The 55337-nt window shown below is 73.0% G+C and carries 54 protein-coding genes and 1 rRNA gene (1 of these 55 running past the window's edge); 25 read left to right on the top strand and 30 right to left on the bottom strand.

All coding sequences use genetic code 11. The features are described 5' to 3' along the window. Both ACZ6S8_RS08395 and ACZ6S8_RS08390 read right to left on the bottom strand, forming a co-directional pair. Nucleotides 1-480, bottom strand: the 5' end (the start) of a protein-coding gene (locus ACZ6S8_RS08395) for a GNAT family N-acetyltransferase (RefSeq protein ID WP_469453688.1). It extends 765 nt beyond the left edge of the window; the window shows 480 of its 1245 coding nt (coding positions 1-480); its start codon is at nt 478-480; the stop codon falls past the left edge of the window. A gap of 138 nt (nt 481-618) precedes the next feature. After that, a complete protein-coding gene (locus ACZ6S8_RS08390; RefSeq protein WP_469453686.1) occupies nt 619-1218 on the bottom strand; it encodes an RsiG family protein in 600 nt (199 codons plus the stop codon). A 136-nt stretch (nt 1219-1354) separates the two neighbouring features. On the opposite strand from ACZ6S8_RS08390, the gene dtd reads away from it, so the two are divergent. Continuing rightward, entirely contained in the window at nt 1355-1780 is a 426-nt protein-coding gene (gene dtd / locus ACZ6S8_RS08385) for a D-aminoacyl-tRNA deacylase (RefSeq protein WP_469453685.1), read from the top strand. A 19-nt stretch (nt 1781-1799) separates the two neighbouring features. Here dtd and ygfZ read toward each other — a convergent pair whose 3' ends face one another. The 13 genes from ygfZ to ACZ6S8_RS08320 all read right to left on the bottom strand — a co-directional run bounded on the left by ygfZ (nt 1800) and on the right by ACZ6S8_RS08320 (nt 11951). Further along, a complete protein-coding gene (ygfZ, locus tag ACZ6S8_RS08380) occupies nt 1800-2768 on the bottom strand; it encodes a CAF17-like 4Fe-4S cluster assembly/insertion protein YgfZ (protein ID WP_469453683.1) in 969 nt (322 codons plus the stop codon). Nucleotides 2769-2789: 21 nt separating this feature from the next. Then, on the bottom strand, nt 2790-3263 hold the full coding sequence (locus tag ACZ6S8_RS08375) for a Fur family transcriptional regulator (RefSeq protein ID WP_469453682.1): 474 nt from the start codon (nt 3261-3263) through the stop codon (nt 2790-2792). A gap of 76 nt (nt 3264-3339) precedes the next feature. Then, nucleotides 3340-3912 (bottom strand): heme-binding beta-barrel domain-containing protein, encoded by a 573-nt coding sequence (locus ACZ6S8_RS08370; protein WP_469453680.1) that lies wholly within the window; start codon nt 3910-3912, stop codon nt 3340-3342. A gap of 257 nt (nt 3913-4169) precedes the next feature. After that, nucleotides 4170-5078 (bottom strand): hypothetical protein, encoded by a 909-nt coding sequence (locus tag ACZ6S8_RS08365; RefSeq protein WP_469453678.1) that lies wholly within the window; start codon nt 5076-5078, stop codon nt 4170-4172. Beyond that, nucleotides 5075-5914 (bottom strand): hypothetical protein, encoded by an 840-nt coding sequence (locus ACZ6S8_RS08360; RefSeq protein WP_469453677.1) that lies wholly within the window; start codon nt 5912-5914, stop codon nt 5075-5077. The genes ACZ6S8_RS08365 and ACZ6S8_RS08360 overlap by 4 nt, the downstream gene beginning before the upstream one ends. Next, nucleotides 5911-6789, bottom strand: coding sequence for a hypothetical protein (locus ACZ6S8_RS08355; RefSeq protein ID WP_469453675.1), 879 nt, complete (start codon nt 6787-6789; stop codon nt 5911-5913). The genes ACZ6S8_RS08360 and ACZ6S8_RS08355 overlap by 4 nt, the downstream gene beginning before the upstream one ends. 114 nt (nt 6790-6903) lie before the next feature. Continuing rightward, nucleotides 6904-7167: a DUF3099 domain-containing protein gene (locus ACZ6S8_RS08350; protein ID WP_469453673.1), complete on the bottom strand. Its 264-nt coding sequence runs from the start codon at nt 7165-7167 to the stop codon at nt 6904-6906. A 158-nt stretch (nt 7168-7325) separates the two neighbouring features. Continuing rightward, complete coding sequence (locus ACZ6S8_RS08345) at nt 7326-7616, bottom strand: DUF1416 domain-containing protein (RefSeq protein ID WP_351271113.1); 291 nt, start codon at nt 7614-7616, stop codon at nt 7326-7328. 81 nt (nt 7617-7697) lie between these two features. Beyond that, nucleotides 7698-8543: a sulfurtransferase gene (locus tag ACZ6S8_RS08340; RefSeq protein ID WP_469453670.1), complete on the bottom strand. Its 846-nt coding sequence runs from the start codon at nt 8541-8543 to the stop codon at nt 7698-7700. A 172-nt stretch (nt 8544-8715) separates the two neighbouring features. Further along, nucleotides 8716-8799, bottom strand: a complete 84-nt coding sequence (locus ACZ6S8_RS08335) for a putative leader peptide (RefSeq protein ID WP_350206375.1) — start codon at nt 8797-8799, stop codon at nt 8716-8718. 161 nt (nt 8800-8960) lie between these two features. After that, entirely contained in the window at nt 8961-9674 is a 714-nt protein-coding gene (locus tag ACZ6S8_RS08330) for an LmeA family phospholipid-binding protein (protein ID WP_469453668.1), read from the bottom strand. Between the two features lie 65 nt (nt 9675-9739). Beyond that, a complete protein-coding gene (locus tag ACZ6S8_RS08325) occupies nt 9740-11011 on the bottom strand; it encodes a hypothetical protein (RefSeq protein WP_469454308.1) in 1272 nt (423 codons plus the stop codon). A gap of 685 nt (nt 11012-11696) precedes the next feature. Next, the gene (locus tag ACZ6S8_RS08320; protein ID WP_267724420.1) at nt 11697-11951 is read right to left on the bottom strand and encodes a MoaD/ThiS family protein; all 255 of its coding nucleotides are present in this window, start codon (nt 11949-11951) and stop codon (nt 11697-11699) included. Nucleotides 11952-12422: 471 nt separating this feature from the next. Here ACZ6S8_RS08320 and ACZ6S8_RS08315 point away from each other — a divergent pair, with 471 nt between their 5' ends. The 5 genes from ACZ6S8_RS08315 to ACZ6S8_RS08295 all read left to right on the top strand — a co-directional run bounded on the left by ACZ6S8_RS08315 (nt 12423) and on the right by ACZ6S8_RS08295 (nt 18115). Next, a complete protein-coding gene (locus ACZ6S8_RS08315) occupies nt 12423-13283 on the top strand; it encodes a response regulator transcription factor (RefSeq protein ID WP_469453666.1) in 861 nt (286 codons plus the stop codon). Between the two features lie 24 nt (nt 13284-13307). Next, nucleotides 13308-14330: a LacI family DNA-binding transcriptional regulator gene (locus tag ACZ6S8_RS08310; RefSeq protein ID WP_469453664.1), complete on the top strand. Its 1023-nt coding sequence runs from the start codon at nt 13308-13310 to the stop codon at nt 14328-14330. Nucleotides 14331-14673: 343 nt separating this feature from the next. Beyond that, on the top strand, nt 14674-15891 hold the full coding sequence (locus ACZ6S8_RS08305; protein ID WP_469453662.1) for a S1C family serine protease: 1218 nt from the start codon (nt 14674-14676) through the stop codon (nt 15889-15891). Nucleotides 15892-15950: 59 nt separating this feature from the next. After that, a complete protein-coding gene (locus ACZ6S8_RS08300; RefSeq protein WP_469453660.1) occupies nt 15951-16685 on the top strand; it encodes a response regulator transcription factor in 735 nt (244 codons plus the stop codon). Continuing rightward, on the top strand, nt 16682-18115 hold the full coding sequence (locus ACZ6S8_RS08295) for a sensor histidine kinase (RefSeq protein ID WP_469453658.1): 1434 nt from the start codon (nt 16682-16684) through the stop codon (nt 18113-18115). The genes ACZ6S8_RS08300 and ACZ6S8_RS08295 overlap by 4 nt, the downstream gene beginning before the upstream one ends. Here the strand turns inward: ACZ6S8_RS08295 and ACZ6S8_RS08290 are convergent. Next, nucleotides 18095-18970 carry a phosphatidylinositol-specific phospholipase C gene (locus tag ACZ6S8_RS08290; RefSeq protein WP_469453656.1) on the bottom strand — a complete coding sequence of 292 codons (876 nt, stop codon included), beginning with the start codon at nt 18968-18970 and terminating at the stop codon, nt 18095-18097. The genes ACZ6S8_RS08295 and ACZ6S8_RS08290 overlap by 21 nt on opposite strands. A gap of 58 nt (nt 18971-19028) precedes the next feature. Further along, nucleotides 19029-19643: a TetR/AcrR family transcriptional regulator gene (locus ACZ6S8_RS08285; protein WP_469453654.1), complete on the bottom strand. Its 615-nt coding sequence runs from the start codon at nt 19641-19643 to the stop codon at nt 19029-19031. Between the two features lie 112 nt (nt 19644-19755). Here ACZ6S8_RS08285 and ACZ6S8_RS08280 point away from each other — a divergent pair, with 112 nt between their 5' ends. After that, on the top strand, nt 19756-20541 hold the full coding sequence (locus tag ACZ6S8_RS08280; protein WP_469453652.1) for an alpha/beta fold hydrolase: 786 nt from the start codon (nt 19756-19758) through the stop codon (nt 20539-20541). Nucleotides 20542-20631: 90 nt separating this feature from the next. Here ACZ6S8_RS08280 and ACZ6S8_RS08275 read toward each other — a convergent pair whose 3' ends face one another. Beyond that, nucleotides 20632-22449 (bottom strand): bifunctional metallophosphatase/5'-nucleotidase, encoded by a 1818-nt coding sequence (locus ACZ6S8_RS08275; RefSeq protein WP_469453650.1) that lies wholly within the window; start codon nt 22447-22449, stop codon nt 20632-20634. A gap of 169 nt (nt 22450-22618) precedes the next feature. Here ACZ6S8_RS08275 and mshD point away from each other — a divergent pair, with 169 nt between their 5' ends. The 7 genes from mshD (at nt 22619) to pstB (ending at nt 31725) form a co-directional block, all read left to right on the top strand. Next, nucleotides 22619-23548 carry a mycothiol synthase gene (gene mshD / locus ACZ6S8_RS08270; RefSeq protein WP_469453647.1) on the top strand — a complete coding sequence of 310 codons (930 nt, stop codon included), beginning with the start codon at nt 22619-22621 and terminating at the stop codon, nt 23546-23548. A 583-nt stretch (nt 23549-24131) separates the two neighbouring features. Beyond that, nucleotides 24132-26384, top strand: a complete 2253-nt coding sequence (locus tag ACZ6S8_RS08265; protein ID WP_469453645.1) for an RNA degradosome polyphosphate kinase — start codon at nt 24132-24134, stop codon at nt 26382-26384. 4 nt (nt 26385-26388) lie between these two features. Next, the gene (locus ACZ6S8_RS08260) at nt 26389-27330 is read left to right on the top strand and encodes a CHAD domain-containing protein (protein WP_469453643.1); all 942 of its coding nucleotides are present in this window, start codon (nt 26389-26391) and stop codon (nt 27328-27330) included. Nucleotides 27331-27577: 247 nt separating this feature from the next. Further along, nucleotides 27578-28717 (top strand): phosphate ABC transporter substrate-binding protein PstS, encoded by a 1140-nt coding sequence (gene pstS, locus ACZ6S8_RS08255; protein ID WP_469453642.1) that lies wholly within the window; start codon nt 27578-27580, stop codon nt 28715-28717. 129 nt (nt 28718-28846) lie between these two features. Then, nucleotides 28847-29836, top strand: a complete 990-nt coding sequence (gene pstC / locus ACZ6S8_RS08250; RefSeq protein WP_469453641.1) for a phosphate ABC transporter permease subunit PstC — start codon at nt 28847-28849, stop codon at nt 29834-29836. Then, nucleotides 29836-30918 carry a phosphate ABC transporter permease PstA gene (gene pstA, locus ACZ6S8_RS08245; protein ID WP_469453639.1) on the top strand — a complete coding sequence of 361 codons (1083 nt, stop codon included), beginning with the start codon at nt 29836-29838 and terminating at the stop codon, nt 30916-30918. Before pstC ends, pstA begins: the two co-directional genes overlap by 1 nt. Before the next feature lie 30 nt (nt 30919-30948). After that, complete coding sequence (pstB, locus tag ACZ6S8_RS08240) at nt 30949-31725, top strand: phosphate ABC transporter ATP-binding protein PstB (protein ID WP_469453638.1); 777 nt, start codon at nt 30949-30951, stop codon at nt 31723-31725. 113 nt (nt 31726-31838) lie between these two features. On the opposite strand, the gene ACZ6S8_RS08235 is transcribed toward pstB, so the two are convergent. Next, nucleotides 31839-32840, bottom strand: coding sequence for an inorganic phosphate transporter (locus ACZ6S8_RS08235; protein ID WP_469453636.1), 1002 nt, complete (start codon nt 32838-32840; stop codon nt 31839-31841). A 5-nt stretch (nt 32841-32845) separates the two neighbouring features. Next, complete coding sequence (locus ACZ6S8_RS08230; protein ID WP_267724386.1) at nt 32846-33466, bottom strand: DUF47 domain-containing protein; 621 nt, start codon at nt 33464-33466, stop codon at nt 32846-32848. 195 nt (nt 33467-33661) lie between these two features. On the opposite strand from ACZ6S8_RS08230, the gene ACZ6S8_RS08225 reads away from it, so the two are divergent. After that, nucleotides 33662-34039, top strand: coding sequence for a metal-sensitive transcriptional regulator (locus ACZ6S8_RS08225; protein WP_469453634.1), 378 nt, complete (start codon nt 33662-33664; stop codon nt 34037-34039). A 180-nt stretch (nt 34040-34219) separates the two neighbouring features. Here the strand turns inward: ACZ6S8_RS08225 and ACZ6S8_RS08220 are convergent, their stop codons facing one another. Both ACZ6S8_RS08220 and ACZ6S8_RS08215 read right to left on the bottom strand, forming a co-directional pair. Continuing rightward, nucleotides 34220-34405: a hypothetical protein gene (locus ACZ6S8_RS08220; RefSeq protein WP_386528054.1), complete on the bottom strand. Its 186-nt coding sequence runs from the start codon at nt 34403-34405 to the stop codon at nt 34220-34222. Between the two features lie 192 nt (nt 34406-34597). Beyond that, a complete protein-coding gene (locus ACZ6S8_RS08215) occupies nt 34598-35434 on the bottom strand; it encodes an SCO4651 family lipoprotein (protein WP_469453632.1) in 837 nt (278 codons plus the stop codon). A gap of 132 nt (nt 35435-35566) precedes the next feature. Here ACZ6S8_RS08215 and ACZ6S8_RS08210 point away from each other — a divergent pair, with 132 nt between their 5' ends. Then, nucleotides 35567-35821 carry a hypothetical protein gene (locus tag ACZ6S8_RS08210; protein WP_469453630.1) on the top strand — a complete coding sequence of 85 codons (255 nt, stop codon included), beginning with the start codon at nt 35567-35569 and terminating at the stop codon, nt 35819-35821. 141 nt (nt 35822-35962) lie between these two features. Continuing rightward, a complete protein-coding gene (locus ACZ6S8_RS08205; RefSeq protein ID WP_469453629.1) occupies nt 35963-36196 on the top strand; it encodes a hypothetical protein in 234 nt (77 codons plus the stop codon). Between the two features lie 255 nt (nt 36197-36451). Here the strand turns inward: ACZ6S8_RS08205 and ACZ6S8_RS08200 are convergent, their stop codons facing one another. From ACZ6S8_RS08200 to ACZ6S8_RS08180, 5 genes are all read right to left on the bottom strand, one after another. Further along, entirely contained in the window at nt 36452-37192 is a 741-nt protein-coding gene (locus tag ACZ6S8_RS08200) for a phosphatase PAP2 family protein (protein WP_469453627.1), read from the bottom strand. Nucleotides 37193-37384: 192 nt separating this feature from the next. Continuing rightward, entirely contained in the window at nt 37385-38404 is a 1020-nt protein-coding gene (locus tag ACZ6S8_RS08195) for a C40 family peptidase (protein WP_469454305.1), read from the bottom strand. Nucleotides 38405-38562: 158 nt separating this feature from the next. Continuing rightward, nucleotides 38563-41409, bottom strand: coding sequence for a serine/threonine-protein kinase (locus ACZ6S8_RS08190; RefSeq protein ID WP_469453626.1), 2847 nt, complete (start codon nt 41407-41409; stop codon nt 38563-38565). A 54-nt stretch (nt 41410-41463) separates the two neighbouring features. Continuing rightward, nucleotides 41464-42270 carry a thioesterase family protein gene (locus ACZ6S8_RS08185; protein WP_469453624.1) on the bottom strand — a complete coding sequence of 269 codons (807 nt, stop codon included), beginning with the start codon at nt 42268-42270 and terminating at the stop codon, nt 41464-41466. Nucleotides 42271-42364: 94 nt separating this feature from the next. Next, on the bottom strand, nt 42365-42973 hold the full coding sequence (locus ACZ6S8_RS08180) for a LysE family transporter (RefSeq protein WP_469453623.1): 609 nt from the start codon (nt 42971-42973) through the stop codon (nt 42365-42367). A 65-nt stretch (nt 42974-43038) separates the two neighbouring features. On the opposite strand from ACZ6S8_RS08180, the gene ACZ6S8_RS08175 reads away from it, so the two are divergent. Together ACZ6S8_RS08175 and ACZ6S8_RS08170 are read left to right on the top strand one after the other, a co-directional pair. Then, the gene (locus ACZ6S8_RS08175; protein ID WP_469453621.1) at nt 43039-43572 is read left to right on the top strand and encodes a GNAT family N-acetyltransferase; all 534 of its coding nucleotides are present in this window, start codon (nt 43039-43041) and stop codon (nt 43570-43572) included. Nucleotides 43573-43574: 2 nt separating this feature from the next. Further along, complete coding sequence (locus tag ACZ6S8_RS08170; protein WP_469453620.1) at nt 43575-44441, top strand: pentapeptide repeat-containing protein; 867 nt, start codon at nt 43575-43577, stop codon at nt 44439-44441. A 963-nt stretch (nt 44442-45404) separates the two neighbouring features. Here ACZ6S8_RS08170 and ACZ6S8_RS08165 read toward each other — a convergent pair. Beyond that, complete coding sequence (locus ACZ6S8_RS08165) at nt 45405-46559, bottom strand: alpha/beta fold hydrolase (protein ID WP_469453619.1); 1155 nt, start codon at nt 46557-46559, stop codon at nt 45405-45407. A 243-nt stretch (nt 46560-46802) separates the two neighbouring features. Further along, nucleotides 46803-47405, bottom strand: a complete 603-nt coding sequence (locus ACZ6S8_RS08160; RefSeq protein WP_469453618.1) for a hypothetical protein — start codon at nt 47403-47405, stop codon at nt 46803-46805. Nucleotides 47406-47809: 404 nt separating this feature from the next. Here ACZ6S8_RS08160 and ACZ6S8_RS08155 point away from each other — a divergent pair, with 404 nt between their 5' ends. The 6 genes from ACZ6S8_RS08155 (at nt 47810) to ACZ6S8_RS08130 (ending at nt 54968) form a co-directional block, all read left to right on the top strand. Continuing rightward, on the top strand, nt 47810-48118 hold the full coding sequence (locus tag ACZ6S8_RS08155; RefSeq protein ID WP_031145169.1) for a hypothetical protein: 309 nt from the start codon (nt 47810-47812) through the stop codon (nt 48116-48118). Nucleotides 48119-48218: 100 nt separating this feature from the next. Continuing rightward, nucleotides 48219-49049: a DUF8175 domain-containg protein gene (locus ACZ6S8_RS08150; protein ID WP_469453616.1), complete on the top strand. Its 831-nt coding sequence runs from the start codon at nt 48219-48221 to the stop codon at nt 49047-49049. Then, a complete protein-coding gene (locus ACZ6S8_RS08145; protein ID WP_469453615.1) occupies nt 49039-50361 on the top strand; it encodes a hypothetical protein in 1323 nt (440 codons plus the stop codon). The genes ACZ6S8_RS08150 and ACZ6S8_RS08145 overlap by 11 nt, the downstream gene beginning before the upstream one ends. Next, a complete protein-coding gene (locus tag ACZ6S8_RS08140) occupies nt 50358-51920 on the top strand; it encodes an SCO6880 family protein (RefSeq protein ID WP_469453614.1) in 1563 nt (520 codons plus the stop codon). The genes ACZ6S8_RS08145 and ACZ6S8_RS08140 overlap by 4 nt, the downstream gene beginning before the upstream one ends. A gap of 19 nt (nt 51921-51939) precedes the next feature. Further along, a complete protein-coding gene (locus ACZ6S8_RS08135; RefSeq protein WP_469453612.1) occupies nt 51940-53355 on the top strand; it encodes an ATP-binding protein in 1416 nt (471 codons plus the stop codon). Between the two features lie 2 nt (nt 53356-53357). Next, a complete protein-coding gene (locus tag ACZ6S8_RS08130; protein WP_469453611.1) occupies nt 53358-54968 on the top strand; it encodes a type VI secretion protein in 1611 nt (536 codons plus the stop codon). Between the two features lie 111 nt (nt 54969-55079). On the opposite strand, the gene rrf is transcribed toward ACZ6S8_RS08130, so the two are convergent. Further along, nucleotides 55080-55196, bottom strand: a 5S ribosomal RNA gene (gene rrf / locus ACZ6S8_RS08125). Nucleotides 55197-55337: the final 141 nt, after the last annotated feature.

Below are 55337 nucleotides of genomic sequence, written 5' to 3'. Positions count from 1 at the left end.
GCCGCCGTCGGCGGGCGCCGACCAGCGGGGGTCCAGCCCCGCCCGCGGTACGTCGATCTCCCACTCCGAGACGGACGCGGCGGGCCCGTACCCGTACCGCCCGTAGATCGGGTACTCGGCGGCGATCAGGGTGGACAGCGCGTCGCCGCGGTCCCGGGCGGCGGTCAGCTCGGCGGTCATCATGCGGGTCAGCAGACCGCGGCGGCGGTGCGTGGGCAGCACGGTGACGTTGGTGACCGCGCTGGAGCCGACGGCCGCGCCGCCGGGCACGGTCAGTTCCTGCGGGAACGAGCGGAAGGTGGCCACGCAGCGCCCCGTGTCGGGGTCGAACGCCCCCTGGGTGCGCGCGAAGTCGCCGTGCCGGGCCCGCTGGGCGACGTCGGAGTCGGTGACCCGGGCGGTCTCCAGGAAGCCGGTGTTCACGGTCCGCAGCCAGTCGGGGAGGTCGGATTCGGCGATCGGCCGGACGTCAGCGCTCATGCCGGACCACGCTAATCGGCGCACCGGCCCGCGTCCCCCGAATTTCCGGCGCCCGCCCGCCGGGGTGGCGCCGCCCCGCGCCAGGTGGGCCGGGTGGGCCAGGTGGGCCGGATGGGCCGGATGGGCCGGATGGGCCGATCACGCCAGCAGGTCGTCCACCTGCGCCTCGCCCTCCCGGTATCTCCGGGTGATCTCGGCGCTGCAGTCGTCCGCCGTGCGCTGGAGCGCCTGCCGGCGCCGCGAGACCTGCTGCTCGTACCGGATCAGCCGGCCCAGCCCGTCGTGGAGTTCGCCGTCGGTACGGGCGCCCAGGTCCGACAGCTCCACGTCGGACAGCATCTCCGCCGCCAGCAGCCGGTACTCCTCGCCGTGCGGGGTGCCGAGCGTGACGTGCCGGGCGGAGGCACTGCGGCTGGAGGGGGCGTCGGCGAGGATCTCCGAGAGCCGGTCCACCACCGGCGCCTCGGGGTCGGCGCGCCGGGCCGCCTCGGGGTCGGTGCGCCGGGCCAGCTCGGCCCGCAGGATGTCGATGCGGCCCTGCAACAGCCGCCGTACATAGCTCAGATCGGCCTCGTCGCGCTGCGCGTCGCGGCGCAGCCCGCGCAGTTCCGGCAGTCCGAGCGCGGTCGTCGGCGTCGCCGGGACCGCCGTCTCGGCGGTGCGCTGCGCGGGCGGTCGTACCGCGGCAGCGGACATGGAAGCGGGTGAAGCAGGTACGGAGGTACCAGAAGTATTCATACGAACGAGTCCGTCCCCTCGACCGGTGCGGCGCCCAGGCACCGCTTGCGTGCATCGTGCCACTCTCCGTGGCCCCGGTGCAGTCCCACTCCACCCGATCGGCCCCGGACGGGTGCACGCCTGGTACACAGGTGGTATGCGAGCAGTGGTGCAGAGGGTGGACGGCGCGAGCGTCGTCGTGGCCGGCGAGACCGTCGGAGAGATCGTCGGCGAGGGACTGTGCGTGCTGGTGGGGGTGACCCACGACGACACGCCGGAGAAGGCCGCGCTGCTGGCGCGCAAGCTCTGGTCCGTACGGATCCTGGAAGCCGAGAAGTCCTGCAGCGACGTGGACGCCCCGCTGCTGGTGATCTCCCAGTTCACGCTCTACGGGGACGCCCGCAAGGGCCGCCGCCCCACCTGGAACGCGGCCGCGCCCGGCCCCGTCGCCGAACCGCTGGTGGACGAGGTCGTGGCGCAGCTGCGGGCGCTGGGCGCGACGGTGGAGACGGGCCGCTTCGGCGCGGAGATGCGGGTCTCCCTCACCAACCACGGCCCGTTCACCCTCGTCATCGACATCTAGGCCATCCAAGCCCCACGGCTCATGGCTCTACGACGACCTCCTGCGCGGCGGCCGTGCCGCCCACCAGCAGCGGCGCGTCCACCGGCACGTTCCGCTTGACCAGCGCGAGGGCGATGGGGCCGAGTTCGTGGTGGCGCACCGAGGTGGTCACGAAGCCGAGCTGGCGGCCCTCCTCGCCGTCGGCGGCGAGCCGGACCGGGGCGCCGTGTGCCGGAAGCAGCACCTCGGAGCCGTCCAGGTGCAGGAAGACCAGGCGGCGCGGGGGCTTCCCCAGGTTGTGGACGCGGGCGACCGTCTCCTGACCGCGGTAGCAGCCCTTCTGGAGGTGCACGGCCGTGCCGATCCAGCCCAGCTCGTGCGGGATGGTGCGGTGGTCGGTCTCCAGGCCGAGCCGCGGCCGGTGCGCCTCGACGCGCAGCGCCTCGTAGGCGAGGAGCCCGGCGGCCGGGCCGTGGGAGACGGCGAAGGACTCCAGCTCGGCGCGGGGCAGGAAGACGTCGCGGCCGTGCGCGGTCTCGCGCACGGCGTGCTCCTTGGCGACCTCGGCGATGGAGCCGGCGGGCAGGTGCACGACCGCGAACTCCTCGGTGCGGTCGGCGACTTCCACCCGGTAGAAGAACTTCATGGACTCCAGGTAGGCGATCAGTTCCGCCTGGGTGCCGGGCTCCACGTGCGCCCACGTGGTCTCGCCGTCGTCGACGAGGTAGAGCGCGTGCTCGATGTGGCCGTTGGCGGAGAGGATCAGGGCCTCGGTGGCCTGGCCGGCCGGCAGCTCGGTGAGGTGCTGGGTGAGCAGCAGGTGCAGCCAGCTGAGGCGCTCGGCCCCGGTCACGGTGACGATGCCGCGGTGGGAGAGGTCGACGAAGCCGCGGCCGTCGGCGAGGGTCCGCTGTTCGCCGTACAGCTCGCCGTAGTGGGCGGCGACGCCCTCGTCGCGGCCTTCGGCCTGCACGGCGCCGGGGAGGTGGAGCAAGGGGCTGCTGGTCATGGGACCAAGCGTACGACTCGGCTACGGCTGCGCGGCACGGTGTGCCGCCGCGCACTTCTTGCAGAGGCCGAAGATCGCGAAGTGCTTCATGTCGGTCTCGAACCCGAAGGTCGCGCGGAGCTTGGCGGTGAACTCGGCGGCGACGTCCACGTCGGCCTCGATCACGTCGGCGCAGTCCCGGCAGACCAGGTGCATGTGGTGGTGCCGGTCGGCCAGGTGGTAGGTGGGGGCGCCGTGGCCGAGGTGCGCGTGCGAGACGAGCGCGAGCTCCTCCAGGAGCTCCAGCGTCCGGTACACGGTGGAGATGTTGATCCCGGACGCGGTCTTGCGCACCTGGACGAGGATCTCGTCCGGGGTGGCGTGCTCCAGGTGGTCGACGGCCTCCAGCACGAGCTGGCGCTGGGGAGTGAGCCGGTACCCGCGCTGGCGCAGGTCGGTCTTCCAGTCGGTGCCCTCGGCGCCTTCGGTGTCTTTGGCGTGCTCGGTCCTCACCACCCGGCCAGTGTAAGCGCGGAAAGGGGACCGCGGGCGGTTCCGCGGTCCCCTCGTCGCACAGCCCTGTGGATGCGCGTCAGCGGAAGAAGGCGATGCCGTCGTCCGGCATGTCCGGGAGGTTGCGCGCCATCTCGGCGACCTCCTCGGGCGTGACGACCTTCTTCAGCTGGGCCGACATGTACGGGCGCAGCTCGACGTCGGGGGTGGCCTTCTCGCCGACCCACATCAGGTCGCTCTTCACGTACCCGTAGAGCCGCTTGCCGCCGCTGTACGGGCCGGAGGCCGCGGTGCGCGCGACGGCGTCGGTGGCCAGGTCGATCTGGGGCTTCTGGTCGGCGAGCTCGCCGTACCAGACCTCGACGACGCCCTGGTCGCGGACCATGACGATCTCGACCTTGCGGTCCTTGTCGATGCGCCAGTAGCCCGACTCGGACTCCAGCGGCCGCACCTGCTTGCCCTCGGCGTCGAGGACCCAGGTGTGGGAGGTGTACTCCAGGAAGTCCCGGCCGTCGTGGCTGAAGACGACCTCCTGGCCGAAGTTGCACTTCTCCTCACCGGGGAAGTCGAAGACTCCCGCGCCCTCCCAGGTGCCGAGGAGGAAGGCGAGCGGGACGAGGCCCGGGTTCAGGTCGGACGGGATCTGGATCATGAATGGCTGCTCAGGCGATCTGTCGGAGGGGTTCCGGGGCGGTCAGCTGCGCGGACGCTCAGCGCTGACCCTGGTACAGCTTCTTGACGGCGAGACCGGTGAAGGCCATCACGCCGACGCAGACCAGGACCAGCAGGGAGGTGAAGACTGCCTCAAGCACGGGGTGCTCCTCGGAGGATTCGGTGCGGTGTACGGGCCGGTCCCCAAGCCTACTGGCCCGGGGACCGGCGCACTCTGTGAGGTGGCCCGTACGGGCCTCAGCCGAGCAGCTGGCCCTGGAGGATCACCGTCTGGTGGAACGGGACGGTGGGCAGTCCGCCCTTGCGGGAGTGGATGATCACCCCTTGGACGTCGCCCGCCTGGAGACAGCCGAAGCGGACCTGCTCGTCACCGAACGGCTTGGCCTCCTCGTAGACGCTGACGTCGCTGGAGCTGAGGGTGCCCCACGTGCCGGCGTCGGCGGTCCCGGCCGCGCTGTACTGCCCCGCCTTGGCCTCGCTCCACGCCAGGTCGACCGAGAGCGCGTCGGCGCCGGTCAGCCGGGTGTTGGTGCCGCAGCCGCGGAAGGTGTCCACGAAGCTGGAGGAGTGGAAGCGCAGCAGGTAGACGCGTACACGAGTGCCGTCGGGCATGGTCCAGGACCGGCCGGTGATCTGGCGCAGCCCCTCCCACTCCAGGGACTCCTTGAGCTTCGGCCGGTCCTCGGCGGCGTACTCCTCCAGGAAGGAGTCGGGCGTCACCTTCCCGTCCTTGTCCGGCTTGACGGCGTCGTCGGGCTTCGCCCCCTCGGGTACGGGGAGCAGCAGGCCGTTCAGGGCGGCGTAGTGCGTGCCGTCCTTGTTGTCCGGGGCACCGGGCAGCGCGGCTCCGGCCGGCAGCTCGGGCCTCGCCAGCCGCGGGTAGGTCCAGCGGCCGTCGGACAGGGTGGAGAGCCCCGGGATCTCGGTCCGCTCGGGCCGGGTGACGGCGTACGCGCTCCCCGCGCCGACGGCGGCGAAGACGAGGACGGCGGCGGTCCACCGCAGGGCGGCGAACAGCCTGCGCCGGTCCTTCGGCGCGGCGGGCACCGGCTCCGGGGCGGGAGCCACGGCCTGCGGGATCGCGGCGGCCGTCGCGCCCGGTTCGGCGGTGGACGCGGCTGCGGTGGTGACGGTCTGCTCGGTCACACGGACTCCCCGGGGGACTTCAGGTGGTTGAGCTGCTTCCGGAACAGCTCGGCGGCATCCTTCACGTCGAGCCGTGGACCGAACGAACGGAAGGTCACCAGCACGCTGCCCTCCACCGCCACGCAGTCGAGGGACACGATCGGCTCGGGCTTCGGGGAACCGGACCGTTCCTCGACGATGTCCAGCAGGACGCACTTGGCCTGTGGGAACCCTTCGACGGCGGGCGCGTCCTTCTTCTTCCCGCCCAGGGTCACGAGGACGTCGAGGAGCTTCTTGCTGACCTCCGAGAACACCGTGAGAGCCTGCGGGTCCGCCTGCGTGAGCTCGATCTCGGTGACCGGGCCGCCTCCGTAGGACGACTTGGTGTAGCTACGGCCGGCCAGACCCTTGAGCTTCATCTCGGCCACGGCCTTGTCCCGCTCGGCGCGCTCCCGGGCGGACAGCCCCGTCCGCGCGTCCTTCATGGCCTGGACCGCGCGCTCGCCCGACACGTAGAAGTCGTTGCCCTCCTCCCCCAGGTCGGGTCCGAGCTCGTGGTCCACGGGCATCGGCAGCAGCTTGCCCGTGAGTTCGTTGGGCGGCACGGTCGGCACAGGGGCACCGGTGGCGATCGGCCGGGGACCCGCCGGCACCCAGTAGCGCGTCGGGGAGGTCCGGTCGGCCTGGTCGATCCTGCCGGAGGCCCAGAACCCGCCGCCCGCGAGGATCGCCAGGCCGAGGCCACCCGCGACCAGGGCCGGAACCCTGCGCCTGCCCGTGCGCGGCGGGTGTGCGGAAACCGGCGCGTCCTGCTCTGCGGCGGGCTCGGGCACGGCATCGCTCTGCTGCTCGGTCACAGCCGCTCCATCTGTCGCTTGGCCAGATCGGTGATCTCGCCCTGGGTGACGTCACCCCGGTTGTTCGCGATCTCCACGTCCACGACGATGTCCCCGCGCCGGGCGATGGCCCGGGCGGAGCGCACCGGGTGGTACCCGGCCTTCGTCCGCGGCTTGTAGAGCCAGCCGCGGCCGTAACCGTCGGGCACGCCGGGCAGCGCGAAGCCGTCGTTGCCCGCGCGCTCCTCCTCGTCCTGGTACGAGGACTGTCCCTCCTGGTACCGCTGGGCCGCGTGCTGGCTCTGGAACTGGAGCAGCCGGATCTCGACGAAGTCCTGTCCGTTCTGCTCCCAGCCCGCCGTGGCGATCCGCCGCACGGTCCTGGCTATGGTCTCGAAGCCCCGGTCGGGGGAGTCGTAGTAGTCCGCCGCGAAGGAGTCCAGCGATTCGTAGCCGGCGTAGCCGTCCTTCGCGCCGCCTGGAACCTCCAGAAGCTTCTTGGCCAGGTCCTCCTCCGTCCTGTCCCAACGGTTGGCGTTGACGGAGCGCCGGGTGGTCGCGTCGTTCGGCGCGACGGGCACGGGCGCGGCCACCTTCTGCTGGGCCAGCGGCGGCAGCGGGGTCGGGGCGCGGTGGTACTGGACCGTGTAGCCGGTGATCGTTCCGGCGAGGACGCCGAGGCCGGCCGCGGCCGCGATCAGGAGGGTCGTACGGCCCCTGCGGCGGCGCGGAGGCGCGGCGGCCTCGGGGGCGGCGTCCGCCGGGGCGGCTCCGGCCGCGCCCGCGGTGGCGCCGGCAGCGGGCGGTGCGGTGTCCGCGACCGGGTCCGTACCGTCCGGCTCCGGGGTGGTTTCGGACTGTTTCCGCAGCTCGGAGGCGGTCTGTGCATGTTCCAAGGGAGTCCCCCCCACAGGACTGGACGCGCCGGCTCGGTGCCCGCGCGTACCCATGACCCGTTCAGGGGGCAAGCAGTTGTAGGGATGTCTATTACGTTCTTGTCTCACCGGGTTTCACGGCTCGCGTCGCCGCTTTCCGTCCAGTTCGTCCCACCACTCGTCGGACTTCGGGTCGCCCGAGGGGTCGTCCCACCAGCGGTCGTCCGGTCCGCGCCGGTTGGCGACCATCGCGGCCACCGGCGGGATCACCATGGCGATCACGCACAGGGCCACCGCGGCCTCCACCGACCACAGGCGCACGAAGGACCAGGCGGAGACGAACAGGAACAGGCATCCGCCCATGAGCAGGAAGTAGACGCGTCGGCGCCGGGCGTACATACCTCCAGCGTAGGGCGGTACGCCCCGCTGACAAGTGCCCGGACGGCACGAAGGGCTGCACCCCGATCCAGTGGCGTCCAACCCCCGGGGGTGCGGCCCTTCGGCCGGCTCTGCGGTTATACGGTCGCGCGGTTACGCGGTGGTGCGCGGAGCGGTGGTCAGACCGCGATCGCCACGTCCGTCACGCCGCCGGCGTCGGCGACCACGACGTTGCGGTCGGCCGTGCCGCCGGGGACGAGCGCGCGCAGCGTCCAGGAGCCGGTCGCCGCGTAGAAGCGGAACTGGCCGGTCGCCGAGGTCGGGACCTCGGCGGTGAACTCGCCGGTCGAGTCCAGCAGGCGGACGTAGCCGGACACCGGCTCGCCGCCCTGGGTGATCTGGCCCTGGATGGCGGTCTCACCGGGCTTCAGCGTCGCGAGGTCGGGCCCGCCGATCTGTGCTCCACACATGTTCTCTGTCCTGTCCTAGAGAGGTCGTACGTGACTACGGGCCCTGCGTGCCCGGCAGGGTCGGCTGCTGGATCGGCCGGACTACTTGTTGGGGCCGAGCTCGATCGGCACGCCGACCAGCGAGCCGTACTCGGTCCACGAGCCGTCGTAGTTCTTGACGTTCTCCTGGCCCAGGAGCTCGTGCAGCACGAACCACGTGAGCGCGGAGCGCTCACCGATGCGGCAGTAGGCGATGGTGTCCTTCGCCAGGTCGACCTGCTCGGCCTCGTAGAGGGCGGTCAGCTCGTCGTCCGACTTGAAGGTTCCGTCGTCGTTGGCGTTCTTCGACCACGGGATGTTGCGGGCGGTCGGCACGTGGCCGGGGCGCTGCGACTGCTCCTGCGGGAGGTGCGCCGGGGCGAGCAGCTTGCCGGAGAACTCGTCGGGCGAGCGGACGTCGACCAGGTTCAGGGAGCCGATCGCGGCCGTGACGTCGTCACGGAAGGCGCGGATGGACTTGTCCTGCGGCTTGGCCTTGTAGTCGGTGGCCGGACGGTTCGGGACCTCCTTGCCGTCGACCAGGTCGCGGGAGTCGAGCTCCCACTTCTTGCGGCCGCCGTCGAGGAGCTTGACGTCCTGGTGGCCGTAGAGCTTGAAGTACCAGTACGCGTACGACGCGAACCAGTTGTTGTTGCCGCCGTAGAGGACGACGGTGTCGTCGTTGGAGATGCCCTTGGCGGAGAGGAGCTTCTCGAAGCCCTCCTGGTCCACGAAGTCACGGCGGACCGGGTCCTGGAGGTCGCTCTTCCAGTCGATCCGGACGGCGTTGGTGATGTGGTTCTTGTCGTAGGCGGACGTGTCCTCGTCCACCTCGACGATGACGACGTTTCCGTCGTTCAGGTGGGCCTCGACCCAGTCGGCGTCTACGAGGACGTCGCTGCGGCTCATGGTGTTCTCCTCCGGGCAGTGTGCGGCGGGCCGTGCTGCGGGTGCTGCGGGGTGCGTGCGTTCCGGATGCGCTCGCCCGGTCCTGCGCGGGGAGGCGTCAGGGGATCGGGAGCAGGTGCGGTCACGCGGGAAAAGCCGTCGTCCGGCTGGTGGAGCGGATGCGCTCCACAGGTCACATGGATCGACAGAGCATGGCGGCGACGCGACACAGGTCTACTGCCCGCCGCTTCGTGAGGTCCGCCTGCTGATGCTTCATAGGCATGGATCGTAGGGACGAATCGGCCGCCCTGTCACCGGTGTGTCATATACCGAGACAGGATCGTCCGAATAGTGGGATGAGAGGCCTCCGGGCGGCTGCCGCACCGCCCCCGGAAGCCTTCCGGCGGCCCGTTCATCTGCGGATCGGACCGCACCGTCTCACGATCCGGCCAACACCACGTTCGAGCCGCTCAGCGCCAGGTGCACACCGGCCTCGTCGGAGGTCAGGGACGACAGCTGGAGACCCACGGGCAGTCCGCCGTCGAGCCGGCGGTCGAAGTCGGTCTTCTTGCGGACCAGGCCCTCGATCCCGGGGATGCCCTCACCGGGCACCTCCTCGGCGTGCACGCGGACGACCTTGCCCTTGCCGTCCTTCGCGTCCTCCAGGGTGACGGTCGACACGACGCTGCGCGTCAGGGACTTGCCGAGCACCTCGATCCCCGCGGTGACCTTCACCTTGCCCGGCGCGCCGCCGTAGGCGAGGGTCGCGCCCGTCTGGGAGGCCGCGGTCAGGTCGGCGTACGTGATGAGGGCGCTGCCCTCGGCACGCCGGGCGGTGCCGCGCGTGTAGTCCCCGTTCAGGGTCACGCCGCGGAAGCTCGCGTCGAGCTCCGCGAGGCGGGTCTTGCGGCCGTCCGCCATGGCCTCGACGCCGCGCAGCTTCAGGTCGACCCGGTCCAGGTCCCGGCTGGCCGCCTGGGTCAGGAACGGGAAGCCGTGTATCTCGACCTCCGCGGTGCCCGCGAGGCCCTGGCGGGACTGGATCCGGTCCGCGAGCTGGTTCTCGGCGTACCCGGCCGCCCAGCGGTCCGCGCCGACGAAGAGCGCCCCCAGGACCACACCGATGATCACGACCACACGTAGAAAGCGCACGTGCCCCTCCCCTACTACTTGTCGGTACGTGCGCCTAGTGGACCATGCCCGTTGTCGGGCAGGGATCAGCCCACCACCCGCCCGATCAGGTACACGGCGGGCGCGGCGGCCGCGAGCGGCAGCGCGACCCCGGCCGTCATGTGGACGAACTTGGACGGGTAGTCGTACGCCGCGACGCGCAGCCCGATCAGCGCGCACACCCCGGCGGCGAGACCGACCAGGGCCCCGCCCGCGCCGAGGGAGTTCAGCCCGCCGACGGCGATGCCGGCACCGGCGGCGGCCGCCAGCGAGACGCCGACGGAGGGCGCGGTGGGCAGCGGCAGGGCGCGGGCGAAGACGGCGACCGCGACGGCGGCCGCGCCGACGGTGACGGCGGCGGGGTCCGCGGCCAGGTAGCCGGCGCAGACGATCGCCAGGGCGGCCGAGGCCACCGAGGCCATCAGCCCGTACATCCGCTCGTCGGGGTCGGCGTGGCTGCGCAGCTGGAGCACGAGGGTGAGCAGCACCCAGGCGCCGAGGGTGCCGACGATCGCGCCGGGGCCGTACGGCTCGTCCACCGCGAGCACGGCCGCGTCGGCGACCAGGGCCCCGGCGAAGGCGAGGGCGATGCCCTGGCGGGCCGGCCACATGCCGTTGAGACGGAACCAGCCGGCCGCGGTGAGCCCCTGGAGGGCGACCAGCGGCACGAGCAGGGCGTACGAGCCGAACGCGGCGGCCGCGGCGAGCAGCACCCCGAGGGCGGCCGTCAGCAGGGCGGCCTGCGGGCCGGGGTCGATGATCGGCGACCGGCCCTCGGCGCGGGCCTGGGCGGGGTCGACGGCCCGCAGGGTGTTCCCGGCGAGGGTCGGCGGGGAGTAGGCGGGCTCCTCCCCGGCCTCCTCCGCGGGGGCGGGCGCCGCGTGGGCCGGACCCCGGGCCGGGGCGGTCCCGGGACCGGGGTGGGGCGGAAGGTAGGCCGTCTGCTCGGCGGCCGGGCCCGCGGGCGCGGACCGCTCGGGCGCCGGTTCGGCGGCCTGGGGCGGCAGGTACGCCGTCTGCTCGGCGGCGGAGGCCTCCGGCCAGCCGGTGGCGGCGGCGCCGCCCTGGGACCAGTCCTGGTCGGGGGCCCGGTGGGACGGGGCCCGGTGGGAGGCCGGCGCGGCGGGGGCCTGGTGGGCGGCCTGCGCCGGCGCGGCCGGAGCCTCGTCGCGGAACCACCCCTCCGGCGCCGCGGAAGCCTGCTCCGGCTCCTCGGCCCGGTACGGCGGCAGGTACGCCGTCGCCTCGGCCGGGGCCTCCTGGTACGGCGGGAGGTAGGCCGTCTCGGCGGCGGCCGGGGTCTCCTGGTACGGCGGCAGGTACGCCGTCTCGGCGGCGGGAGCCCCCGTGCCGCCGTCCTGCGGCCAGCCGGGGGCGGAGACGGCCTGCGCGGCGGGGGCCGGCGCGGCCGGAGCCTCGTCGCGGAACCACCCGTCGGGGGCGACCGCCTGCGGGTACGCCTGCTGCTGGGGCTGCTGCGGCTGCTGGGGATAGCCCTGCTGGGCCGGCTGCCCGTACGCCTGCTGCTGGGGCTGCTGGGCTTGCTGCGGGTACTCCTGCTGAGCGTGCTGCCCGTAGGCCTGCGCATCGGGCTGCTGCCCGTACACCTGCTGGGGCTGCAGGGGGTCCGCCTGGGGCGCGTACGGCTGCCCGTACGAGCCCGCGTCCGGCGCGGCGCCCGCTGCCGGGGGGCCGTCCGGCCACCCGGCGCCCGCGCCGTCGGCGCCCTGGGCGGGAGCCTCGTCGCGGAACCACCCCTCGGGCGCCACCGGACGGCCGGGGGCCTCGGCCTGCGCCTGCGGCGCGTGCACCGGCTGGTAGCTGGTGTCCCAGGTGTCGGACTGCCAGGTCTGGGTCCCGTACGGGTCCTGCGGCTGCGGCTGCGGCTGCTGCCGGCCCTGTGCCTCGGCCTCCGCCCGCGCCGCCTCCGCCTGGGCGGCCTGCGCCTGGGCCTGCGCGTGCTGCTGTCGCTGCTGTTCTTCGGGCGTGCTCATCGGCTCCCGCTCACCCGCCCGCGAACGGCGGGAGCACCTCGACGGTGCCCCCCTCGGTCAGCTGGACGGAATCGTGCGGGCGCTTGCCCACAGGCTCTTCGTTCACGAGGAAGGAGCAGCGCAGCAGGACCCGGGTCAGCTCCCCGGGGTGGCGTTCCCGCACGGCGTCGAGCGCCTCGGCCAGGGTGCGCGCCGAGTACGGCTCCTCCGCCGTCTTGGCCGCGGACTTGGCCGCGGCCCAGTAGCGGATGGTTCCGGTTGCCACTGCTGCTCCTCTCGTCGGCTCTCTGCCGTCGGCCTCCATGATGACCCCTCCTACCCCCCGCTCCCGCGTGCATCCACGCGCCCCGCGTGCACCCCGAGGGCCCGCCGCAGGGCCGTCGATCAGGTGAAACCGGCACATACACGGGGCAGGGGCGTGGCAGGAACCACAGAATCGGTATCGGCAGAAGCCTCGGCCACGAAAGCACCGGTGGGCTATTCTGCTGCGAAGAGGATCCGGGCAACGTTGCCCCCGGGTCCTTTTGTGCTTTCAGCGCGTTGAACAGAACGAGAACGGTGGTGTCCCTCCGGGCCTCAGGGCGCGGGGCCGGCCGGGACACCGCACACGAGGCACCACGCACGACGCACCACGTACGAAGCAGTACCGCGCACGTCCTCGACGGGACCGAGGAGGAACCGACGTGATGGACCAGCGAACCGTGTTCGACCGCCCGACCCGGGCAGGTGGTCGGGCATGAGCTCTCTCCTGCTGCTGACCAACGCCCTGCAGCCGTCGACCGAGGTGCTGCCCGCCCTCGGCCTGCTGCTGCACAACGTACGGGTGGCGCCCGCCGAGGGCCCCGCCCTCGTGGACACCCCCGGCGCCGACGTGATCCTCGTCGACGGCCGCCGCGACCTGCCGCAGGTGCGGTCGCTGTGCCAGCTGCTCCGCTCCACCGGGCCGGGCTGCCCGCTGATCCTCGTCGTGACCGAGGGCGGCCTGGCGGCCGTCACCGCCGACTGGGGCATCGACGACGTACTCCTGGACACCGCGGGCCCCGCCGAGGTCGAGGCGCGGCTGCGGCTGGCCACCGGCCGCCAGCAGATGGGCTCGGACGACTCCCCGATGGAGATCCGCAACGGCGACCTGTCGGTCGACGAGGCGACGTACTCGGCCAAGCTGAAGGGCCGGGTCCTGGACCTGACCTTCAAGGAGTTCGAGCTGCTCAAGTACCTCGCCCAGCACCCGGGCCGGGTCTTCACCCGCGCCCAGCTGCTCCAGGAGGTCTGGGGCTACGACTACTTCGGCGGCACCCGGACGGTGGACGTCCACGTACGGCGGCTGCGCGCCAAGCTGGGTCCCGAGCACGAGTCGCTGATCGGCACGGTCCGCAACGTGGGCTACCGCTTCGTCACCCCCGAGAAGGTCGAGCGGGCGGCGGCGGAGGCCGCGGCCCAGGCGGCGGCGCAGCTGGCGGCGCAGGCCGCCTCGGCCACCTCCCGGGCGGCCTCGGAGAACGCGTCCCGGGACTCCGGCGAGGACGGCCCTGCCGTCACCCGGGCGGCCGAAGACCCTGTGAGCATCCACTCCGCAGGACGCCCTGCCCAGAGGTAGGTCACCCCGCGTAGACTGCCGCGCGTGGCCAAGGTGACGCGGGATGACGTGGCGCGACTTGCGGGTACCTCTACCGCCGTCGTGAGCTACGTCATCAACAACGGACCCCGGCCGGTTGCCCCGGCCACGCGCGAGCGTGTCCTCGCCGCGATCAAGGAGCTGGGCTACCGCCCGGACCGGGTCGCCCAGGCGATGGCCTCGCGGCGCACCGACCTCATAGGCATGATCGTCCCGGACGCCCGGCAGCCGTTCTTCGCGGAGATGGCGCACGCGGTCGAGCAGGCCGCCGCCGAGCGCGGAAAGATGGTCCTGGTCGGGAACTCCGACTACCGCGACGAGCGCGAGGTCCACTACCTCCGGGCGTTCCTCGGCATGCGGGTCTCGGGCCTGATCCTGGTCAGCCAGGGCATGAGCGAACGCGCGGCGTCGGAGATCGAGGCCTGGGACGCGCGGATCGTGCTGCTGCACGAGCGCCCCGAGGCGATCGACGACGTCGCCGTCGTCACGGACGACATCGGCGGCGCGCAGCTCGCCACCCGCCACCTGCTGGAACACGGGCACCCGTACGTGGCCTGCCTCGGCGGGGTGGACAACACCCCCGAGGTGGGCGACCCGGTGGCCGACCACGTCGAGGGCTGGCGCCGGGCCATGCAGGAGTCCGGCCGCTCGGTGGAGGGCCGGCTGTTCCAGGCCCCGTACAACCGCTACGACGCGTACAAGGTGGCCCTGGAGGTCCTCTCCGGGCCGGACCGCCCCCCGGCGATCTTCTGCGCGACGGACGACCAGGCGATCGGCGTCCTGCGGGCCGCCCGGGAGCTGCGGATCGACGTGCCGGGCGAGCTGGCCGTGGCCGGGTTCGACGACGTCAAGGAGGCGGCGCTGACGGACCCGCCGCTGACGACGATCGCCTCGGACCGCCCGGCGATGGCGCGGGCCGCGGTGGACCTGGTGCTGGACGACGGGCTGCGGGTCGCGGGGTCGCGGCGGGAGCGGCTGAAGCAGTTCCCGTCGGCGCTGGTGATCCGGCGGTCGTGCGGCTGCCGGTAGCCTCCGGCGGTCGGCGGGGGTGTGCTCCGGCCGGGCTCGGCCCGGCCTCTCCGCTCGGCGCCCACCGTGCGTTCCTGCCCTGCGGGCCGGCTTCTCGGGGCTCCGCCCCGAACCCCGCGCCTCAAACGCCGGCGGGGCTGAGTGTGGCTGCTGCCGCCCTTTACGTGCCGATTCGGCGGTTTTAAGGGGGTTTGGGGTTTGAGGTTGTGGCGGGGTGGGGTGGGGGCTTCAGAGGGGCGGTCAGCCGGGTCGCGGTGGCCCTTATATCGGGCATACGCGGTTCTGTCGGGCTTCTCAGGTCAGGCTCAGGAAGCTCTCATGATCCGCGGACAGAGTCGGGGACATGACCGACAGCTTCCGCCGCGAAGGCGAGTACCCGCAGGAGAACCGCCCGGCCCAGCAGCCGCCCTTCGGCGAGGACTGGCAGCGGGGGCGTGACCGGCTGGCCCAGGACGCGGCGGGGGCCTCGTACCCGCCGCCGCCCGCCTATCCGCCCGCCCCCGCCCCCGGCTGGCACGAGGCGCACCGGCCCCCCGTGATCCAGGGCGAGACGGTGCCCCCGCAGACCCCGGCCTGGAGCGGCCCCGCCCACGCGGCGCCCGCGCCCCGGGCGAAGCGGCCGGTCGCACTGCTGGCCGCCGTGGCGCTCGCCGCGGCCGTCGTCGGCGGCGGCACCGCGGCCGCCGTCCAGCAGTTCGCAGGGCACGCAGCCGCCGGCTCCGCGGGCGGGGTCAGCGGCTCCAACGTCTCGCAGTCCAGCACCGGCACCGTCTCCGGCGTCGCCGAGCAGGTCAGCCCCTCCGTGGTCCGGATCGACACCCGCACCGGCTCCGGCCAGGGCACCGGTTCCGGCATCGTGCTCACCGCGGACGGCGAGATCGCCACCAACAACCACGTGATCAGCGGCGCCTCGGAGATCCAGGTGACGATGAGCGACGGCAAGAAGTACGCCGCCAAGATCGTCGGCACCGATCCCGCCAAGGACCTCGCCCTGATCAAACTCCAGGGTGCGAGCGGCCTCAAGCCCGCCAAGCTCGGCGACTCCGGCGGTCTGAAGGTCGGCGACCAGGTCGTCGCCATCGGCTCCCCCGACCGTCTCACCGGCACCGTCACCAGCGGCATCGTCTCCGCGCTGGAGCGCGAGGTGAACGTGCCGAAGTCGGAGCAGCAGTCCCCGCAGAGCCGGCAGCAGGGCGGCGGCTTCCCGTTCTCGTACGGCGGCCGGCAGTTCAACGGGAACACCGGGTCGGAGACCACCTCGTACAAGGCCATCCAGACGGACGCCTCCCTCAACCCCGGCAACTCCGGCGGCGCGCTCGTCAACATGAACGGCGAGATCGTGGGCATGCCGTCCGCGATCTACTCCCCCTCCAGCGACAGCGCCGGCGCCGGCGCCGGCAGCGTCGGCCTCGGCTTCGCCATCCCGGTCGACACCATCAAGGCCGACCTCGACTCCCTCCGCAAGGGCGGCCCCGGCGGCGCCGGCTCCGGTACCGGCGACGACGGCACGGGCAGCGGCACGGGCGGCGGCGCCGCGAACGGCTTCGGCACGTCCTACTAGGGCGTGCGAGGCTGGAAGGCGCCGCCGCGCACCGACCGCACACCCCTGGGGGAGCATCCATGAACGCCGCCGAAGGCGACCAGCAGCGCATCCTCGTCGTCGACGACGAGCCGGCCGTGCGCGAGGCCCTGCGCCGCAGCCTCGCCTTCGAGGGGTACGCCGTGGAGACCGCCGTCGACGGGATCGACGCCCTCGACAAGGCGGCCTCGTACGCCCCCGATCTGATCGTGCTGGACATCCAGATGCCGCGGATGGACGGCCTGACCGCGGCCCGCCGGCTGCGCGCCGCCGGCGGCGTGACCCCCGTCCTGATGCTCACCGCCCGGGACACCGTCGGCGACCGCGTCACCGGGCTCGACGCGGGCGCCGACGACTACCTCGTCAAGCCCTTCGAGCTCGACGAGCTGTTCGCCCGGGTCCGGGCCCTGCTGCGCCGCAGCTCGTACGCCGCCCCGCGGACCGGCGGCGCCGGGCACGAGGACGCGCTGGTCTTCGGCGACCTGCGCATGGACCTCGCCACCCGCGAGGTCACCCGGGCCGGGCGGCCGGTGGAGCTGACCCGCACCGAGTTCACCCTGCTGGAGATGTTCCTCGCGCACCCGCGCCAGGTCCTGACCCGCGAGCAGATCCTCAAGACCGTGTGGGGCTTCGACTTCGAGCCCAGCTCCAACTCCCTGGACGTGTACGTGATGTACCTGCGCCGCAAGACCGAGGCCGGCGGCGAGCCCCGCGTCGTCCACACCGTGCGCGGGGTGGGGTACGTGCTGCGCGCCGGCGAGAGCGGACCCGAGTGAGCCCGACGGCCCGGTTCCGCGCGCTGCCGCTGCGCTCCCGGCTGGCGCTGCTGGTCGCGGTCGCGGTGGCGGTCGCCGTGGCCGCCGTGGCGGCGGTGTCCTGGGTGATGGTCCGCGCCCAGCTGCGGGACCAGCTGGACCGCTCGCTGATGGCCACCAACCCGAACCCGCAGGTGGGACGGGTACTGGAGGGGGGCCGCTGCGTGACCCGCCCCGCCGAGTCGCAGCAGGACATCGCCGGGAACCTGAACGCCACCGTCCAGATCGTCACCGCCCAGGGCGGGCACTGCTGGGTGAGCGGGCCGGCGACCCTGCCCGTGACCGCCGTCGACAAGGAGATCGCGGCCGGCAAGCGGCGGGCCACCCTGCAGGACGTCACCACCGCCGACGGCGTCGACATGCGCGTCTACACGACGCCCGCGCAGGCCGTGTCCGGCGGAGCCGTCTTCGGCATCTCCATCGCCAAGCCGCTCGCCGACATCGACAAGCCGCTGTCCACCCTGGCCTGGGTGCTGCTGTTCGTGTCCGGCGTGGGCGTGGTCGGCGCGGGGGCGGCCGGGCTGTGGGTGGCCCGTACGGGGCTGCGGCCGGTCGACGAGCTGACCGACGCCGTCGAGCACATCGCCCGGACCGAGGACCTGACCGTACGCATCCCCGACGACGGCGACGACGAGATCGCCCGCCTGTCGCGGTCCTTCAACTCCATGACGGCCGCGCTCGCCTCCTCCCAGGCGCGCCAGGCCCAGCTGATCGCGGACGCCGGGCACGAGCTGCGCACCCCGCTCACCTCGCTCCGTACGAACATCGAACTGCTCGCCCGCAGCGAGGACACCGGGCGGGCCATCCCGCCCGATGACCGCAGGGAGCTGCTGGCCTCGGTGAAGGCGCAGATGACGGAGCTCGCCGCGCTGATCGGGGACCTCCAGGAGCTGTCCCGGCCGGACGCGGTCTCCCCCGGCCCGCTCGGGGTGGTGGCGCTGCACGAGGTCGCCGGGACCGCGCTGTCCCGGGCCCGGCTGCGCGGCCCGGAGCTGGACTTCAGCTCCGCCCTGGAGCCCTGGTACGTACGGGGCGAGGCGCCCGCGCTGGAGCGGGCGGTCGTCAACGTCCTGGACAACGCGGTGAAGTTCAGCCCGCCGGGCGGCACGGTCGAGGTGACGCTGCGGGCGGGCGAGCTGACCGTACGGGACCACGGGCCGGGCATCCCGGCCGAGGACCTCCCGCACGTCTTCGAGCGGTTCTGGCGCTCCCCGTCGGCGCGCGCCCTGCCCGGGAGCGGGCTGGGCCTGTCGATCGTGGCCCGTACGGTGCAGCGCGCGGGCGGCACGGCGCAGCTGCGCGCGGCCCGGGACGGCGGCCCGGGCACGGAGGCGGTGCTCCGCATCCCGGGCGCGCCGGCCCCGCCGCCGTCAGTTGTGCCGGATCAGTGAGGCGACCAGGCCGCCCCGGGTGTTGGGGAAGTCCATCGGGACGATGCCGAGGCCCGTGCGGCCGGCCATCTCGCCGCCGTCGACGAAGCCGTGGACCTGGGGGTTGAGCCGGTCGCTGTTCCAGCGGGGCGGCATGTAGGCGGCGGTGCTGGCGTAGTTGACGAAGAGCTTGCCGGGCTGCTGGACGGCCTTGCGGAAGTGGTTCTCGATCCGGCCGCGCTTGGCGAAGGGCTCGGTGTTGTAGTCGTCCTGGATGTCGAAGACGTTGCCGTCGCCGTAGCGCAGGCCGGGCAGGCCTCCGTTGTCGGCGAGGAGGACGACCTTGCCGCGGGCCTGGCCGAGGGCGGGCAGGGTGTCGGCGATGCGGAAGAGCGATCGCCAGCCCCGGTTGTCGAGGTAGTCGTCGAAGACCGCGCGGAAGGTGGCGTCGCTGTCGCCGGAGTACTCCTGCTTGACCCGCATGAGGACGGTCTCGGAGGGGTGGGCGGCGAGGAAGTTCCAGCAGGCCACCAGGACGTCGCCGAACATCAGGTCCTGGAAGAAGGCCGCGTGGTGGATGGCGAACGATCCGCCTGTCACCCGGCAGCGGACGTCGAGGAAGCGGATGCCGGAGTCCAGCTGCTGCGCGATCGAGGTGTTCTGGCAGGCGACGTAGAGACCGCCCTTGGTGGCGCCGGAGTCGTGGGTGCCGGGGATGGTCATCCGCTGGAGGGGCGTGGCGTCGCCGAGGCCCGCCATCCAGTCCTGGGTGCCGAGCGTCCGGGCGGAGGCGGGCGCCGCCGTCCCCAGTCCCATCGCGGCGCCGGTGCCCGCCGCCAGTGCTCCGACCAGAAACGCCCGCCGGTCCAGTCCCATGTCCGCCCCTTTGCCGACCCAGTGATGGGCGGATTATGGCGTGGACACCTCAGGAATACTACCCACCGGTAGTGCCGGATCCGGGCGGCGTACGGGCCGCGCCCCCGTCGTCCAGCAGCCCGGCCAGACCGCGCAGCCCCGCCGCCAGCTCCCGGCCGGTCGGCGCCCGCTCCGGATCCGTCAGGGCCTGCACCATCACCCCGGTCATCAGCGCGATCTGCACCGATCCCAGGCTCCGGGCGTCGGCCTCGGTCACCTCGGACTCCGGCACCCCCCGCAGCAGCGCGGCCACGTGCGGGCGGGCGGCGCGCTGGCCGGCGGCGAGCGCGGCGAGCAGCTCCGGCGAGGACTGCGCGTGCACGAAGGCCTCGACATTGGCGATCCACAGCCAGCGCAGCTCGCCGAAGTTGCGCACCTTGCGGTCCCACATGTCGGCGAACCGCTCCTCGGCGCTCTCACCCTCCCCCGCGAGCCCGCCGACGGCGTCGCTCCACTCGTCGATCGCCGCGAAGAGCACCTGGTTCAGCAGCGCCTCGCGCGAGCCGAAGTGGTAGCCGATCGCGGCCATGCTCACCTGCGAGGCCGCGGCGATGTCGCGCACGGTCGTGCGCAGATAGCCCTTCTCCTCCAGGCAGCGGCGCGCTCCGGCCAGCAGGTCCTCGCGATTTCCCATGGCCGGATCGTAGCCGCGGCCGGTTTTGGGCAAACGCCCTAGACGAACGTATTGCACGCTTGCCCAAATCCTGTCAGGCTGGGGCCACCGAGAGACCGAACGGGGAGAAGACATGCGCCACGACTTCACGATCGACGACCGCACCCTGTCCTACCTGGACTTCGGCGGGCCCGGCCGCCCGCTCCTGGCCCTGCACGGCGGCCTGTCCGAAGGCGCGCACTTCGCCGGCCTGGCCGCCGCCCTCGGCGACGACTGGCGGGTCATCGCCCCCGACCAGCGCGGCCACGGCGACTCCGACCGCGCCGACGCGTACGACCGCGCCGGATACGTCGCCGACGCCGTCGCCCTGCTGGAACACCTCGGCCTCACCGCCGCCCCCGTGGCCGTCCTCGGCTTCTCGCTCGGCGGACTCAACGCCTACCGGCTGGCCGCCGACCGTCCCGACCTGGTCGGCGCGCTCGTCAACGTCGACGCCCCCGTGGAGATCCCGAGCCCCCTCGGCCACGGCTTCCTCGACTTCCTGCCCGGCCTCCCGTACACCGCGGAGACCCGCGAGGAGCTCGTCGAGGCCTGCGGTCCGTTCGGCGAGGGCGTCGCCCCCTTCTTGCGACCCCTCCCCGACGGCTCCGGCTGGCGGCTGCCGTTCCACCCGCAGGACACCCTGGCCACCGTGGAGCAGGGGTACGGATCCCACTGGGACACCTGGCTCGCGAGCGACTGCCCGGCCCTGCTCGTGCACGGTCTGCGCAGCACGGCCCTGCCCCGGGCCCAGGCCGACGCGATGGTCGCCCGGCGTCCGGGGACGGCGTACGCCGGCCTCGACACGGAGCACTACGTTCCGTTCCAGGACCCGGAGGGCTTCACCACGGCGGTCAGGACGTTCCTGGCCGGCCTCTGACCCCCTCCCCGACGGGAAACGCCGGAGGGGCGGCGGGCCGTCGGGCCCACCGCCCCTCCGGGGCGCACTGCGCGGGGTACTGCGGAGGAACTACTTGACGACCGTGATCCGGTTCGCCGCCGGCGGGGCGATCGGGGCGGACGCGGAGGAGTTGTTCGTCAGGTAGGCGTTGAAGCAGTCCAGGTCGGACGCGCCCACCAGCTTGTTCTTGTGCTCCTTCAGGACGGTGAACCCGTCACCGCCGCCCGCGAGGAACTCGTTCATCGCGACGCGGTAGGTCGCCGCCGGGTCGATCGGCGCGCCGTTCAGCCTCACCGAGTCCACGACGATGCGGTCCGCACCGGCCTTCGTCGTGTCCAGGGTGTACGCGAAGCCCTTCGACACCTGCAGGATCTTCGGGCTCAGGCCGTTGACCGGGCCGCTGACCTGCTGCTGGAGCGTCGTGATCAGCTGGGCGCCGGTCAGGTCCACGACGTTCATCATGTTGGTGAACGGCTGGACGGTGAAGGACTCGCCGTAGGTGACGACGCCGTCGCCCTCCTGGCCCGAGGCCTTGTAGGCCAGGTCCGAACGGATGCCGCCCGGGTTCATGAGCGCCAGCTGCGCGCCGCCCTTGTCGGCCGGGGCCAGCGCCTCCAGCTGCGCGTCGGCGATCAGGTCGCCCAGCGGCTTCTCGAACTCCGGCGAGCCGCGGCCCGGGATGTCCGCCGAGATGAAGCCCTGCGGACGGTTGGCGACCGGGGCCGCCAGCTCGTTCCAGCGCTGGATCAGCTCGGTCATGTCCGCGGCCTTGGGCTGCTCGCGGGTGACGACCTTGTTGACCGGCTTCGGCGAGGTGACCGGCGTACGGACGATGTCCTTGGTCTGCCGGTCGTACGTCAGCGTGGTGTCCGTGTACAGGCGGCCGATGGAGGCGGCCGAGGTGACCGCGCGCGGGTTACCCGCCGGGTCGGGGATGTTGCAGGCGTACGCCTGGTGCGTGTGGCCGGTCACCAGCGCGTCGACCTTCGGGTCCACGTTCTTGGCGATGTCGACGATCGCACCGGAGATGCCGGCGCCCGCGCCCGGGGCGTCGCAGTCGTAGTTGTACGCGCCGTTGGCGGGCAGACCGCCCTCGTGGATCAGCGCGACGATCGACTTCACGCCCTGCTTGTTCAGCTCGGCCGCGTACTTGTTGATCGACTCGATCTCGTCGCCGAACTTCAGGCCCTTGACGCCCTCGGCGGTCACGATGTCCGGAGTGCCCTCCAGGGTGACGCCGATGAAGCCGATCTTCACGTCCCCCTTCTTCCAGACGAAGGTGGGCGACATCAGCGGACGCTTCGTCTTCGCGTCCGTCACGTTCGCCGCGAGGTACGGGAACTCGGCGCCCGTGAAGGTCTTGCCGAACTCGTAACAGCCCTCGACGGGGTGACAGCCGCCGTACGCCATGCGGCGCAGCTCGGTCTTGCCCTCGTCGAACTCGTGGTTCCCGACGCCGGAGACGTCGAGGCCGAGCTTGTTCAGCGCCTCGATGCTCGGCTCGTCGTGGAAGAGCCCGGACAGCATCGGGCTGCCGCCGATCATGTCACCGGCTGCGGCGGTGACGGAGTACTCGTGGCCCTTGCGGGCCTCGCGCAGGCTGGTCGCGAGGTACTCGACCCCGCCCGCGGGTATGGCCTTGGTGGTGCCGTCGGCCTGACGTTCGGTGACGGTGCCGGACGAGCCCTGCGGGGGCTCCAGGGTGCCGTGGAAGTCGTTGAACGAGAGCATCTGCACATCGACGGTCCGGCTCTTGGCCGCACCGCCACCACTCGCGGCACCGGCCGGCAGTGCGGCGGCGACCATCACCCCGGCCCCGGCCGTGACGGCGAGGGCGGTGAGGGTCAACCGGCGGGAGCGGCGGAGCCGTTGTGGCGTCGCTGACATTTGTTCCCCTTTGTGGACAGCGAGACAGCTTGGGAGGTCCGCCGAAGCCTATGGTCAACGCGCGTAGCGCGACAGGGGGGTACGGGTATCGAGGTGGTTACGCGCAGAAGACGGACCGGCGCCCGGGCCGCGCTCCACCGCCGGGTCCCCGCGGTCGTAGGCTCGTGCCATGACTGACGCAGCAGCGGCCCTGGAGCCGGGACGGCAGATTGAGACCCTCGACGAACTGACGGAGGACCAGGCCGACGCCGTACTCGCCCTGATCGAGGACGCGGCGCGCACGGACGGCACCACCGCCGTCTCCGAACAGGGCCGCCTCCAGCTGCGCGGCGGCCCGCGCGAGGGCATCCGGCACTTCCTGCTCACCGCGGACGGCCGGCTCGCGGGGTACGGGCAGCTGGAGGACACCGACCCGGTCGAGGCCCCGGCCGCCGAACTCCTCGTCCACCCCGCCCTGCGCGGACGCGGACACGGGCGGGCCCTCGGCTCGGCCCTGCTCGCCGGCTCCGGCAAGCGGCTGCGGGTGTGGGCGCACGGCGGCAAGTCCGCCGCCCGGCACCTGGCGCAGGTCCTCGGCCTGACCCTCTTCCGCGAACTGCGCCAGCTGCGCCGCCCCCTCGGCGCCGACGCGGCTCCCCTGCCGGAGGCCGCACCGCCGGCCGGGGTGACCGTGCGCACCTTCGTCCCCGGCGCGGACGACGCGGCCTGGCTCGCCGTGAACGCGGCCGCCTTCGCCCACCACCCCGAGCAGGGCTCGCTGACGCAGCGCGACCTGAACGACCGCATCGCCCAGCCGTGGTTCGACCCCGAGGGCTTCTTCCTCGCGGAGCGCGACGGCGAGCTCGTCGGATTCCACTGGACGAAGGTGCACGCCGCGGACCGGCTCGGCGAGGTGTACGTGGTCGGCGTCCGCCCCGGCGCCCAGGGCGGCGGCCTCGGCAAGGCCCTCACGGCGATCGGCCTGCGCCACCTGGCGGACCGGGGCCTGCCCACGGCGATGCTGTACGTGGACGCCGACAACCCGGCGGCCCTCGCCGTGTACGAGGGCCTCGGCTTCACCACCCACGAGGTGGACCTGATGTACCGCACCGAAAGCTGACCCCGGCCGGGCCCCCCCCCCGGGGCCCGCCCGGGCCCAGCCCCCCCGGCCGCACACGGCCACGAGCCCGCGCCAATCCAGCCCCGCCCCGAACCCCCACCCGGCCGCACACGGCCACGAGCCCGCGCCAATCCAGCCCCGCCCCGAACCCCCACCCAGCCGCACACGGCCACGAGGCCGCGCCAATCCAGCCCCGCCCCGAACCTCCACCCCCACCCGGCCGCACACGGCCACGAGGCCGCGCCAATCCAGCCCCGCCGGCGTTTGAGGCGCGGGGTCCGGGGCAGAGCCCCGGCAACGGCCCCGCACGGGCCCCGGCACGCCCTCGCCGCCCCGGCCCCGGCACGGAACCGGCACGGGACCCCGTACCCCCAAGCCCCGCACGGGCCCCGGCCCGGGCCCCCGTACACCCCCGCCCACCCCCGCGGAAGCGACTCGTGCGCCAGCCGGACCCGGGAAGCCACACGCCATTCACCGGGCATTAAGACGCGCTTGCGACCCTCCCGGCATGCAGCCCCGACTCCGACTGACGGCCGACACGTCCGACGCGCCTGTCCTGCCGCTTGCGCGGAAGAATGGAGTCATGAGCCACCAGCCCAGCGCGGGCCCCACCGAGGTCCCCTCCCAGCACCCGTCTCACACGTCCCCCGCCTCCGTCACGGGCGCGCACGCGCGGATAGGTTCCATCTCCGCGCACCGCCCGCACGTCGATCTCGAACCCGATCTCGACGCCGACCTGGACGCCTACGAGGACAAGGACGGCGGCGAGCTGCCACCGGGCCGCTTCCTCGACCGCGAGCGCAGCTGGCTGGCCTTCAACGAGCGGGTGCTGGAGCTCGCCGAGGACCCGACGACGCCCCTGCTGGAGCGCGCGAACTTCCTGGCGATCTTCGCCAGCAACCTCGACGAGTTCTTCATGGTCCGCGTCGCCGGCCTCAAGCGCCGCATCGCGACCGGCGTCGCCACCCGTTCGGCCTCAGGCCTGCAGCCCCGTGAGGTCCTCGACCTCATCTGGACCCGCTCGCGCGAGCTCATGGCCCGCCACGCCGCCTGCTTCCAGCAGGACATCTGCCCGGCGCTGGCCGAGGAGGGCGTCCACCTCATCCGCTGGCCCGACCTCACGGAGAAGGAGCAGGCCCGCCTCTTCACGCTGTTCCGGAACCAGATCTTCCCGGTGCTGACCCCGCTGGCCGTGGACCCCGCGCACCCGTTCCCGTACATCTCCGGCCTGTCCCTCAACCTGGCCGTCGTCGTGCGCAACCCGGTCAGCGGCCACCGCCACTTCGCCCGGGTCAAGGTCCCGCCGCTCCTCTCCCGCTTCCTGGAGGCCTCCCCGCAGCGCTACGTCCCGCTGGAGGACGTCATCGCCGCGCACCTGGAGGAGCTCTTCCCCGGCATGGAGGTGCTCGCGCACCACATGTTCCGCGTGACCCGCAACGAGGACCTGGAAGTGGAGGAGGACGACGCCGAGAACCTCCTCCAGGCCCTGGAGAAGGAACTCATGCGGCGCCGCTTCGGGCCGCCCGTGCGCCTGGAGGTCGAGGAGTCCATCGACCCGGGCGTCCTGGACCTCCTCGTGCAGGAGCTGAAGGTCAACTCCTCCGAGGTCTACCCGCTGCCCGGCCCCCTCGACCTGACCGCCCTCTTCGGGATCGCCTCGCTGGACCGGCCGGAGCTGAAGTACCCGAAGTTCGTCGGCGGCACCCACCGGGACCTCGCCGAGGTCGAGTCCGCCTCCGCCCCCGACATCTTCGCGGCGCTGCGCGAGCGGGACGTGCTGCTGCACCACCCGTACGACTCCTTCTCCACCTCGGTCCAGGCCTTCCTGGAGCAGGCCGCCGCCGACCCGGACGTCCTCGCGATCAAGCAGACGCTGTACCGCACCTCCGGCGACTCCCCGATCGTGGACGCCCTGATCGACGCCGCCGAGGCCGGCAAGCAGGTCCTCGTGCTGGTCGAGATCAAGGCCCGCTTCGACGAGCGGGCCAACATCAAGTGGGCGCGCAAGCTGGAGGAGTCCGGCTGCCACGTCGTGTACGGCCTCGTCGGCCTCAAGACGCACTGCAAGCTGTCGCTCGTCGTCCGCCAGGAGGGCGACCAGCTGCGCCGCTACTCCCACGTCGGCACCGGCAACTACCACCCCAAGACCGCCCGGCTCTACGAGGACCTCGGCCTGCTCACCGCGGACCCGCAGGTCGGCGCGGACCTCTCCGACCTCTTCAACCGGCTGTCCGGCTACTCGCGCCGCGAGACCTACCGCCGGCTGATGGTCGCCCCGCGCTCGCTGCGCGACGGGCTGATCGCGCGGATCGACAAGGAGGCCGCCCACCACCGGGCCGGCCGGCCCGCGTACGTGCGGCTCAAGATGAACTCGATCGTCGACGAGGCCCTCATCGACTCCCTCTACCGGGCCGCCCAGGCGGGCGTGCCGGTCGACATCTGGGTCCGCGGCATCTGCGCGGTGCGGCCCGGAGTCCCCGGGCTCTCGGAGAACATCCGGGTCCGCTCGATCCTCGGCCGCTTCCTGGAGCACTCCCGGGTCTTCGCCTTCGGCAACGGCGGCGAGCCCGAGGTGTGGATCGGCAGCGCCGACATGATGCACCGCAACCTCGACCGCCGCATCGAGGCACTGGTCAGGGTCGCCGACCCGGCCCACCGCGCGGCACTGGACCGGATGCTGGAGACCGGCATGTCCGACGCCACCTCCTCCTGGCACCTGGGCCCGGACGGCGAATGGACCCGGCACAGCACGGACTCCGAGGGCCAGCCGCTGCGGCACGTACAGGAGATGCTCATAGACGCCCGGAGGCGCCGGCGTGGCTCAGCCAAACCATGACCCGATGGCGGGCGCGGGCGACGTGCTCGCCGCGTTCCTGCGTTCCCAGGCCACCGCCTTCCTGCGCGGACTGCGCCTGCACGGCGAGAGCCCGGCGAGCGGCGCCGACTCCGCCGGCCGCTTCGAGGCGGCGCGCGGCCTCCGGGGGGCCGCGCGCCGCATCAGCGGCTCCCTGGCGACCTTCCGGGTGGTCACCGAGTCCGCGTGGGCGGACGGGCTGCGCACCGAGCTGGTGTGGCTGTCCTCGACCCTGGCGCACGAGCACGCGTACGCCGCCCGGCTGACCCGGCTGATGGACGCCCTGCACCGGCTCTCGGGCACCCCCGAGGTCCCGGCCCCGCGCGGCGCCTCGGCCGGAGCGCTCACGGTCGGCTCCGCGCGCGCCGGCGCGCTCCTGGAGCGCCAGCTGACCCTCGCCCGTACGCGCGCCCACTCGGCCACCCTCCAGGCCCTCGGCTCCGCCCGCTTCCACGCGGTGGCGGACGCGGTCGCCGTCCTGGCCTCGGACGTCCCGCTGGACCCCGTCGCGGCCCGGGGGCGGGTCGAGGAGGTCCTGCTCCCGCTCGCGGCGGTGGCCGAAACCCGCCTGTCCGCGGCGGTCGCGGCGCTGCCCCCGGCCGACGGCGGGCACCCGTACGACGCGGACCACGACGGGCTCTGGCACGAGGTCCGCCGACTGCTGCGGATCCACCGGTACGCCCGCGAGGCGCTCGGCGAGGACGTGGCCCGGGCGGTCGCCGCGGGCGAGGCCCTGGACCGCCACCGCGACGCCGCCGAGGCCGCCGCCGCCTCGGCCACGGCGGCCCGCACCCCGCGCATCGCCCCGGCCACGGCCTACGCCCTGGGGGTGCTGCACGCGGACCAGCGGCACGCGGCGGGGGCCGCCCGCGCCGCCTTCCGGCACGTCTGGCTGCCGGAGCCGGCGATCGCTCCGCGCCCGAGGTAACGGGCGGATAACGGATACTTACGCCGGGGTGCGGTCCGGCCCGAACGCACCGGGTCGTCCGCCACGGTTCACCGTCCGTTCACTCGCACCGGTCGGCCGCTTCACCTGTCCGGCCTAATTTCGGTGGTGCACGGTGCGAACGCCCGCAGGTCAGGCAGTCCGGCCGGGCACCCCGACGTAGCAGTCCTCTTCGCACGCCGCCCCGACACAGAAAGCGGCCGGCGGCTTCTGGAAGGAACACCCGAAAGTGAAGCTTCAGCGCAAGAACCGGCTTCGTGCCTCCGCCCTCGGGGCGCTCGTCGTGTCCGGCGCCCTGGTCCTCACGGCGTGCGGCTCGGACGACAACACGAAGGACAACGGCTCCGCCAGCGGCAAGCCGTCGGCCGCCGCCGCGGGTGACATCAAGTGCGACGGGGCCAAGGGCAAGCTCCTGGCCTCGGGCTCGTCCGCGCAGAAGAACGCGGTCGACCTGTGGGTGAAGAACTACATGGCCGCCTGCTCCGGCGTCGAGGTGAACTACAAGTCCTCCTCCTCCGGCGAGGGCATCGTCGCCTTCAACCAGGGCACCGTCGGTTTCGCCGGCTCCGACTCGGCGCTGAAGCCGGAGCAGGTCGAGGAGTCCAAGAAGATCTGCACCGGCGGCCAGGGCGTCGACCTGCCGATGGTCGGCGGCCCCATCGCCCTCGGCTTCAACGTCGCCGGCGTCGACAAGCTGAACCTCGACGCCGCCACGATCGCCAACATCTTCAACGACAAGATCAAGAAGTGGGACGACGAGGCGATCAAGAAGCTGAACCCCGGCGTCACGCTTCCCCCCACCGCCATCCAGCACTTCCACCGCTCCGAGGACTCGGGCACCACCGAGAACCTCACCAAGTACCTCAAGGCCGCCGCGCCCGACGCCTGGCCGCACGAGGCCGCGAAGAAGTGGGCCGCCCCGGGCGGCCTCGGCGCCTCCGGCTCCTCCGGCGTCGCCACCCAGGTCAAGCAGGTCGACGGCGCGATCGGCTACTTCGAGCTCTCCTACGCCAGCTCGCAGAACATCAAGACGGTCGACCTGAACACGGGCGCCGCCGCCCCGGTCCCGGCCACCGGCGAGAACGCCTCCAAGGCCATCGCCGCCGCCAAGATCTCCGGCACCGGCTCCGACCTGGCGCTGAAGCTGGACTACACCACCAAGGCCGAGGGCGCGTACCCGATCGTCCTGGTGACGTACGAGGTCGTCTGCGACAAGGGCAACAAGGCCGAGACCCTGCCCACGGTCAAGTCCTTCCTGAACTACACCGCCTCGGACGCCGGCCAGAAGGTCCTCCTGGAGAACGGCTACGCGCCGATCCCCGCCGAGATCAACGCCAAGGTCCGCGAAGTCATCGCCTCGCTCTCCTGATCAAGACCCCGAGGCCGGTCCGCTCCCCCCGTCCGGGGCGCGGACCGGTCCCGGGACCCTCCCCTTCACCCGGGGGAATCCGGTGCACCGCCGCCAGGGGGCCTCGCCCTCCCACAGACCGGAAAGACCATGGCTTCCACCACACCCGTCCAGACAGACACGGCTCCGCCCGTCTCCAGGAGCGAGAGGTCCACCGGCCGCGCCGGTGACAAGATCTTCGCGGCGCTCTCCAAGGGCTCCGGCATCCTGCTCCTGGTGATCATGGCGTCGATCGCCGCCTTCCTCACCTACCGCGCCGTCCTCGCCCTGTCGGAGAACGAGGGGAACTTCCTCACCACCTTCGACTGGAACGCGTCGGCCGACCCGCCCGTCTTCGGCATAGCCGTCCTGCTCTTCGGCACCGTCGTCAGCTCGATCATCGCGATGGTCATCGCGGTTCCGATCGCCGTCGGCATCGCCCTCTTCATCTCGCACTACGCGCCGCGCAAGCTGGCCGCACCCCTCGCCTACGTGGTCGACCTGCTGGCCGCCGTGCCCTCGATCATCTACGGCATCTGGGGCGCCCTCTTCCTCGTCCCGCAGCTGAACGGCCTGAACCTCTGGCTGGACGAGTACCTGGGCTGGACGTACGTCTTCGAGCGCACGCAGGTCAGCGTCGCCCGCTCCCTGTTCACCGTCGGCATCCTGCTCGCGATCATGATCCTGCCGATCGTGACCAGCGTCAGCCGCGAGGTCTTCCTCCAGGTCCCGCGCATGAACGAGGAGGCCGCCCTGGCCCTCGGCGCGACCCGCTGGGAGGTCATCCGGATGTCGGTGCTGCCCTTCGGCCGCTCCGGCGTCATCTCCGCCTCGATGCTCGGCCTCGGCCGCGCGCTCGGCGAGACCATGGCCGTGGCGACCGTCCTCTCCCCGAGCTTCCTGATCTCGTTCCACGTCCTGGACCCGGGCGGCGGCACCTTCGCGCAGAACATCGCCGCGAAGTTCGACGAGGCCAACGAGTTCGGCCGCGACGCGCTGATCGCCTCCGGCCTGGTCCTCTTCCTGCTCACCCTTCTGGTCAACGGCGCGGCGCGCCTGATCATCGCCCGTCGCAAGGAATTCTCGGGGGCGAACGCCTGATGAGCCACGCACTCCAGGACCAGCGGCCCGTCCGGGCCCCGAAGTCCGTCGCCCCCAGCAGCCTCACCCGGGGCGGCCTGCCCCGCTGGGCCCCGGCCGGCATCGCCGTCCTCGCGGTCGCCCTCGGCTGCGGCACCGGCCTCGTCGTCGGCCTCGACAGCAAGATCCAGTGGGGCCTGATCGCTGCCCTGCTGTTCGTCGTGATCACGTACACCGCCAGCGCGGTCGTCGAGAACCGCCGCCAGGCCAAGGACCGCGTCGCGACCTCCCTCGTGTGGGTCTGCTTCGTCCTCGCCGTCATCCCGCTGCTCTCCCTGATGTGGACCACCATCAGCCGCGGCGTCAAGGTGCTCGACGGAGACTTCCTCGGCCACTCCATGAACGGCGTGACCAGCTTCGAAGAGGGCGGCGGCGTCTACCACGCGCTCCTCGGCACCCTGGAGCAGGTCGCCCTCGCGACGCTGATCGCCGCGCCGATCGGCCTGCTGACCGCCGTCTACCTGGTCGAGTACGGCCGCGGCGGACTGGCCAAGGCCGTCACCTTCTTCGTCGACGTCATGACGGGCATCCCCTCGATCGTCGCGGGCCTGTTCATCCTGACGACCTGGAACCTGATGCTCGGCTTCGGCCCCTCCGGCTTCGCCGGTGCGATGGCCCTGTCGATCCTGATGATGCCGGTCGTGGTCCGCTCCACCGAGGAGATGCTCAAGCTCGTCCCCAACGAGCTGCGCGAGGCCGCCCTCGCCCTCGGCGTACCGAAGTGGCGCATGATCCTCAAGGTCGTGCTCCCCACGGCCATCGGCGGCATCGCCACCGGTGTGATGCTGGCCGTCGCCCGCATCGCCGGCGAGACCGCGCCGATCATGCTGCTGGTCTTCGGCACCCAGCTGATCAACAACAACCCCTTCGAAGGCGCCCAGTCCTCGCTCCCGCTCTACATCTGGGAGCAGTACAAGGTCGGCAGTGAAGCCTCCTACGACCGGGCATGGGCCGCAGCGCTCGTCCTGATCGCCTTCGTCATGATCCTGAACCTGGTGGCTCGCGGCATCGCCCGCTGGAAGGCCCCGAAGACCGGTCGCTGACGCGACTCTCCGAAAGCGAAGTGACCCCTCATGGCCAAGCGAATCGACGTCAGCGGCCTCTCCGCCTTCTACGGCGGCCACAAGGCCATCGACGACATCTCGATGACCGTGGAACCCCGCTCGGTGACCGCCTTCATCGGCCCCTCCGGCTGCGGCAAGTCCACCTTCCTGCGCACCCTCAACCGCATGCACGAGGTCACCCCCGGCGGCCGCGTCGAGGGCAAGGTCCTCCTGGACGACGAGAACCTGTACGGGGCCGGCGTCGACCCGGTCGCGGTCCGCCGCACCGTCGGCATGGTCTTCCAGCGCCCGAACCCCTTCCCCACCATGTCGATATTCGACAACGTGGCGGCGGGCCTGCGGCTGAACGGCAGCTTCAAGAAGTCCGAGCTGTCCGACATCGTCGAGAAGTCCCTCAAGGGCGCCAACCTCTGGAACGAGGTCAAGGACCGCCTGAACAAGCCCGGCTCCGGCCTCTCCGGCGGTCAGCAGCAGCGCCTGTGCATCGCCCGCGCCATCGCGGTCGAGCCCCAGGTCCTGCTGATGGACGAGCCCTGCTCGGCGCTCGACCCGATCTCCACCCTCGCCATCGAGGACCTGATCGGCGAGCTCAAGGAGCGCTTCACGATCGTCATCGTGACGCACAACATGCAGCAGGCGGCCCGCGTCTCGGACCGCACCGCGTTCTTCAACCTCTCGGCGGTCGGCCAGCCCGGAAAGCTCGTCGAGCTCGACGACACCGACCGCATCTTCTCCAACCCCTCCGTGCAGGCGACCGAGGACTACATCTCGGGCCGCTTCGGCTAGACCGGGTTGGGCGTGAACGTCCCGCGGTGCTGCATGGCGGTGCCACCGCGAGGCGAAAGAAAAAGGGCCGGCTCCCCCTGGGTGGGGGGAGCCGGCCCACTTTCGTGGACGGCCTAGGACACGAAGGCCAGGTTCACGATCCAGAAGCTGACCGCGGCGACCAGGGCCGCCGCCGGCATGGTGATGAACCAGCCCAGGATGATGTTCTTCGCGACGCCCCAGCGGACCGCGTTGATCCGCTTGGTCGCGCCGACACCCATGATCGCCGAGGTGATGACGTGGGTGGTGGAGATCGGCGCGTGGAAGAGGAACGCCGAGCCGAACATGATCGAGGCGCCGGTGGTCTCCGCCGCGAAGCCCTGCGGCGGGTCCAGCTCGATGATCTTGCGGCCGAGGGTGCGCATGATGCGCCAGCCACCGGCGTACGTACCCAGCGACAGCATCACGGCACACGCGATCTTGACCCAGATCGGGATGGCGTCGCCGGCTCCCTGCACATCGGCGATGACCAGGGCCATCATCACGATGCCCATCGTCTTCTGCGCGTCCTGGAGGCCGTGGCCCAGCGCCATGCCGGCCGCGGAGACGGTCTGCGCGATGCGGAATCCGCGCTTGGCCTTGTGCGGGTTGGCCCGGCGGAACATCCACAGGATGGCCACCATCACCAGGTAGCCGACGACCAGGCCGACCACCGGTGAGACGAACATCGGGATGACGACCTTGTCGACCACGCCCGACCAGATGACCTCGGTGCCGCCCGCGAGGGCCGCACCGACCATGCCGCCGAACAGCGCGTGCGAGGACGACGAGGGAAGGCCGAAGTACCAGGTGATCAGGTTCCACACGATCGCGCCGACCAGCGCCGCGAACAGGATCCACATGCCCCGGTTCCCGTGGGGCGTCTCGATCAGACCCTCGCTGACCGTCTTGGCGACCCCGCTGCCCATGAAGGCACCGGCGAGGTTCATCACGGCCGCCATCGCGAGCGCGGCCCGCGGCGTCAGCGCGCGGGTCGAGACCGAGGTGGCGATCGCGTTCGCGGAGTCGTGGAAACCGTTGGTGTACGTGAAGCCGAGCGCGACACCGATGGTCACGATCAGGGCGAAGGTGTCCACGAGGTTCAGGACTCCTTGACCGCGATGGTCTCCACCGTGTTCGCAACGTGCTCGAACGCGTCGGCCGCCTCTTCGAGCACGTCGACGATCTGCTTGAGCTTCAGCACCTCCATGGCGTCGTACTTGCCGTTGAAGAGCTGGGCGAGCAGCTTGCGGTGGATCTGGTCGGCCTGGTTCTCGAGGCGGTTGACCTCGATCCAGTACTCGGTCAGGTTGTCCATCGTCCGCAGGTGCGGCATGGCCTCGGCGGTGAGCTCCGCCGCGCGCGCCAGTACCTCGATCTGCTGCTCGACGCCCTTGGGCAGTTCCTCCACGTTGTAGAGGACGACCAGGTCGACCGCCTCTTCCATGAAGTCCATGATGTCGTCGAGGCACGACGCGAGGTTGTAGATGTCCTCGCGGTCGAACGGCGTGATGAAGGAGGAGTTCAGCTGGTGGAAGATCGCGTGGGTGGCATCGTCCCCCGCGTGCTCCGCAGCCCGCATCCGCTCCGCGATCTCGACCCGGGCGGATGAGTCCGCTCCGAGCAGTTCCATCAGGAGCTTCGAGCCCGTGACGATGTTGTCCGCGGATGCGGCGAACATGTCGTAGAAGCTCGTCTCCCTGGGGGTCAGACGAAATCGCACGTGAGGTCCTCGGGGTGCATTGGATTCGGTCAGGCTGATGCTAGGCGCATCCCCCGGCCACGGCTAACCGGCCGTTCCCCAGTGTCCTCCATCAGGCAGAGTGAGGACCACGGACCCCTGTTTCCGCGACGGAGGCCCGGTACCTTATACCCATGAGGGGTATGCATCCCTCAGGTCAGGACCACGGGAGGACGCATGACGACCATCGAGACGGAGGGCCCGGGAGCCGGATCCGGCACCCCCGGATCCGGCACCGCCGCTTCCTCCGCCCCGCCGCACGAAGGCGGCGCCGTCCACGGCTACCACCACCAGAAGGACGAGCACCTCAAGCGGCTGCGCCGGATCGAGGGCCAGATCCGCGGCCTCCAGCGCCTCGTCGACGAGGACGTCTACTGCATCGACATACTCACCCAGGTATCCGCGAGCACGAAGGCCCTGCAGTCCTTCGCCCTCCAGCTGCTGGAGGAGCACCTGCGCCACTGCGTCGCCGACGCGGCGGTCAAGGGCGGCGCGGAGATCGACGCCAAGGTCGAGGAAGCCACGAAGGCCATCGCCCGTCTCCTGCGCACCTGACCGGCCCGGAGCCCGAGCCGCGGCGCCTCGTCCGGCCCGAGCGACGCGGACCGGCGGGGCCGCAGCCGGCCTCGCCGGCGTTCGAGGCGCGGCGTTCGAGGTCCGGGGTCCGGGGCGGAGCCCGGGCGGCCCGGGCGCAGCAGGTGGCCGCGCGCGCCGGCGCCTCGCGTCGGGGTACGGCTAGAGACCGATCCCCATGAGCACCTCGTCGATGCGGTCCTGGCTCAACCGTTCCTCGACGGCCGCCGACGCCGCGATGATCAGCTCACCGCACAGTTCGATCTCGGCGAGCGCCACGTGGTCCTGCACCGTCTTACAGCCTGCGGGAGTCACGCACGTCACCCCGATCTTCCGCCATACGGACATAGACCATCAGTCACAACTCACCACTCATCGGTCTCACTCACGCCTCACGGCTCACGACCCACGGCTCACAGGCTCGCCGGGCGGCCGCCCTCCCAGCCTAGGGAGCCCCCGCCTCCCCCCGCATGACACGGATGGACCATTTCCGGATACCCGGCATGGCCCGAACGCGCCGTCCCGAACCCGCCCACCCGGCTATTCGGCGATCTTCCCGGCGTAAATGTCCCCGCTCGGGGGCAATACGACGGTCACCGGCGTGCCGAACCCGTACAGGAGCGTCGTCGACGAGACATCGATCACGCCATTGTTGACGTACGTGAACCGGTGGCGGACCTTGCGCAACCGCCCCTCGGCGTCCAGGTACGCGTCGAACGGCACCGCGTCCTTGCTGAACCCTTTCGCCGCCGCCTCCAGCGCCCCCCGCACCCCCGGCGACGCGCTCCCGGCCGCCCGGGCGATGTCCGTGGTCCCCCGGTAGTGCCGCACGCGGGTGCCCGCCACCTCGGTCTCCCCGACGTACGTCACCTCCCGCGCGCCCCGCAGCAGCTCCGCCGCGACCAGCGGATCGGTGGCCCCGCCGGTCACCAGGTTCCCGTCGGCGAGCGTGGTGGTGTCGACCCGCACCCACTTGTCGGCGGGCACCCCCGCCCCCCGGTTCTTCATGTAGAGCGCGCCCGGCACCAGCAGCTCGGTGATCGGCCGGTGGTCCGCCTTGCCCTTCACGTCGGCCGGGAGCATGACCAGCAGCTGGCCCATCCGGTTCTTGAAGTCGACCCCGCCCTCGCCGCGGATCGTGACCCGGGTGCCGCCGGTGGCCATCTCCATGGCCGTACGGGCCCGGGCGCTGCCGGACCTCGTCAGCACGTCGGCCGCTCCGCGGACCACGGCCCCCGGGTCCGCGGGCGGCCCGTCGTCGCTGCCGCGGGCGGGACCCCCGCACCCGCCCGTCACCACGACCGCCAGCGAGACGCCGGCCGCGAGCAGCGCCTCACCCGCGCGTCCGCGCCGCCGCCTGTGCTGGTGCACCACCATCGCCTGCCAACCCCCAACGCATGACCGCTGTTTGCCCGAGGCCCCCACCCGCTCCGGTTAACGAGGTCCGGGGTTTCCCGTCACGGCCCGCGCGTGTCCCCGGGCCGCGGCCGCCGCGGGTACCGTGGAGGCGTGGAACCGCACACCGAAGCGACCCCGGTCCCTCCGCTTGCCTCCGTACCCCTCCCCCGGACCCAGCCGGCGCCCACCGCGTCCCCCGGGCCCCCGCAGCACCTCCGGTCGCCGGATCCGGCCGCCGGACACACCACCTCCACCACCGAACGCGGCTCGTTCTGCCTGGCCGTCTGCACCTGCGGCTGGCGCGGGCCGGCCCGCCGCTCCCGTGACCTGGCCCGCAAGGACGCCACCCGCCACACGGCGGGGTAGGCCGTCCCGGATCGTGCCGGGCCCGCGACGCCCGGCACCGCGTCCGGCCGCACGGCCGGGCGGCGTGCCCCGTCCCCGGGCGTGTCGCCCGTTCGGACGGCCCGGCTGGCCGGTGCGGGCCGGACCGTATGCCCTTGACTCATGCCAGGTCCCGCAGCCCGCCTCGCGGCCCTCCTCTGGGCCCTGCTCCTCGTCTCCGCGCCCGCCGCCACGGCCTGGGCGCGGCCCGTGGGGACCGCGGACGGCCCCGGGGACGTGGCCCTGGCGGTCGGGCTCACCACCGCCGCGGCGGTGGCCACCGGGCTGTGGCTGCGCTCCCGCTACCGCCGCGACGGAGACGCCTCCGGGCGCCGCGGCGAGAACGGCGACCCGTGAGGCCCCGGCCGCGGCCCACGGCGGTGCGCGTCTGCTTCGGGGCGGCCGCGCTGTGCCTGGTGGCGGCCGTGCTGCTGAGCGCGTGGGACACGTTCGCCCACGCGTGATCCCGTAGGCCGTGTCGTTCGGATCATGGCGGGCCCGGGTCCGAACGACACGGCCTGGCCGTACCCGCGCCGGTGCCGGTGTGCCCGTATCCGTACGAGGGCTGCGGCTGCGCGCGCGGCCCGGGCGACGTCCGGCGTCACGTACCGGTCAGGCGGCGAGGTCGCTCTCGTGCGGGCGCGGTCCCGCCGGCGGGGTCTGGGCCTGCGTCAGATCGACCGCCAGCGGCACCGCGCGCAGCTTGGACCGTACGAGCCACCCGACGCGCACGGAGCGGTTCACCGCCGCCACCACCGGCGTCAGCAGCGCCAGCGCCGGCGGCGCGAGCACCAGGACGACGGCGGTGCCGAGCGCGAACCCGCCGATGACGTCGGTCGGGTAGTGGACGCCCGTGTACACGCGGCAGAAGCCCTCCACGAGGGCGAGGCCGATCCCGAGGAGCCCGATCTTCCGGTGGGCCACGAACAGCCCGACGCCCAGGGCCATGGCAAGGGTGGCGTGGTCGCTGACGAAGGAGAAGTCCGTCCTGGCCAGTCCGGTCGCGAGGCCCGTCCCCGGGCCGGGGTCGAGGACCTGCAGGCCCTCGTGCTGCCGGAACGGCCGCGGCCGCCCGACGAATTCGCGCAGCGGCGCGTTCACGAGGAGTGCCAGCCCGGCGGCCAGCGGAGCCCAGACGAGCGCGGCGAACGACTCGGCGGCCGCGGCCTCGTCCTGCCGGCGCGCTCCGCGCCAGCACCACAGGACCAGCAGCACCAGGGCCAGCGGGATCCCGTACTCGCCGGCGAGGCTCACCGCCCGGTCGCACCAGCCCGGGGCCTGCCGGGCCAGGGAGTTGATCTGGTACAGCAGGCTGACATCCACATTCGGCCCACCGGTCGTGAGTCCAGCCATGGCGACGCGGCCCCTTGCTGTTGCGGCGGGTTCCCCTGTGGGCGCGCCCCTGTGCGCACCCGTTCGCCCCCCGGTCGATCAGCCCCCGTGCCCATGGAACGCCCGTTCTGACAACTACGTTCCACTCTCCACCGAATGATCACCCCAACGTTATCGAAGAGTGACTCATCGTCGCAGCTCAGGGCCTGGGCCTCACGGAGAGTTGCCGGGCGCCCCGCTCGCGGCGGCGCGCTCCGGAAGGGCCTGCGCACCATCCTTCGTCACGCGCGTCGCGCCGAAGTAGTCGGGGGTGTCGATCTTGTCGAAGCGGATCACGGCCCCGGTGAACGGGGCGTTGATCATGTATCCGCCGCCCACGTAGAGCCCGACGTGGCGGATCTCACGGGAATTCGTCAGATCATCGGAGAAGAACACCAGGTCACCGGGAAGGAGTTCGGCCCGCGAGGGGTGCGGACCGGCGTTGTACTGGTCGTTCGCCACGCGCGGCAGCTCGATCCCCACGGTCTCGTACGCGGCCTTCGTCAGCCCAGAACAGTCGAACCGGCCGTTCTGGTCGGGCGTCCCGTTGCCGCCCCACAGGTACGGCGTGCCGAGCTGCTTCTGCGCGAAGTAGATGGCACCGGCGGCCTGTTGGGAGGGGGCGACGCGGCCGACGGGCCGGGCGAAGCTCTTGGCCAGGGTCGTGATCGTCTTCACGTAGCCCTGCGTCTCGCGGTACGGGGGGACCCCGCCGTACTTGATCACCGCGTACGCGCCCGCGTTGTAGGCGGCGAGCATGTTCGACGTCGCGTCACCCGGCACCCGGGCCACGTCCTTGGCGAGTTCGCAGTCGTACGAGGCCGCCGAGGGGATCGCGTCGCTCGGGTCCCAGATGTCGCGGTCCCCGTCCCCGTCCCCGTCGATGCCGTGGCCCGCCCAGGTTCCCGGGATGAACTGCGCGATGCCGCGCGCGTCCGCCGGGCTGACCGCGCTGGGGTTCCAGCCGCTCTCGGAGTAGAGCTGCGCGGCGAGCAGCGCCGGGTTGATGGCGGGGCAGAGGTTGCCCCACTTCTCCACCAGCGCCTGGTACTTCCCCGGCACGGCCCCCTTGACCAGCCCCACCGCACGACCGCCCGAGCCCGCCCCCGCGAGACCGGCCGCGGCGGAATACGTGCCCACGACGAGCAGCACGACGAAGCTCAGGCAGAGCCCCAACCCGATCCCACTCGCCATCCAGAATTTGCGCACCCGTCAACCCTCCCCCATCCTTGCCGCTTTCCGACGTGATTTGACCGTGTCGCCTATCGGACTAGCCCACTTGGAACCACGCGTCCGGCACCCCGCCCGAGCCGGAACGCCCGCCGTCGAGCGCGGTTTCCGGCTGCCGGTGCTCACCGGGCCACGTTGAATCCCGAGCAGGAAATGCCCTCGTAGCGCTGCGCCTTCTCCGTCTTCCCCGGGTTCTCCGCCGTCTTCCCCGTCCCATCCTCGACGCGATAGAAGACCACCGTCCAGTCCCCCCGGTCCCCGGCGAGCGGAACGGCTCCCGGGAAGTCGTCCGGGTAGGTCAACTCCACGTAGTCACCGGAGTCCCAGCTGCCGTACAGGTCCACGGGAGCGCTCAGGAACCCCGCCGGGCTCCCGTCGGCGGGCGGTTGGGCACCGGGCGGCCGCACGGCCACCCTGACCGGATACGGACGCGGCCGCTCGGCCCCGCCATCCCCGCCGGCCGCCGGCTTGGGCCGCATCCGCACCGTCGCCGTGGCACTGGGCACCCCGCCCCGCCGGGAGCTCACGGTCTGCGTCTCGATCCCGCCGCCGGGGGGCTGCCCCTCCGCGGGCCGCGTGCACTCCCCGGCGCCGTACTCCGCCATGAGCGGGTCGGAGGACAGCTTCCAGCGATAGTCGACGGCCTTGCGCCCACTGGCCCCGCTCCCGGCCCCGTTGCCGCCCCCGGGATTGGGGGCGCTGGGGGCCCCGGCGGCGGGGGTGCTGGTGGCCCCGGCGGTGGGGGCGCTGCCGGCGGGGGCGCTGCCGGCGGGGGCGCCGCCGGCCGGAGCCCCGGACTCGGACGCCCGGGCGCCGGGCGTCCACCCGCCCGCCCGCCCCACGGCCCAGAACCCGCCGGCCCCCGCCCCGACGAGGAGCACCGCCACGACCGCCCGCCGCCCCCACCGCCCGCGCCGCAGCCCACCGACCCGGGTCTCCCCGGCGAGCCCCGAAACCCCCGCTCGGCCCTCAGCCCCCACGGCCTCTACGGCCCCACCCCGGACGCCACGCTCCGGCCCGGGCGCCGCACCGACCCCACCCTCCGGCTGGGGTGCCCTGAGGGCCACACCGTCCTCCGGCCGGGGTGCTCCGGGGACCGCTCCCAGCTCAGGGTCCGGCGCCGACGCGGCCCCACCCTCCGCTCCACGTTCCTGCCCGGGTGCGCCGACGGCCACGCCGTCCTCCGGCTCGGGTGCCCCGACGCCCGCGCCCCGTTCAGGGCCCGGCGCCGACGCGGCCCCGCCCTCCGCTCCGCGCTCCGGTCCGGGCGCTCCGAAGGCCACGCCGTCCTCCGGCCCGGGTGCCCCGAGGGCCGCGCCCAGCTCAGGGTCCGGTGGCGAAGCAGCCTCACCCTCCGCTCCACGTTCCGGCCCGGGTGCGGCGGAAGCCACGCCGTCCTCCGGCCCGGGTGCTCCGGGGGCCGCTCCGCGCTCCAGCCCGGGTGCCCCGACGGCCGCGCCGCGCTCCGCAGGCGCGGCATGCCCACCAGCCGCCTCGCGCTCCCGCTCTGCCGTCCCCCCGCCCGCGGCCCGCCCCGGCCGAGCTCCCCGCCGGGTCGGCGCCTCGGCCGGCGCCCCCGCACCGGGGTCCCGCTCGCCCTCGCGTTCCGGCGAAGTGGCCCCACCCCGCGCTCCACGGCCCGGCGCCGATCCCGGGGCGGCTGCGTCCCGTACCGGCGCAGAGGCCCGACGGGCCGCCGCCCCGGCCGGGGTACCGGTCCCGGCGTCACCGAACCCCTCGCCCGCGCCCCGCGCGGCCCCGCCACGGGCCTCGCGCTCCCGCCCTGCCGCCCCGGCGGCCGCCTCATGCCCCGTCCGTGCGTCCGGGCGGGGGCGGGCCCCCTCCACGGCGGACAGGTCGGCGCCGGTGTCCTCCGGCGCCTCGGACCCCCGCGGCCCCGTGCCACCGTCGGCGGCGCCGCGCTCCGGTGCGGCGCCCCGGCGGGTCGGCGCCCCGGCCGATGTCCCGGCGGCCGCGCACGCGCCGCCCGCCTCACGCGAAGCCCCGGGCTCCCGTGGCACGGCGCCACCCGACAACCCCGACAGCCCCGGCAGCCCCACCGGCCCCGGCCCGGTCCCCGGTGCCCAGACCCTGGTCGCCCCGTCGGCCGAACCGCCCGGGCGGGGCGCCGACGCGGCGGCCCCGTACCCCGGGTCCTCCACCAGCGCGCCCCGCACCCCGCAGCGCCGGATCACCTCCGCCGGCCCCGGCCGCCCCGCGGGGTCCTTCGCCACGCAGGACTCGATCAGCGCCGCCAGCCCCGGCTCCACCCCCGCCACGTCCACCGGCTCGTGCACCGTCCGGTACCCGATGCCGGCCGCCGCCCCGGCCCCGTACGGCGGCCGTCCCGTCGCCGCGTACGCCAGCGTCGCGCCCAGCGCGAACACGTCCGCCGCGGCCCCGGCCACCGCCCCCAGCAGCACCTCCGGCGCCGTGTACCCCGGCGTCCCCGGCGCCTGCCCGGCCTGCGTCAGCGCCGTCGACCCGACGCCCCGCGCGATCCCGAAGTCGATCAGCTGCGGTCCCTGCGCGCCCAGGATGACGTTCTGCGGCTTGAGGTCCCGGTGCGTCACCCCGTACGCGTGCACGCTCGCCAGCCCCTCCGCCAGCGCCGCCGCCAGCCCCCGGCAGGTCCCGGCGCCGAGCGGCCCCCGCCCGCGCACCGCCTCGGCCAGCGTCGGCCCGGCCACGTACTCGGTGGCCAGCCAGTACGGCGCCTCCTCCAGCGAGGCGTCGATCAGGCCCGCGGTGTACGCCGACCGCACGGCCCGTACCGTCTCCACCTCGCGCCGGAACCTGGCCAGCGCCTCCGGATCCCCGACGATCTCCCCGCGCACCACCTTGACCGCGACGAGCCGGCCCCCGGGCGACCGCCCGAGGTACACCTGCCCCATCCCCCCGGCCCCCAGCCGGGCCACCAGCACGTGCCCCCCGATCCGCCCGGGATCGGCCTGCGTCAGCGGCTCCATCTGCCCGAGCCTGCCATACGTACGATCTCCCTTGCACGGCAAGGGTGTTGGGGATTACCTCGGCGCGACGAACAGGCTCTGCGCGCTCCGTCCGATCGGCCCCTTCTCGTCGTGCAGCCGCGCGTCCGCGAGCCCGATCCCGGCCGCGTCCACGCTCGTGCGGGCCTCCACGCACGCCCACTCGCCCACCGGATGCCGGTGCAGGTGGACCGTGAGGTCGCCGTTGACGAAGACGTACCGCGCGAAGTCCAGTTCCGCGCTGATGCCGTTGCCCGAGTCGGCGGCGATCAGCACCCGGTCCAGCGGCCCGACGTCCTCCCCCGCGACGAGCGGCACCCGCATCCGCATCCAGCAGGTGCCCGGCCCGCGCTCGACGAACGCGCCCTCGGTGAACCGGGTCTCCATCGCCGAGTGGTAGCCCGTCTCCCACGGCACCGGGAAGAACGGCGTCACCGCCGCCTCCCCCGGCGACGGCAGCTCCGGCCCCGGGACGACGGCCGGCACCGACTCCGGCGCCACCCTGATCCGCAGCGCCCGCGCCAGCATCACCGGCTGCGACGCGCCCGCCGGGACGAGCGCCGCCTCCACCACCTCCGTGCTCCGGCCCGCCCGCAACACGCTCGTGGTCACCTCCAGCGCACCGATCGGCACCGGCCGCAGGATCTCGTACGTGATCCGGGCGATCCGCATGTCCTCCCGGGCACCCGGCCGCTCCTCGACGACCCGCCCCAGCAGCGCGGCGGGCGGCCCCGCGTGCTGCGCACCCGGGTCCCACGGCCCGCGCGTGTACTCCGTGGCCAGGAACCGCCCCGCGCCGACCCGCTCGAAGAACCCCTCGGCAGCACTCACGCCAGCACTCATGCCGCGCACGCTACCGAGAGGTAACTCCGGGCACCAGCCCCCGCGCCCCGGCGCCCCGGCGCCCGCCCCAGGCCAGCCCCCAGCCCGCCCCGGCTCAGCGGGCGAACCCCAAGCCCACCCCCAGCCCCACGAGCACCGAGCCGATCGCCCGGTTCAACGCCTTCTGCGCCCTCAGCATCCGGTCGCGCAGCCGCGCGTCCGAGAAGAACAGCGCCACCGCCCCGAACCAGCCCAGGTGCGCCACCGACATGAACAGCCCGTACCCCGCCTGCTGCCACACGGGCGTGCCCGGGCCGACCACCTGCGTGAACGTCGACACGACGAACAGCGTGGTCTTCGGGTTGAGCACGTTCGTCAGGAACCCGGACCGCAGCGCCCCGGCCCGGGTCAGCCCGGACGCCGACTCCAGGTCGACGGTCAGCTCGGCGGGCGCCCGGAAGGTCCGGATCCCGATCCACACCAGGTAGGCCGCACCCGCCAGCTTGATCGCGGTGAACAGCGCGGTGGAGGAGGCGATCAGCAGACCGACCCCGAGCATCGTGTACGAGACGTGCACCAGTACGCCGGCCGCCACCCCGGCGGCCGCGAACAGGCCCGTGGGCCGCCCGTAGAGGTAGCTGTTGCGGACCACCATGGCGAAATCCGCGCCGGGACTGATCACCGCGAGCACGGTGATGACGGCGACTGCGATCACTTCTGTCATGGGGAGGATGCTCACCGTCCCCCCTCCGCCGATCAACCCCCGCCGGCCCCCGGGATACTTGCCGAGTGCCCCCACAACCCCCACAACCCCCGCAGCCGTCAGGGCTTCCCCTCTCCCCGCTCTCCCTGCGCCCGTTCCGGCCCGCCGCCGACACCGCGCTGCTCCGCTCCTGGGTGACCACTCCCGCCGAGCTGATGACCTGGGCCGGCCCCGCCTTCTCCTGGCCCCTCGACGACGGACAGCTCACCGCCTACGCCGCCGAGCCCGGCCGCCGTACCTGGACGGCCCTGTCCCGCGACGGGCAGCCCGTCGGACACGCCTCCCTGGCGGGCACCCGCCTCGGCCGGATCCTGATCGCCCCCGCGGCCCGCGGCCGGGGACTCGGCGCCGCGATGGTGTCCCTGGTCGTCGAGCGGGCCTTCGGCGAGCCGGACGGCGTGCCGGAGCTCGGCCTCGGCGTCTGGGCCCACAACACGGCGGCCCTGCGCGTGTACGAACGGCTCGGCTTCCGGACCGAGCGGGTGGACGAGGACGTCGTGGAGGTGGACGGCGTCCGCTGGTCGGCACACGAGATGCGGCTCGCCCGGCCCGGAAGGTGACAATGGACGACGTGCCGACACCACCCGCCCCGCGCTCCACCGATCACCCGGACCTCCCGGCCCTGCCGGCCCTGCCGCTCCTGCAGGCCGACTGCGCGAACTGCTTCGCCCTCTGCTGCGTCGCCCTCCCCTTCGCCAAGTCCAGCGACTTCGCCGCGAACAAGCCCGCGGGCAGCCCCTGCAAGAACCTCGGCCAGGACTTCCGCTGCGGCATCCACACCCGGCTGCGCGACTCCGGGTACCGCGGCTGCACGGTCTTCGACTGCTTCGGTGCGGGCCAGCAGGTCTCCCAGGTCACCTTCGGGGGCCGCGACTGGCGCGCCCACCCCGGCACCGCCCGTCAGATGTACGAGGTCTTCCCCGTGATGCGGCAGCTCCACGAGCTGCTCTCCTACGTCGCCGAGGCCCTGGCCCTCCCGGCGGCCGCTCCGGTCCACCCCGGTCTGAGCCGCGCCCTCGCCGACACCGAGCGGTGGACCCGCGCCGACGCCGACGCCCTCACGGACCTGGACGTGGGCGCCCTGCGCCAGGAGGTCGGCGCGCTGCTGCTGAAGGCCAGCGAGCTCGTACGGGCGAAGGTGCCGGGCCGCACGAAGAACCACCGCGGCGCCGACCTGATGGGTGCCCGGCTCTCCGGCACGAACCTGCGCGGCGCGAACCTCCGCGGCGCCTACCTGATCGCCGCCGACCTCAGCCGCGCCGACCTCCGCTCGGCGGACCTGATCGGCGCCGACCTCCGCGACGCGGACCTCCGGGGGGCGGACCTCCGCGACGCGCTCTTCCTCACCCAGCCCCAGCTGAACGCGGCCCGCGGCAACCGCTCCACCCGCATCCCCCACCCCCTCACCCACCCCACCCACTGGCCCTAACCCACCCCCACGCGCACCCACCACGATCACCCCACCCCACCGGAAACCCCCACCCCAGCCAGGCTCTCTCCAGCCCCACTAGGCCGTCTCTTTCGGATCTTGTCGGCCGAGCCCGCGGCGTCTGGCGCCGTGCCTGGTCGTGCTGTCGGGGCGCCCGTGTACTGGACGTACTCGGTTGCCCTGGCAGTGCGGCCGGGCGCGGTGCCAGGCGTCGCGGGCCCGGCAAGATCCGAAAGAGACGGCCTAGCCCTGTCGGCCCCTGAGGCCCCGCCGAGCTACCTCCAGCCCAGCCGAGCTCCCTTCAGCCCCACTGACCCCGCTGGCCCCTCCAGCTCTGCCGGCCCCTCCAGCCCCGCCGAGCCACCTCCAGCCCCGCTAGCCCTGCTGGCCCCTCCAGCCCTCCGAGCTACCTCCAGCCCCTCCAGCACCGCCCAGCCACCCCTAGCCCCTCCAGCACCGCCCAGCCACCCCGCCCCTCCAGCCCACCGGCTATCTCCAGCCCCGGTTGGCCCCCCTCCACCCCCCGAGCCCCCTCCAGCTCGCCGGTCCCCCCTCCCCACCGGGCGTCTCAGCCCACCGGGCCCCCTTCAGCCCCGCCGGCGTTTGAGGCGCGGGGTCCGGGGCGGAGCCCCGCGCCCCCCGCCCCCCCCCCCCCCCCCCCCCGCCAGGGCCCGGCCCCCCCCCCCCCCCCCCCCCCCCCCCCCCCCCCCCCCCCCCCCCCCCCCCCCCCCCGGCCCCCCCCCGCGCCCCCCCGGCGGCCCCCCCCCCCCCCCCCCCCCCCGCCCCCGGCCCGCCCCACACCCCTGCACGGCATGGCCCGGCCCACCCCGGCACACCCCCGCGCCCACCGGCCCACCCGCCCGCCAGCCCCGCCCGGTCCCTCCAGCCCCGCCGGCGATTGAGGCGCGGGGCCCGGGGCAGAACCTCGCACCCCCGCCACACCTCCCGACCGGCCGGGACACCTCACACCCGCGCCAAAAACCCCCGCACGGCAGCGACGAACCCCTCCGGATCCCCCGCGTGCACCGCGTGCCCGGCCGGCAGCTCCACGAGCCGCACCCCCGCCCTCCGCACCGTCATCTCCCGCGCGTGCTCCGCCGACAGCACCCCGCTCCGGTCCCCCCGCACCAGCAGCGTCGGCCGCCGGACCGCCAGCCAGTCCGCCCAGTGGTCGCCGTTCAGCCCCCGCTGCGACTCCACCACGTCCTCCACCTCGGGCCCGGTCCCCCACCCGTCCGGGTACTCCCGCACGTACCCCTCCAGGTGCGGCGCCGCGCTCCCCACCGCCGCCAGGAACCCGGCCCGCGTGCGGGCCCGCCTCGGCCAGTCCCGCGCGAACGACACGTCGTCGTCGACCACCGCCCCGATGTCCTCGACCACCACCGCCCGTACGAGGTCCGGCCGCCGCGCCGCGAGCCGGTACGCCGTGACCCCGCCCAGCGCATGCCCCAGTACCACCGCCGGCCCCAGCCCCAGGTGCTCCAGGACGGCCGCGGCGTCCGCCACGTACCCCTCGCCCGTGTAGTCCCCGGCGCGGTCCGACTCCCCGTGCCCCCGCTGGTCGAGGGCGATCACCCGCCACCCCGGACCCACCTCGCGGGCCAGCCGCCCGAAGGTCCGCCGGTCCTGGAAGTGCCCGTGCAGCGCGAGCAGCGGCGCGCCCTCCCCGCCGAAGTCCGTGTAGGCGAGCCGTCGGCCGTCCGCCGTCCCGACCACCCCCGGCAGCGGGCCCAACGTGTCGATGACCCGCCGCCGCAGCAGCTGGTACTCCTCCCAGCGCCTCGGCAGCCGCCCCGCGGGCCTCTTCCCCATCGGCCGCCCCGGCGTCACCGTCTGCCCGCGCCGGAACTGCTCCCGGGTCAGGTCGACGGGTATTCCCCCGGGCAACACGTTCCAGCAGTGGTACCCCTGCCGCTCCCCGCCGTGCCAGACCTCGCCGACCAGCAGCTCGCCGCCGACCACGTCCTGGATGAGCAGGGCCGTGATGTCGCAATGACCCCAGGCCGGGTTGTCCGCCGTCCACGGCGCCCGCTCCACGTCGTCGGGCGAGCAGGTCTCGGCCGACCATCCCGACCGGATGGCCGCCTCGATATCGGCAAGGGTCCACGGAGTCGTCATGTCCCCAGCCTGCCGGACCCCACTGACAACGCCCCGGGACTCGCACGGGCGTCCACCGGACATGCATGCGCCCCTCACGCACCCGCACGCCCCCCGACCACCGGCGCACCCGCGGACCGCGCCCGGCCGCCGGCGCCCCGCCCGCCCCGATGACTCCGCGTAGGCACGCGCCCCTCCGGCACGACGCACACGAGGGCGCCGCGACCGGCCCGACCGCCCGGTCACGACGCCCTCGCCACCGGCTCAGGCCGGACGGATCACCGCGGCCCAGCCCTGGCTGCAGTCGAGCCCCGCCGTGGCGCAGGAGTTCTCGTACAGGTCGCCCCTGACGGTGAGCACCTTCACGTACACCCGCTCGCCCGCCAGCTTCACCGACACGCCACAGGCGTCCCGCGGCTGCCCCGGCGTCACGGCGCGGCTCAGGTCCCGCCAGACGTAACCGCGGTTCGCCGCGAAGCGGTAGCCGACGTACACCTTCCCCCGGCTCACCACCCCGCTGTACTCGGCGCCGGACGGCGAGCCCGGCACCCCGACGGTGTCGATGTCCGCGCACGGCCCGGGCTGGCCCGGCTGACCGGCCGGACCCCGGTCGCCCTTCGGCCCCCTGGGACCCGCCGGACCCCGGTCGCCCTTGGGCCCCTTGGGACCGGTGCAGGCCGCGCGGTCCCCGTCGTACCCGGAACCGCCCTTGGCGCACGCGGCGACGGCCGCGGCCCCCGCAGCCCCGCCCACCCCCGGTGCGGCGGCCACGGCCTGGGCCGAGACACCCGTGAGCGCGAGTGCCAGCGGCATCGCGAGACCGCCGGCCAGCCACGCACGCCGACCCGCCCTGATTGCGGAACCCATCCGTCCACTCCTAACGTCGCCGTACCGATCGACGTGGAGCATCGCGCGCAATCCCGCGTGCGGATCGAATGACTGACGGAATGTCGGACATATGTCAGCGGGTCGGCCCAACGACACGCGCCGCCACTGCGCCGAACGGCGGCCCCTCGGCCCGCCCCCCGTACGCCGAGACGACAATCATTGCCCGACGTCACCCACCGTGATACACAGAGTGACCATACGTTCTTTCGCATACACACCGCCCCCGCCCAGGTCAGAGCGCGCGGGCGGTGCGCGGGCCGGGAGATCGGGTAAAGAGAGCCGCCAAGTCGACGACGGCGCCAGTTTCATCAGCGAAGATAGTGCGTGACCCATGCCGTCGGGCACGGGCTACCGGAACTACCCATACAGGGGCGGTGAGTTGCATGATCCTGGCAGCCGAAAAAGGCGACATCACCACCATCATCGGCGGAATCGCACCGAACTGGGGCCCTTTCGGCAGCCTCGGCAACGAGGCGAAGATCATGATCGAAGTGGTCATGGCCGTCGCGATCCTCCTCTGCCTCGGCATCGCCATCTGGGGCGCGGCCAAGCAGCGCATCGGCGCGACCGCCCTCCGCGACACGTTCAGCGCGGAACAGGGCAAGGGCCTGATCGTGGCCGGCCTCACGGGCGTCTTCATCATCGGCTCCCTCGGCACCCTCTTCACGATCGTCTACGGAATGGCCGTCTAGCGGGGCCGCCGCCGCGGCCGTACCTGATGAGGACTCACCACACCGCACCTACGCGGGAACCAGCGCTACCGTCGTACGACGCGGAGGGGGCCGACACGGAATGAGCAACGACGACCAGTACGGCGGCGGCTACGGCGAGGTCGGCGGCACGGGCCAGACCCGAACCCGCCTCCCCGACTCCCCGACGGACGCGTACGGCCCCACCCGCCGCACCCCCCGCGCCTCCCGCAGCCTGATCACGGTGGTCGGCGTGGTGGTCCTCCTGATCGCGGCGATCGCGTTCGCGAACCAGTCCCCGGACACCCCCACCTCCGAGACCTCGGACAAGTCCCCGTCCACCAACTCCACGGCGGCCACGGGCACCAAGCCGGTCACGGACACGTCCTCGGGCATCCCCCGCGGCTTCGCCCACGACGAACAGGGCGCCCAGTCGGCAGCCGCCAACTACGCGGTCGCCCTCGGCTCCGACGCCATGTTCGACGGAGCCCGTAGACGTGCGCTCGTGCAGGCTGTCTACCTGCCCGATATCGCCGCCGCCCGCCAGAGCGACCTCGACAAGCTCTACGCAGACCAGGACTTCCTCGCCCGGATCGGCCTCGATGCCGCCGGCAAGGCTCCCAAGGGTCTGACCTTCATCTCGCGTATGAACCCTGTGGGGACGAAGGTCGAGAAGTTCAGCGGGGACTCCGCCAGCATCTCCGTCTGGTACTCGGCTCTCTTCGGACTCGCAGGCGAAGGTTCGAAGAACCCGGTCTCGGAGAGCTGGTACACGAACACGTTCGAGCTCAGGTGGCTGAACGGAGACTGGCGGGTCGCCGACTTCACGCAGAAGGACGGCCCCGCTCCAGTGGGTCGTGACCAGGCCGCCGCCACGGCGGAGGAGATGGCAGCCGCTGTGTCACAGTTCGGGGGGCTCACCTATGCACGCTAGCCGTCGCCGGACGTCCCTCACGGCAATCGTGGCAGCCGTGCAGGTCACCGTCATGCTCCTCGCCACTCGGGCGGCCGCCGCTCCTGTCCCGACGCCAACCCCGACGCCGCAGGCGAGCAACAACCCCTGCGACCTGATCCGCGGCCCGGCCAAGGACTACTGCGAACGCGGCTCCACCGGCGGCGCCCCCTCCCCCGGCCTCGCACCCAACGATCCCGCCGACGCCCTCAACCCCCTCGCCTCCCTCGCCAAGGGCTGCGCCGACGCCGCCGCCTGGATCGTCACCAAGCTCAGCGAAGCCGTCAAGGGCACCGCCGAAGTCGACTTCACCAACGACGCCTTCCTCAAGCAGTACGCCGTCGTCTTCGCCGCCTCCACCATCCTCACCCTCGTCCTCTGGCTCTTCGCCGTCGCGAAGCGCGCCATCCGGGGCGTCCCCCTCACCACCGCCATCTCCGAAGCCATCGGCTTCCTCTGGCTCACCGTCCTCGCCTCCGCCTTCACCCCCCTCGTCCTCTACACGATCGTCTCCGCCACCGACGGCATCACCGAGGTCATCGCCGCCTCCACCGGCGGCCAGACCGACGTCTTCTTCGGCTCCTTCACCGAAGCCCTCAAGAAGGGCGACGACATCGGCGGCGGCCCGATCATGCTGATCGTCGTCGCCCTCGTCACCGTCCTCGCCGCCGGCGTGCTCTACCTCGAGCTGTTCATCCGCGCCGCGCTCCTCTACGTCGGCGCCCTCCTCGGCGTCGTCGTCTACGCGGGCCTCGTCGACCGCAACCTCTGGGGCCACGTCCGCCGCTGGGCCGGCATCATGATCGCCGTCATCCTCGTGAAGCCGGTCATCGTCATCGTCCTCGGCCTGGCCGGCGCCCTGGCCGGCGAGAAGGGCCCCAACGCCTTCTCCGCCGTCGTCACCGGCCTCGCCATCATCCTGCTGGCGATCTTCGCCTCCGCGATGATCTACCGCTTCGTCCCCGGCTTCGGCGACGAGATCGCCTCCGCCCGCGCGGGCCGCAGCAAGGCCACCGACGGCGCCCAGGCCGCCGCCGTCATCAGCTCCCCGGCCTCCCTCGTCTCGCAGGGCATCAAGACCCACAGCAGCCGCGGCGCCCACCGCGGCGACGGCGGAGGCGGCGGCTCCCAGAGCGCGCCCCGCCCCGCCAACCCCATGTCCGGAGGCGTGGCCGCCCACAGCAGCCGCGGCTCGGGCGGCGGAGCAGGCGGCGGATCTGTCCCCTCCGCCGCACCCCCGCCCCGCACGAGCACGAGTTCGAGCACGAGGAACACAGGAGGTGACGGGCGTTGACGACCCAGTCCCACCAGATGCACCCGGTCGCACCCCGCCGCACGTATCTCATCGGCCGGGCCCGGCCGAACGCGATCGTCGGAAAGAACCGCGAGACCGGCGAGATCGCCCTGATCATCGCGGGGGCGTTCCTCGGCATGATGAGCGGACTGCTCGTCCCCGACCTCACCCTGCGCATCGTCAGCCTCGCCGGCTTCCCCATGATCGCGCTCGCCGCCGTGTACGTCCCGTACAAGGGCCGCACCTTCTACCGCTGGTTCGAGATCGGCCGCAGCTACAAGCGCATCCTGCGCCGCGGCACCGCCTACCGCTCCGGCGCCATGGAAGCCGGCTTCCGCGGCGCCGACGGCCGCGAGGTCGAGGTCGGCCCGCCGCCCGGCATCGGCCGCATCAACTGGCTCGCCGCCCCCTTCGGCCCCGACGAGATCGCCGTACTCCTCCACGCCGACCGCAGGACCGTCACCGCCGCCATCGAGATCGAGGGCCCCGGCGTCGGCCTGCGCGACAGCGAGGACCAGGAAGCGCTCGTCGACCGCTTCGGCACCCTCCTCAAGCACGTGGCCAACGGCGACGGCTTCGTCACCCGCCTCCAGATGCTCGCCCGTACGCTCCCCGCCGACCCCGACGCCCACGCCAAGGACGTCGCCCAGCGCGGCGACACCCAGGCCCCCGGCTGGCTCCGCGACTCCTACGAGCAGCTCCAGTCGATGGTGTCCACCTCCTCCGAGCAGCACCGCGCGTACCTCGTCGCCTGCATGCACTACACGCGCGAACTCTCCGCCGAGGCACACACCATCGCCCGCGCCTCCACCCCCCACAAGGGCCGCAGGCTCGACCGCGACGCCGGCCTCGCCATCGTCATGGCCCGCGAGCTCACCGACATCTGCGCCCGCCTCGCCGAAGCCGACATCCGCGTCCGCCAGCCGCTGGGCCAGGGCCGCCTCTCCTCCCTCGTGCACTCCATGTACGACCCGGACCACCCCATCGACCACATCCAGGCCATGACCAAGCGCAACGCCTGGCCGGCCGAACTCGACGCGGTCGAACCCACCTACCTCCAGGCCAAGACCCGCGAGTCCTCCACCCGCGCCCCCTGGTGCCACGCCACCGCCTGGGTGAAGGAATGGCCGATGACGCCCGTCGGCGTCAACTTCCTCGCCCCCCTCCTCGTCCACACCCCCGACGTCATCCGCACCGTCGCCGTCACCATGGACCTCGAACCCACCGAGATCGCCATCGAGCGGATGCTCACCGAGAAGACCAACGACGAGGCCGACGCCTCCCGCGCCGCCAAGATGAACCGCACCGTCGACCCCCGCGACATCGCCGCCCACGGACGGCTCGACCAGAGGGGTGAAGATCTCGCCAGCGGTGCGGCGGGAGTCAACCTGGTCGGGTACATCACGGTGTCCTCGCGTTCACCGGAAGCCCTCGCCCGCGACAAGCGCACCATCCGCGCCTCCGCCGGCAAGTCCTACCTGAAGCTCGAGTGGTGCGACCGCGAACACCACCGCGCCTTCGTCAACACCCTGCCGTTCGCCACCGGCATCCGACGCTAGCCGGAAGGAAGTGCCGCCCATGCGCGATCCCATGTCCGCCCTGACGGACGCCTTCACCAGCTTCCTCTTCGGCAAAGTCGAAACCACGCGCCTGCCCGTCCGCACCTCCACCGGGCAGGCGCAAGCCGTCTACCTGCCCACCGCCGCCCCCGGCCTCGGCGACTCCGGCGTCATCATCGGCCGCGAGGTCTACAGCGGCAAGGGCTACATCTACGACCCCTTCCAGCTGTACGGCCAGCAACTCCCGGCCCCCCACTGGCTGGTCCTCGGCGAGTCCGGCAACGGCAAGTCCGCCCTGGAGAAGACGTACGTCCTGCGCCAGCTCCGCTTCAAGGACCGCCAGGTCGTCGTCCTCGACGCCCAGGGCGAAGACGGCGTCGGCGAGTGGAACCTGATCGCCCAGCAGCTGGGAATAACCCCCATCCGCCTGGATCCGATCGCCGCGAACGACGACGGCATCCGCCTCAACCCGCTCGACCCGGCCATCACCACGACCGGGCAGCTCGCCCTGCTCCGCACCATCATCGAAGTCGCCATGGGCCACGGCCTCGACGAGCGCGCCGGCTTCGCCCTCAAGGTCGCCCACGCCTACGTCGTCGACACCATCCGCGACCGCCAGCCCGTCCTCACCGACATCGTCGAACAGCTCCGCCACCCGGAGCCCGAATCGGCCCTCGCGATGAACGTCGACATAGACGATGTCCGGGCCTGGGGCCTCGACGTCGCCCTCGTCATCGACCGCCTCGTCGACGGCGACCTGCGCGGCATGTTCGACGGCCCCACCACCGTCGGCATCGACCTCGACGCGCCCCTCATCGTCTTCGACCTGTCCCACATCGACCGCAACTCCATCGCCATGCCCATCCTGATGGCGATCGTCGGCGTCTGGCTGGAGCACACCTGGATCCGGCCCGACCGCAAGAAGCGCATCTTCCTCGTCGAAGAGGCCTGGCACATCATCAACAGCCCCTTCGTCGCCCAGCTCTTCCAGCGCCTCCTGAAGTTCGGCCGCCGCCTCGGCCTGTCCTTCGTCGCCGTCGTCCACCACCTCTCCGACGTCGTCGACGGCGCGGCCGCCCGGGAAGCCGCCGCCATCCTCAAGATGGCCTCCACCAGAACCATCTACGCCCAGAAGGCCGACGAGGCCCGCGCCACCGGCCTCGTCCTCGGCCTGCCCCGCTGGGCCGTCGAGATCATCCCCACGCTGACCCCCGGCATCGCGGTCTGGGACGTCAACGGCAACGTCCAGGTGGTCAAACACCTGATCACCGAAGCCGAACGCCCCCTCGTCTACACCGACCGCGCCATGACCGAGTCCTCCGCCCCCGCCCCCCTCCACGACGACATGCTCGCCGCCGAACTGGAGGCGGAGGAACGGGCCCTGTCCATCGAGCGCCGCCGCGGCGGCCCGGGCGCCGCGACCACGGTGGCCTGACCATGCCCGACGCACGACGTACGGACGCCCCCGGCCGCGGCGGCATCCCCGACGGCCTGCTCCTCGGCCTCCTGGGCTTCCTCCTCGGCCTGGCCGTCCTGGTCTGGACGGCCACCGGCCTCGCCGCCCTCTTCGCCAAGGGCGCCTGGCCGGACAGCGTCACCTTCACCCGCACCCCGGACGCGATCCGCGCCCTGATAGCGGAGCCCCACGACGTCGCCGGCGCCTGGCCGGAGACCACCGCCGGAGCCCTCCCGGGCTGGGGCCTGTTCTGGGGGCTGTTCGTCAGCCAGCTGCTGGTGATGTTCGTCGTGGCCGTCTTCGTCATCGGCGTGGTCGCCCGCACCAAGTCCCGCCGCGCCCTCGCCCGCCAGGCCGCCCGCGCACCCGAGCCGGCCGCGCACGACCCCGCCCCGGCCGCGGACACCCCCGCCGAGGCCAAGGCCGCCGCGTACGCACCCGTACCGCCGGCCCCCGCCCCGGAACGCACCCCGGTACCCGCCCCGCAGGGCCCGCCCCACCTGCCGGCTCCCCTGCACGCGCCCGTGACCGCCGCCGCACCGCTCGCGGCGGCCGGGGCCGGTCCCGTACGGCCGTCGCCCGCCGACCGCACGCAGGACCGCACCGGCCCCCCGGCGGACGAGGCCTACCGCTACGGCTTCGGCTACGCCCCCGCCGGCCCCGCGCCCCTGGCCACCCCACCGCGCCGGCTGACCTACGCCGGCCCCGCCGAGCGCCACCACCTCGCCGCCCAGGCCATCGCCGCAGCGGAGGGCGCCGCCCTCGTCGTGACCTCGTCCCCCGCCCTCTGGGCCGAGACCAAGGACGCCCGCGCCAAACTCGGCCCGGTCCTCCTCTACGACCCCTCGCACCTCTGCGACACCCCGGCCCGCATGCACTGGAACCCCGCCGAGGGCTGCGCCGACCGCGACACCGCCGCCGCCCGCGCGACCGCCCTGCTGGCCCCGGTCCGCCCCCAGGCCCGGATGGACGCAGCGGTCGCCGACACCGCCGAAACGCTCCTCCGCAGCTGGCTCCAGGCGGCAGCCCTCGACAACCGCCCCTTCAAGCACCTTCAGCGCTGGACCCAGGGCACCAACGCCCAGGAACCCGTACGCGTCCTGCGCACCCACCCCCACGCCACGGCGGGCGCCGCCGGCGAACTCGAAAGCGCCCTCACCGCGCACCCCGAACGCCGGGAACTGGCCCAGCACCTGACGGCCCGTGCCCTCTCCTGCCTCGCCTCGATCCACATCCGCGAGGCCTGCACCCCGAACCGAACCGATTCCCTCACCCTGGCTTCGTTCCTCGGCGAAGGGGGCAGCCTCTACGTGGTGGGCGAACCGCTGGAAGACCCCCGTACCCACCCGGGTGCGATGCCGTTGCTCACCGCACTCGCCTCGCACGTGGTCGAGCACGGCCGCCGCATGGCCGCACGGTCATCCCGCGGTCGGCTCGACCCACCACTTTCCCTGATCCTGGAAGACGTGGCGGCCGTGGCCCCCGTCCCCCAGCTCCCGGATCTCCTCGCGGACGAGGCCCTCCCGCTGCTCGCCTTCTGCCGCAGCCGCGAACAAGCCCGCTCCCGCTGGCCCCAGGCCGACCTCCCCTGAACCTCACCCCCCGGCACGACCAGCCCGCTGCGGTTGTTCCCGAAAGCCCGAATGGGTCCGGAACGCAGAAAAGCCCCGCACCATAAGGTGCGGGGCTTTCCCACAATAATTGTTCGGCGGCGTCCTACTCTCCCACAGGGTCCCCCCTGCAGTACCATCGGCGCTGAAAGGCTTAGCTTCCGGGTTCGAAATGTAACCGGGCGTTTCCCTAACGCTATGACCACCGAAACACTATGAAATTTGAACACTGGATGACAACACAGCTGTTCGTTATTTCAGAACTAACACAGTGGACGCGAGCAACTGAGGACAAGCCCTCGGCCTATTAGTACCAGTCAGCTTCACCCGTTACCGGGCTTCCACATCTGG

Source organism: Streptomyces sp. NPDC048461 (assembly GCF_055587105.1).
This window is presented reverse-complemented; position numbering and strand designations above follow the sequence as displayed.

What these genes read in the sequence shown, in the direction of transcription:
- ACZ6S8_RS08215 (WP_469453632.1), bottom strand. Translation starts at nt 35,434, where the DNA reads ATGGTGGTGCACCAGCACAGGCGGCGGCGCGGACGCGCGGGTGAGGCG.
- ygfZ (WP_469453683.1), bottom strand. Translation starts at nt 2,768, where the DNA reads ATGACCAGCAGCCCCTTGCTCCACCTCCCCGGCGCCGTGCAGGCCGAA.
- ACZ6S8_RS08280 (WP_469453652.1), top strand. Translation starts at nt 19,756, where the DNA reads ATGCGCCACGACTTCACGATCGACGACCGCACCCTGTCCTACCTGGAC.
- ACZ6S8_RS08155 (WP_031145169.1), top strand. Translation starts at nt 47,810, where the DNA reads ATGATCCTGGCAGCCGAAAAAGGCGACATCACCACCATCATCGGCGGA.
- ACZ6S8_RS08390 (WP_469453686.1), bottom strand. Translation starts at nt 1,218, where the DNA reads ATGAATACTTCTGGTACCTCCGTACCTGCTTCACCCGCTTCCATGTCC.
- ACZ6S8_RS08170 (WP_469453620.1), top strand. Translation starts at nt 43,575, where the DNA reads ATGGACGACGTGCCGACACCACCCGCCCCGCGCTCCACCGATCACCCG.
- dtd (WP_469453685.1), top strand. Translation starts at nt 1,355, where the DNA reads ATGCGAGCAGTGGTGCAGAGGGTGGACGGCGCGAGCGTCGTCGTGGCC.
- ACZ6S8_RS08285 (WP_469453654.1), bottom strand. Translation starts at nt 19,643, where the DNA reads ATGGGAAATCGCGAGGACCTGCTGGCCGGAGCGCGCCGCTGCCTGGAG.
- ACZ6S8_RS08130 (WP_469453611.1), top strand. Translation starts at nt 53,358, where the DNA reads ATGCCCGACGCACGACGTACGGACGCCCCCGGCCGCGGCGGCATCCCC.
- ACZ6S8_RS08195 (WP_469454305.1), bottom strand. Translation starts at nt 38,404, where the DNA reads ATGGCGAGTGGGATCGGGTTGGGGCTCTGCCTGAGCTTCGTCGTGCTG.
- ACZ6S8_RS08265 (WP_469453645.1), top strand. Translation starts at nt 24,132, where the DNA reads ATGAGCCACCAGCCCAGCGCGGGCCCCACCGAGGTCCCCTCCCAGCAC.
- ACZ6S8_RS08135 (WP_469453612.1), top strand. Translation starts at nt 51,940, where the DNA reads ATGCGCGATCCCATGTCCGCCCTGACGGACGCCTTCACCAGCTTCCTC.
- ACZ6S8_RS08345 (WP_351271113.1), bottom strand. Translation starts at nt 7,616, where the DNA reads ATGTGTGGAGCACAGATCGGCGGGCCCGACCTCGCGACGCTGAAGCCC.
- ACZ6S8_RS08160 (WP_469453618.1), bottom strand. Translation starts at nt 47,405, where the DNA reads ATGGGTTCCGCAATCAGGGCGGGTCGGCGTGCGTGGCTGGCCGGCGGT.
- ACZ6S8_RS08225 (WP_469453634.1), top strand. Translation starts at nt 33,662, where the DNA reads ATGACGACCATCGAGACGGAGGGCCCGGGAGCCGGATCCGGCACCCCC.
- ACZ6S8_RS08165 (WP_469453619.1), bottom strand. Translation starts at nt 46,559, where the DNA reads ATGACGACTCCGTGGACCCTTGCCGATATCGAGGCGGCCATCCGGTCG.
- ACZ6S8_RS08305 (WP_469453662.1), top strand. Translation starts at nt 14,674, where the DNA reads ATGACCGACAGCTTCCGCCGCGAAGGCGAGTACCCGCAGGAGAACCGC.
- pstB (WP_469453638.1), top strand. Translation starts at nt 30,949, where the DNA reads ATGGCCAAGCGAATCGACGTCAGCGGCCTCTCCGCCTTCTACGGCGGC.
- ACZ6S8_RS08335 (WP_350206375.1), bottom strand. Translation starts at nt 8,799, where the DNA reads ATGAAGCATCAGCAGGCGGACCTCACGAAGCGGCGGGCAGTAGACCTG.
- ACZ6S8_RS08180 (WP_469453623.1), bottom strand. Translation starts at nt 42,973, where the DNA reads ATGACAGAAGTGATCGCAGTCGCCGTCATCACCGTGCTCGCGGTGATC.
- mshD (WP_469453647.1), top strand. Translation starts at nt 22,619, where the DNA reads ATGACTGACGCAGCAGCGGCCCTGGAGCCGGGACGGCAGATTGAGACC.
- pstA (WP_469453639.1), top strand. Translation starts at nt 29,836, where the DNA reads ATGAGCCACGCACTCCAGGACCAGCGGCCCGTCCGGGCCCCGAAGTCC.
- ACZ6S8_RS08150 (WP_469453616.1), top strand. Translation starts at nt 48,219, where the DNA reads ATGAGCAACGACGACCAGTACGGCGGCGGCTACGGCGAGGTCGGCGGC.
- ACZ6S8_RS08220 (WP_386528054.1), bottom strand. Translation starts at nt 34,405, where the DNA reads ATGTCCGTATGGCGGAAGATCGGGGTGACGTGCGTGACTCCCGCAGGC.
- ACZ6S8_RS08190 (WP_469453626.1), bottom strand. Translation starts at nt 41,409, where the DNA reads ATGGAGCCGCTGACGCAGGCCGATCCCGGGCGGATCGGGGGGCACGTG.
- ACZ6S8_RS08205 (WP_469453629.1), top strand. Translation starts at nt 35,963, where the DNA reads ATGCCAGGTCCCGCAGCCCGCCTCGCGGCCCTCCTCTGGGCCCTGCTC.
- ACZ6S8_RS08350 (WP_469453673.1), bottom strand. Translation starts at nt 7,167, where the DNA reads ATGTACGCCCGGCGCCGACGCGTCTACTTCCTGCTCATGGGCGGATGC.
- pstC (WP_469453641.1), top strand. Translation starts at nt 28,847, where the DNA reads ATGGCTTCCACCACACCCGTCCAGACAGACACGGCTCCGCCCGTCTCC.
- ACZ6S8_RS08300 (WP_469453660.1), top strand. Translation starts at nt 15,951, where the DNA reads ATGAACGCCGCCGAAGGCGACCAGCAGCGCATCCTCGTCGTCGACGAC.
- ACZ6S8_RS08185 (WP_469453624.1), bottom strand. Translation starts at nt 42,270, where the DNA reads ATGAGTGCTGGCGTGAGTGCTGCCGAGGGGTTCTTCGAGCGGGTCGGC.
- ACZ6S8_RS08260 (WP_469453643.1), top strand. Translation starts at nt 26,389, where the DNA reads ATGGCGGGCGCGGGCGACGTGCTCGCCGCGTTCCTGCGTTCCCAGGCC.
- ACZ6S8_RS08275 (WP_469453650.1), bottom strand. Translation starts at nt 22,449, where the DNA reads ATGTCAGCGACGCCACAACGGCTCCGCCGCTCCCGCCGGTTGACCCTC.
- ACZ6S8_RS08200 (WP_469453627.1), bottom strand. Translation starts at nt 37,192, where the DNA reads ATGGCTGGACTCACGACCGGTGGGCCGAATGTGGATGTCAGCCTGCTG.
- ACZ6S8_RS08290 (WP_469453656.1), bottom strand. Translation starts at nt 18,970, where the DNA reads ATGGGACTGGACCGGCGGGCGTTTCTGGTCGGAGCACTGGCGGCGGGC.
- ACZ6S8_RS08370 (WP_469453680.1), bottom strand. Translation starts at nt 3,912, where the DNA reads ATGATCCAGATCCCGTCCGACCTGAACCCGGGCCTCGTCCCGCTCGCC.
- ACZ6S8_RS08340 (WP_469453670.1), bottom strand. Translation starts at nt 8,543, where the DNA reads ATGAGCCGCAGCGACGTCCTCGTAGACGCCGACTGGGTCGAGGCCCAC.
- ACZ6S8_RS08315 (WP_469453666.1), top strand. Translation starts at nt 12,423, where the DNA reads ATGAGCTCTCTCCTGCTGCTGACCAACGCCCTGCAGCCGTCGACCGAG.
- ACZ6S8_RS08145 (WP_469453615.1), top strand. Translation starts at nt 49,039, where the DNA reads ATGCACGCTAGCCGTCGCCGGACGTCCCTCACGGCAATCGTGGCAGCC.